Origin of the sequence: Hyphomonas sp. TMED31 (assembly GCF_002172815.1) — a bacterium.
GTDB lineage: Bacteria > Pseudomonadota > Alphaproteobacteria > Caulobacterales > Hyphomonadaceae > Hyphomonas > Hyphomonas atlantica.
Genome location: NZ_NHCK01000002.1, coordinates 57,672 through 106,543, shown reverse-complemented (window position 1 = coordinate 106,543; position 48,872 = coordinate 57,672). Strand labels below are relative to the sequence as shown.

At 55.8% G+C, this 48,872-nt stretch carries 41 protein-coding genes, 1 tRNA gene and 1 pseudogene (1 of these 43 only partly in view); 40 read left to right on the top strand and 3 right to left on the bottom strand.

The window, feature by feature from the left end; translation table 11 throughout:
- Window positions 1-350 precede the first annotated feature (350 nt).
- A complete protein-coding gene (gene tuf, locus CBB91_RS00530; protein WP_272983375.1) occupies window positions 351-1,541 on the top strand; it encodes an elongation factor Tu in 1,191 nt (396 codons plus the stop codon).
- Here tuf and CBB91_RS00525 read toward each other — a convergent pair.
- The gene (locus CBB91_RS00525; RefSeq protein WP_273011042.1) at window positions 1,531-2,154 is read right to left on the bottom strand and encodes a carboxymuconolactone decarboxylase family protein; all 624 of its coding nucleotides are present in this window, start codon (window positions 2,152-2,154) and stop codon (window positions 1,531-1,533) included. The two genes, tuf and CBB91_RS00525, sit on opposite strands and share 11 nt — an antisense overlap.
- 73 nt (window positions 2,155-2,227) lie before the next feature.
- On the opposite strand from CBB91_RS00525, the gene CBB91_RS00520 reads away from it, so the two are divergent.
- Together CBB91_RS00520 and CBB91_RS00515 are read left to right on the top strand one after the other, a co-directional pair.
- Window positions 2,228-2,303, top strand: a tRNA-Trp gene (locus CBB91_RS00520).
- 108 nt (window positions 2,304-2,411) lie between these two features.
- A complete protein-coding gene (locus tag CBB91_RS00515; RefSeq protein ID WP_273011040.1) occupies window positions 2,412-4,028 on the top strand; it encodes an alpha-amylase family glycosyl hydrolase in 1,617 nt (538 codons plus the stop codon).
- Here CBB91_RS00515 and CBB91_RS00510 read toward each other — a convergent pair.
- Window positions 4,025-5,041: a substrate-binding domain-containing protein gene (locus CBB91_RS00510; protein WP_273011038.1), complete on the bottom strand. Its 1,017-nt coding sequence runs from the start codon at window positions 5,039-5,041 to the stop codon at window positions 4,025-4,027. The two genes, CBB91_RS00515 and CBB91_RS00510, sit on opposite strands and share 4 nt — an antisense overlap.
- A gap of 274 nt (window positions 5,042-5,315) precedes the next feature.
- On the opposite strand from CBB91_RS00510, the gene zwf reads away from it, so the two are divergent.
- The 5 genes from zwf to eda all read left to right on the top strand — a co-directional run bounded on the left by zwf (window position 5,316) and on the right by eda (window position 10,928).
- Window positions 5,316-6,785: a glucose-6-phosphate dehydrogenase gene (gene zwf / locus CBB91_RS00505; RefSeq protein WP_273011036.1), complete on the top strand. Its 1,470-nt coding sequence runs from the start codon at window positions 5,316-5,318 to the stop codon at window positions 6,783-6,785.
- The gene (gene pgl, locus CBB91_RS00500; protein ID WP_273011034.1) at window positions 6,785-7,495 is read left to right on the top strand and encodes a 6-phosphogluconolactonase; all 711 of its coding nucleotides are present in this window, start codon (window positions 6,785-6,787) and stop codon (window positions 7,493-7,495) included. Before zwf ends, pgl begins: the two co-directional genes overlap by 1 nt.
- Window positions 7,495-9,327 (top strand): phosphogluconate dehydratase, encoded by a 1,833-nt coding sequence (gene edd / locus CBB91_RS00495; RefSeq protein ID WP_345906681.1) that lies wholly within the window; start codon window positions 7,495-7,497, stop codon window positions 9,325-9,327. Before pgl ends, edd begins: the two co-directional genes overlap by 1 nt.
- Before the next feature lie 3 nt (window positions 9,328-9,330).
- Window positions 9,331-10,296 carry a glucokinase gene (locus tag CBB91_RS00490; protein WP_273011032.1) on the top strand — a complete coding sequence of 322 codons (966 nt, stop codon included), beginning with the start codon at window positions 9,331-9,333 and terminating at the stop codon, window positions 10,294-10,296.
- Window positions 10,293-10,928, top strand: coding sequence for a bifunctional 4-hydroxy-2-oxoglutarate aldolase/2-dehydro-3-deoxy-phosphogluconate aldolase (eda, locus tag CBB91_RS00485; protein ID WP_273011030.1), 636 nt, complete (start codon window positions 10,293-10,295; stop codon window positions 10,926-10,928). The genes CBB91_RS00490 and eda overlap by 4 nt, the downstream gene beginning before the upstream one ends.
- Window positions 10,929-10,961: 33 nt before the next feature.
- Here the strand turns inward: eda and purB are convergent, their stop codons facing one another.
- Complete coding sequence (gene purB, locus CBB91_RS00480) at window positions 10,962-12,260, bottom strand: adenylosuccinate lyase (RefSeq protein WP_273011028.1); 1,299 nt, start codon at window positions 12,258-12,260, stop codon at window positions 10,962-10,964.
- Window positions 12,261-13,626: 1,366 nt separating this feature from the next.
- Between purB and CBB91_RS00475 the strand changes: the two genes are divergently transcribed.
- The 32 genes and pseudogenes from CBB91_RS00475 to bamA all read left to right on the top strand — a co-directional run.
- Complete coding sequence (locus CBB91_RS00475; RefSeq protein WP_273011026.1) at window positions 13,627-14,001, top strand: NADH-quinone oxidoreductase subunit A; 375 nt, start codon at window positions 13,627-13,629, stop codon at window positions 13,999-14,001.
- A complete protein-coding gene (locus tag CBB91_RS00470; protein WP_035554996.1) occupies window positions 14,001-14,570 on the top strand; it encodes an NADH-quinone oxidoreductase subunit B in 570 nt (189 codons plus the stop codon). Before CBB91_RS00475 ends, CBB91_RS00470 begins: the two co-directional genes overlap by 1 nt.
- A gap of 11 nt (window positions 14,571-14,581) precedes the next feature.
- Window positions 14,582-15,205 (top strand): NADH-quinone oxidoreductase subunit C, encoded by a 624-nt coding sequence (locus CBB91_RS00465; RefSeq protein WP_035555341.1) that lies wholly within the window; start codon window positions 14,582-14,584, stop codon window positions 15,203-15,205.
- Window positions 15,205-16,410 carry an NADH-quinone oxidoreductase subunit D gene (locus CBB91_RS00460; RefSeq protein WP_035554998.1) on the top strand — a complete coding sequence of 402 codons (1,206 nt, stop codon included), beginning with the start codon at window positions 15,205-15,207 and terminating at the stop codon, window positions 16,408-16,410. Before CBB91_RS00465 ends, CBB91_RS00460 begins: the two co-directional genes overlap by 1 nt.
- A 76-nt stretch (window positions 16,411-16,486) precedes the next feature.
- The gene (nuoE, locus tag CBB91_RS00455; protein WP_273011021.1) at window positions 16,487-17,593 is read left to right on the top strand and encodes an NADH-quinone oxidoreductase subunit NuoE; all 1,107 of its coding nucleotides are present in this window, start codon (window positions 16,487-16,489) and stop codon (window positions 17,591-17,593) included.
- A gap of 3 nt (window positions 17,594-17,596) precedes the next feature.
- Window positions 17,597-18,901 carry an NADH-quinone oxidoreductase subunit NuoF gene (gene nuoF / locus CBB91_RS00450; protein WP_273011018.1) on the top strand — a complete coding sequence of 435 codons (1,305 nt, stop codon included), beginning with the start codon at window positions 17,597-17,599 and terminating at the stop codon, window positions 18,899-18,901.
- Between the two features lie 5 nt (window positions 18,902-18,906).
- Window positions 18,907-21,009, top strand: coding sequence for an NADH-quinone oxidoreductase subunit NuoG (gene nuoG / locus CBB91_RS00445; RefSeq protein WP_273011016.1), 2,103 nt, complete (start codon window positions 18,907-18,909; stop codon window positions 21,007-21,009).
- A 9-nt stretch (window positions 21,010-21,018) separates the two neighbouring features.
- Window positions 21,019-22,107, top strand: coding sequence for an NADH-quinone oxidoreductase subunit NuoH (nuoH, locus tag CBB91_RS00440; RefSeq protein ID WP_273011014.1), 1,089 nt, complete (start codon window positions 21,019-21,021; stop codon window positions 22,105-22,107).
- Window positions 22,107-22,592 carry an NADH-quinone oxidoreductase subunit NuoI gene (gene nuoI, locus CBB91_RS00435; RefSeq protein WP_273011013.1) on the top strand — a complete coding sequence of 162 codons (486 nt, stop codon included), beginning with the start codon at window positions 22,107-22,109 and terminating at the stop codon, window positions 22,590-22,592. The genes nuoH and nuoI overlap by 1 nt, the downstream gene beginning before the upstream one ends.
- A 60-nt stretch (window positions 22,593-22,652) precedes the next feature.
- Window positions 22,653-23,246 (top strand): NADH-quinone oxidoreductase subunit J, encoded by a 594-nt coding sequence (locus CBB91_RS00430; RefSeq protein WP_273011010.1) that lies wholly within the window; start codon window positions 22,653-22,655, stop codon window positions 23,244-23,246.
- A 4-nt stretch (window positions 23,247-23,250) separates the two neighbouring features.
- Window positions 23,251-23,559: an NADH-quinone oxidoreductase subunit NuoK gene (gene nuoK / locus CBB91_RS00425; RefSeq protein ID WP_273011008.1), complete on the top strand. Its 309-nt coding sequence runs from the start codon at window positions 23,251-23,253 to the stop codon at window positions 23,557-23,559.
- A gap of 4 nt (window positions 23,560-23,563) precedes the next feature.
- On the top strand, window positions 23,564-25,708 hold the full coding sequence (nuoL, locus tag CBB91_RS00420) for an NADH-quinone oxidoreductase subunit L (protein WP_273011007.1): 2,145 nt from the start codon (window positions 23,564-23,566) through the stop codon (window positions 25,706-25,708).
- On the top strand, window positions 25,708-27,207 hold the full coding sequence (locus CBB91_RS00415) for an NADH-quinone oxidoreductase subunit M (protein ID WP_273011006.1): 1,500 nt from the start codon (window positions 25,708-25,710) through the stop codon (window positions 27,205-27,207). Before nuoL ends, CBB91_RS00415 begins: the two co-directional genes overlap by 1 nt.
- A 4-nt stretch (window positions 27,208-27,211) precedes the next feature.
- Window positions 27,212-28,639 carry an NADH-quinone oxidoreductase subunit NuoN gene (gene nuoN, locus CBB91_RS00410; protein ID WP_273011003.1) on the top strand — a complete coding sequence of 476 codons (1,428 nt, stop codon included), beginning with the start codon at window positions 27,212-27,214 and terminating at the stop codon, window positions 28,637-28,639.
- Complete coding sequence (locus CBB91_RS00405) at window positions 28,636-29,373, top strand: biotin--[acetyl-CoA-carboxylase] ligase (protein ID WP_273011001.1); 738 nt, start codon at window positions 28,636-28,638, stop codon at window positions 29,371-29,373. Before nuoN ends, CBB91_RS00405 begins: the two co-directional genes overlap by 4 nt.
- Before the next feature lie 3 nt (window positions 29,374-29,376).
- Window positions 29,377-30,144 (top strand): type III pantothenate kinase, encoded by a 768-nt coding sequence (locus CBB91_RS00400; protein WP_273011000.1) that lies wholly within the window; start codon window positions 29,377-29,379, stop codon window positions 30,142-30,144.
- Between the two features lie 5 nt (window positions 30,145-30,149).
- On the top strand, window positions 30,150-31,835 hold the full coding sequence (locus CBB91_RS00395; RefSeq protein WP_273010997.1) for a ribonuclease J: 1,686 nt from the start codon (window positions 30,150-30,152) through the stop codon (window positions 31,833-31,835).
- Window positions 31,836-31,840: 5 nt separating this feature from the next.
- Complete coding sequence (gene mce, locus CBB91_RS00390) at window positions 31,841-32,269, top strand: methylmalonyl-CoA epimerase (RefSeq protein WP_273010994.1); 429 nt, start codon at window positions 31,841-31,843, stop codon at window positions 32,267-32,269.
- The gene (locus CBB91_RS00385) at window positions 32,269-32,502 is read left to right on the top strand and encodes a DUF1467 family protein (RefSeq protein ID WP_035555032.1); all 234 of its coding nucleotides are present in this window, start codon (window positions 32,269-32,271) and stop codon (window positions 32,500-32,502) included. The genes mce and CBB91_RS00385 overlap by 1 nt, the downstream gene beginning before the upstream one ends.
- A 51-nt stretch (window positions 32,503-32,553) precedes the next feature.
- Window positions 32,554-33,873: a proline--tRNA ligase gene (gene proS / locus CBB91_RS00380; RefSeq protein WP_273010992.1), complete on the top strand. Its 1,320-nt coding sequence runs from the start codon at window positions 32,554-32,556 to the stop codon at window positions 33,871-33,873.
- Window positions 33,870-35,162, top strand: coding sequence for an ABC transporter permease (locus CBB91_RS00375; protein ID WP_273010991.1), 1,293 nt, complete (start codon window positions 33,870-33,872; stop codon window positions 35,160-35,162). The genes proS and CBB91_RS00375 overlap by 4 nt, the downstream gene beginning before the upstream one ends.
- Window positions 35,162-35,851, top strand: a complete 690-nt coding sequence (locus CBB91_RS00370) for an ABC transporter ATP-binding protein (protein ID WP_273010989.1) — start codon at window positions 35,162-35,164, stop codon at window positions 35,849-35,851. The genes CBB91_RS00375 and CBB91_RS00370 overlap by 1 nt, the downstream gene beginning before the upstream one ends.
- A gap of 77 nt (window positions 35,852-35,928) precedes the next feature.
- Window positions 35,929-39,351 (top strand): DNA polymerase III subunit alpha, encoded by a 3,423-nt coding sequence (gene dnaE, locus CBB91_RS00365; protein WP_273010986.1) that lies wholly within the window; start codon window positions 35,929-35,931, stop codon window positions 39,349-39,351.
- A 145-nt stretch (window positions 39,352-39,496) separates the two neighbouring features.
- On the top strand, window positions 39,497-40,300 hold the full coding sequence (rpsB, locus tag CBB91_RS00360; protein ID WP_035555046.1) for a 30S ribosomal protein S2: 804 nt from the start codon (window positions 39,497-39,499) through the stop codon (window positions 40,298-40,300).
- Between the two features lie 43 nt (window positions 40,301-40,343).
- Window positions 40,344-41,249: a translation elongation factor Ts gene (gene tsf / locus CBB91_RS00355; RefSeq protein ID WP_273010984.1), complete on the top strand. Its 906-nt coding sequence runs from the start codon at window positions 40,344-40,346 to the stop codon at window positions 41,247-41,249.
- Between the two features lie 113 nt (window positions 41,250-41,362).
- Window positions 41,363-42,110: pseudogene (pyrH, locus tag CBB91_RS00350) on the top strand (UMP kinase).
- Window positions 42,111-42,115: 5 nt separating this feature from the next.
- Window positions 42,116-42,670 carry a ribosome recycling factor gene (gene frr, locus CBB91_RS00345; RefSeq protein ID WP_035555056.1) on the top strand — a complete coding sequence of 185 codons (555 nt, stop codon included), beginning with the start codon at window positions 42,116-42,118 and terminating at the stop codon, window positions 42,668-42,670.
- The gene (locus tag CBB91_RS00340; protein ID WP_035555060.1) at window positions 42,670-43,431 is read left to right on the top strand and encodes an isoprenyl transferase; all 762 of its coding nucleotides are present in this window, start codon (window positions 42,670-42,672) and stop codon (window positions 43,429-43,431) included. The genes frr and CBB91_RS00340 overlap by 1 nt, the downstream gene beginning before the upstream one ends.
- The gene (locus CBB91_RS00335) at window positions 43,431-44,252 is read left to right on the top strand and encodes a phosphatidate cytidylyltransferase (RefSeq protein ID WP_035555063.1); all 822 of its coding nucleotides are present in this window, start codon (window positions 43,431-43,433) and stop codon (window positions 44,250-44,252) included. Before CBB91_RS00340 ends, CBB91_RS00335 begins: the two co-directional genes overlap by 1 nt.
- Complete coding sequence (gene dxr / locus CBB91_RS00330; protein WP_273010980.1) at window positions 44,249-45,448, top strand: 1-deoxy-D-xylulose-5-phosphate reductoisomerase; 1,200 nt, start codon at window positions 44,249-44,251, stop codon at window positions 45,446-45,448. Before CBB91_RS00335 ends, dxr begins: the two co-directional genes overlap by 4 nt.
- 14 nt (window positions 45,449-45,462) lie before the next feature.
- A complete protein-coding gene (locus CBB91_RS00325) occupies window positions 45,463-46,623 on the top strand; it encodes a M50 family metallopeptidase (RefSeq protein WP_241764256.1) in 1,161 nt (386 codons plus the stop codon).
- A gap of 36 nt (window positions 46,624-46,659) precedes the next feature.
- Window positions 46,660-48,872: the 5' portion of an outer membrane protein assembly factor BamA gene (bamA, locus tag CBB91_RS00320; protein WP_273010979.1), read on the top strand. The gene runs 343 nt beyond the window's last position; only the first 2,213 of its 2,556 coding nucleotides appear in the window; it begins with the start codon at window positions 46,660-46,662; its stop codon lies off the right edge, out of view.

The window sequence follows — 48,872 nt, the reverse complement described above, 5'->3', positions numbered from 1 at the left end:
TCGGCGTCAAGAAACTGGCGAGATAAATCGATAGACCAGCCGCAGGCGTTCAACCTGCTTGAGGTTGCGCGAGCATCGGCGAGTTTCTTCAAAGGTGTCCGAGCAAGACGGTCCGCGTGCAGGGTCAGGTCATCGATCATGTCATTGTCCTTGCGTGAATTTTGTCGATTTCGGCTTATCCGTGCTTTGCAAGCGGGGCAAGACGGGAAACCTGACCGCAGTGAACTGGCAATTGCGAGCTTGAAACCCGCGCCGCAGATGGCTATGAGGCGCGTTTAACGGGCTATCCAGCCTGAACGCGTAACCCGTCCGGCGGGCCGGACACCTAAACAGAATTGAGGAGAGGCCCGATGGCCAAGGCAAAGTTTGAACGCAACAAGCCGCACGTCAACATCGGCACGATTGGCCACGTTGACCACGGCAAGACGACGCTGACAGCAGCGATCACGATGACGCTTGCAGAGCAGGGCGGTGGTGAGAAGCGGTCCTATGAGGACATCGACTCCGCGCCGGAAGAGAAAGCCCGCGGCATCACGATCAACACGGCGCACGTGGAATACGAGACGGAAAACCGTCACTACGCCCACGTGGACTGCCCGGGACACGCTGACTACGTCAAGAACATGATCACGGGTGCTGCCCAGATGGACGGCGCGATCCTGGTTGTGAACGCGGCTGATGGCCCGATGCCACAGACCCGCGAGCACATCCTGCTGGCGCGTCAGGTCGGCGTGCCGGCCCTGGTTGTCTTCCTGAACAAGGTTGACCAGGTTGACGATGAAGAGCTGCTCGAACTGGTCGAGATGGAAGTTCGCGAATTGCTGTCTTCCTACGACTTCCCGGGCGACGACATTCCGATCGTAGCCGGCTCTGCGCTGGCAGCTGTTGAAGGCCGCGACGACAATATCGGCAAAGAGAAAGTTCTCGAGCTGATGGCGGCTGTCGACGACTACATCCCGACGCCAGAGCGTCCGCTGGACAAGCCATTCCTGATGCCGGTCGAGGACGTGTTCTCGATCTCCGGCCGGGGTACGGTTGTGACCGGCCGCGTTGAGCAGGGCGTCATCAAGGTGGGTGAGGAAATCGAGATCGTCGGTATCCGCGACACCGTGAAAACGACCTGTACCGGCGTTGAAATGTTCCGCAAGCTGCTCGACCAGGGCCAGGCTGGCGACAACATTGGTGCGCTGCTGCGCGGTATCGACCGTGAAGGCGTTGAGCGTGGTCAGGTCCTGTGTAAGCCAGGCTCCATCACGCCGCACACCACGTTCGAGGCAGAAGCCTACATCCTGACGAAAGAAGAGGGTGGCCGTCACACGCCGTTCTTCTCCAACTATCGTCCGCAATTCTACTTCCGTACGACGGACGTGACGGGTGTTGTGACCCTGCCGGCCGACAAGGAAATGGTTCTGCCGGGCGACAACGTCAAAATGGACGTCGAGCTGATCCAGCCAATCGCCATGGACCAGGGCCTGCGCTTCGCGATCCGCGAAGGTGGCCGTACCGTCGGCGCCGGCGTGGTCTCCGCGATCAAAAAGTAAGACTTGCCCCCATCAGGCAAGACCGAGACAAGGCCGTCCCATCCGGGGCGGCCTTTTTTCTTGGGGGGCGTNAGTCCAGTTTGATTTCCGTGCCTTTGGGGCCGCCCTCTTCGACTTCGACCCCAAATGTCTCGAGGAAGCGGCAGACCATCATGTAGTATCCGATCAGCAAGACGAGTTCTTCCAGTNGCTCGGCTCCGAAATGTTTGAGGACCGGTTTCAGTGCTCCATCGGAGGGATGTGGATGGGTAACGAGATGGTCAGTGAAGGTCAGGGCGAGCTTCTGTTCGTGGCTGAGGCCCTCGGAGGATGGGCCCGCTTTGACGGCCTCGATCAAATCTGCGTCCATGCCAACGGCAAGCCCGATCGCTTCGTGCTGAGTGGTTTCGTANTTCGCATNNGAGAGATAACCNACNCGAAGAATTACGCATTCGCGCGTCACCGGATCCAGTTTGCCATTCTGAAGAAANGCTGTGCCCATGCCGACGAAGGGCTTCAACAGGTGAGGAGCATGCGACAACATTCGGAAGATATTGAGCGGCGCAAGCTTCTCCAACTGCAATTTTGTGTCTTCCGGGAGCGCTTCGGCTTCGGGATAGGGAATGCGGGTCACAGTTTTTCTCCTGAGGCTGAACCTCTAGTCTTGCGGCATGTCTTCAATTGAGGCAAACCGCTGTTTCGCCTGAAGGGGTATAGCTCAGTTGGTAGAGCATCGGTCTCCAAAACCGAGGGTCGCGGGTTCGAGTCCTGCTGCCCCTGCCAGGCGTCTTCCAGTTCACCGTCATGATTGGTCGTCCACAAGCGGGCGCTGATTGCTTATTTTTGACGCCATGCGATTGTTGATGGGCAATGCATGATTTGGACGGGAACATGACACAGCGATCACCGAGATCTTTCGATCAGCCTTGGTGGAAGGGTGCCGTTATCTATCAGATCTATCCGCGTTCGTATCAGGATACGACCGGAAACGGGGTTGGTGACCTGTCCGGCATTACCAGCCGGTTGGAACATGTTGCGTCCCTAGGCGTGGATGGGATCTGGATATCGCCCTTCTTCACATCGCCGATGAAGGATTTTGGGTACGATGTCGCCGATTATTGCAACATCGATCCTGTCTTCGGCTCCCTTGCTGATTTCGATCGCCTTTTGGACGAGGCGCACCGATTAGGCCTCAAGGTCATCATAGATCAGGTATACGCCCACACGTCGGACGCGCACGCGTGGTTCGCGGAAAGCAGGCAGGACCGATCAAATGACCGATCGGACTGGTATGTGTGGCGAGACCCAAAGCCTGATGGTAGTCCGCCCAACAATTGGCAGGCGGTGTTTGGCGGGCCTTCATGGACCTGGGATGCGCGTCGACAGCAATATTACATGCACAATTTCCTGCCGAGCCAGCCGCAGCTCAATCTGCACAATGCGAGCGTTCAGGGGGCGTTGCTGGACGTGATGCGGTTCTGGCTTGATCGCGGGGTTGATGGATTCAGGCTGGACGCCCTGAATTTCGCGCTGTTTGATCCAGAGTTTCGAGATAATCCACCGAAACAGCGCAGACCCGATGTGATATCGCGTCCCTTCGATCTGCAGGAGCACATATACAACCAATCCCATCCCGACTTGCCCGCATTCCTGCGCCGCTTGCGGTCATTGATGGATGAGTATGGCGACATCTTTTCTGTGGCAGAAGTTCCTGGAACGGATCCGCTGGAAGAGATGCGGGCCTACACGGCTGGAGAGGCGCATTTGCATTCCGCCTACAATTTCGATTTCCTCTACGCTGGAAATCTGACGGCAGAGATATTCGCGCGTTCACAGCGCAATTGGCTGGGCAGTGCGGGGGAAGGCTGGCCGTCCTGGGCTTTCTCAAATCATGACGCACCGCGCTGCATCAGTCGCTGGCTGAGCGAGGCGGATATCAATGTCCGCGCAAAGCTTACCAACGCGCTCCTTTATTGCATGCGGGGCAATCCAATTCTGTACCAGGGAGAAGAGTTGGGGTTGCCGCAGGCTGATATAGCCTTTGAAGATCTGCAAGACCCTGAAGCGATTGCGAACTGGCCTCGAACCCTGGGACGTGATGGCGCGCGTACGCCAATGCCGTGGAGTGGTGATTCCGCGAATTGCGGGTTCAGCAGCTCGAAGCCATGGCTGCCTATCGGGCAAGGGCATGGTGAACGTGCGGTGGCCGNCCAGGAAGCGCAGGCCGATTCTGTGCTCAACTTTACGCGCATGCTGGCAAGGGTTCGTTCAGAGTCGCCAGCGTTGCGCATCGGCGATATTCGAATCGATGTGGCCGAAGGCGATATTCTGGTTTTCCGGCGGAGCATCGAAAGTGAGACCGTAGAATGCGTGTTTAATCTGGGGCCCGCTGAGCAGGACAGTTCTGTCTCACTCGCTGAACCGGAAGACGTTTTGTTCGCTGTCGGAATGCAGGGTTCAAGCCTAGGGGGCTTGCCGCCGTTTTCGTGTCGTGTGTCTCGAATCTAGTTGAGTCCGCAGGATTCCCTCACGATCAGGTCGGTCGGTAGCCGTTCGGACCTCATGGCGCCGTTTTCGCCGGTGGCGATCAGCTTTGCGACCATGACCCGTCCCGCGCGTGTCGGATCCTGTGAAATTGTCGTTAGCGACGGGTGTCCATAGGCTGACAGTTGCAGGTCGTCGTATCCGACAACTGAAACGTCAGACGGAACCTTGAGTCCCTCTCGGGTCAGGCAGCGAATGGCCGCCATCGCAATCAGATCATTACCGGCGACGACCGCGTCGAAGGGAATGCCGCGTTCGAGNAGACTGGTGATCGCGGCCTCTGATGACTCCACGTCAAATCCTGCCTGGAGAGTGAGGTCGGGGTCCACTTCAAGATCGGCACGACGATGCGCGGCAACGTATCCTTCGTAGCGTTGATTGATTTCCGTGTTTGANGTGTCGCCGACAAATGCAAGGCGCCGTCGACCGAGATTNATTAGGTGAGTCGTCGCCTTGTTCCCGCCGCCNATATTGTCTGAACCGATCGAACAGTACTTTTGTCCTGGAATCTCCGCGCCCCAGACGATGAAACGTTTTTCAGTTTCGGCGAGTCGATTGAAGCGCTCATGTAGGAAGCTTTGCCCCAGGAAAATGACTCCCTCAGCGCGATTGGCCGTCATGATTGAAGCAAGATCATCCTGGTTTTTTGGTGTCAGGTAAGAGATCAACACGTCGCAACCTGCCGAGCGGCCCGCCTCGCTCAAGCCACCAATCAGTTCCTGAAAGAACGGATCCGACACTTCGGTCTGGCGACCGGCAAGCGTTGGGACGACAACTGCAATGGTCGCAGCAGCGCCAGACATGAGGGCGGGCATGGATGGCCGGAAATTGTAATTGTGATCGCGAGCAATCTTCCAGACCCGGCGCTTTGTCTCATCATTCACGGCTGGACTGTTGTTCAGTGCGCGCGATACCGTTGCGATTGAGACGCCNGCAATNGCGGCCAAATCTTCCAACCGCGTTCTAGAGCTGGACATCCTATGCTTCCTCCGCTTATGAACCCCGTAAAACAACGTTGTCACAAGTTATGGTGTATCGTCCATACCTGTGGTTGCGAACGCTGCAAATTTTGCAGTGAATGGTATCTGCCGGGGAGGCATGGNCAAATGACTGTCAAANCTGTTCGCCAATTCACGCATATGGCTCGCTGGGNCGTAAAGAAGGCCGGGGATACTGGAAACTTCTCGCGAACTGTACGTAGATGACGCTAGCCCGCCCCGCATTTTTTCCGACTATTGTGGAGACTGCCTGATGGCAAAGTTCATACCCGTCGATCCATTCGACATCGTTATTTTTGGTGGAACAGGAGATTTGTCTCGGCGTAAATTGTTGCCGGCGCTGTTTCATCGCTGGCTTGATGGTCAGATTCCTGAAACCAGCTGTATCGTCGGAACCGCGCGTAGCGAGATGGATACAAAGGCCTATCGCCAGATGGCGAAAGAGGCGTGCGAGGCCGCGTCAGGAGATAATTGGGATTCTAAGGAGTGGGCCAGGTTCGAGAAGCTGATCCACTATGTTTCAATCGATGCGACTCAGGAAGATGCAGACTGGGCGACGCTGAAATCATTCCTCACCCTGGATGACGCCCGTCCGTGTGTTTTCTATCTCGCCACATCGCCCCGCCTGTATGTCCAGATTTGTGAAGCGTTGGGCAAGGCCGGGCTGGCCGAGGAAAACATGCGTGTTGTTCTCGAAAAGCCCATCGGGACAGATCTTGAATCCGCCAAGGCGATCAATGATGGCGTCGCCCAGGTTTACGCAGAACGGCANGTGTTCCGTATCGACCATTATCTTGGCAAGGAGACGGTGCAGANCCTGATGGTTCTCCGATTTGCCAATATGCTGTTCGAGCCGATCTGGTCGCGCAACTATGTTGATCACGTCCAGATCACGGTTGCAGAAGANNTNGGGCTTGANGGGCGCGCGGACTATTATGACAAGTCCGGCGCNCTNCGTGACATGGTGCAAAACCATATGCTNCAGCTGTTATGCCTCACCGCCATGGAGCCGCCCAACAAGCTCGANGATGATGATGTGCGTACCGAGAAGATCAAGGTACTAAGCGCGCTTGTGCCGATCTCCGGAGATTCNGCCAAAAAGCTGACGGTGCGGGGGCAGTACAAGGCTGGTGTAAAAGACGGCAAGCCNGTNAAAGGNTATCTTGATGAACTCAGCTCGGATGAGGATAGCGCGACTGAGACTTTTGTGGCCATCAAGGCAAGTATTGATAATTGGCGCTGGTCTGGTGTGCCGTTTTACCTGCGCACAGGCAAACGCATGTCCCACCGGCATTCGGACATCGTCATCCAGTTCAAGCCGACCCCGCATTCGATCTTTGGGGAGGGCTATGAAAGCGCCAACCGCCTGGTCATTCGTCTTCAGCCTGATGAGGGTGTCAGACTGTTCGTGCAGATCAAGGAGCCGGGCCCAGGTGGCCTGCGGGTAAAGTCTCTTCCCCTCAACTTGTCGTATGCTGAGAGTTTTACCGTCCGGTATCCGGATGCGTATGAGCGGCTTCTGATGGATGTGGTTCGCGGCAACCTGTCTTTGTTCATGCGAAAGGATGAAGTCGAGGCGGCTTGGACCTGGGTCGATGGATTGATCGAAGCCTGGGAGCAATCGGGTGACAGGCCTGAGAACTATTCTGCAGGATCGGACGGTCCACTCGCGGCGGCAATGATGATGGACCGCGATGGGCGGGCTTGGTGGGAGGGATCGTGATGAGTCTCTCGCATGAGTTCCTGTCGTTCAATAGCCGTGAAGAGGCGACGCAATTTGCAACGCGTTTTATTCAGGGTGGGCTTACAAAAGCGCTTGAATCCAAGGCGACTGCTTCTCTCATGGTATCTGGCGGATCGACACCTGGCGGTGTGTTTGATGCGCTGACCGAAACCGGGCTGGATTGGTCGCGCGTGATTGTCGGTCTGGTGGACGAGCGGTGGGTGAACCCGGAGGACGAAGCGTCGAATGAGCGTCTGGTCAGGAATCGGCTGTTAAAGGGTCAGGCAGGCGCGGCCGGCTTCCTTCCGATGAAAACACTGGGTGACGCACCGCAAACTGCCGTGGAGGATAGACATCGCGCATATGGCCCTCATTGTGAGCCTGCGGACGTCGTACTTCTGGGGATGGGAGAGGACGGACACACAGCCAGTTGGTTTCCAAACTCTGGTGGATTGGCAGAAGCACTTGAAAGCAGTGGGGTGATCGCCGCGATCAATGCGGAGGGGTGCCCGGTCGCGGGCAATCATACGCAGCGCATGACCCTCACTGGTCGCGCAGTAACGGAAGCGGCATCCGCTATCCTTCTGATTTTCGGCGCTTCAAAAAAAGATGTGTACGATAAAGCCTTGTCTTCACCGGTAGAGGAAATGCCGGTTCGGCACGCAATCGACAAGCTAGGGCCGCGTCTGACGGTCGTATGGGCAGCATGATGACAAAAATGAATCCACGCATAGTCGAAATAACAGAACGTATCCGGGAGCGGTCTCGGGATACGCGGCAAGCTTACCTGGAAATGATCCGTGGTCGACGACCATCAGATTTTGCCCGTCGCCGTATGTCGGAAAGCAGTCTTGCGCATGCATCTGCTGGGTGCGCTGTCATTGAGAAAACCCAGATACTGGGTGCAGGCTGGCCCAATATCGGCATTATTACTGCGTACAACGACATGTTGTCAGCTCATGCGCCGTATCAGGACTATCCCGAGATCATTCGAAATGCTGCGCGAGAGGTGAACGCCATTGCGCAGGTTGCGGGTGGCGTGCCCGCGATGTGTGACGGGGTTACACAAGGCTTCACGGGTATGGAGCTTTCGTTGTTCTCCCGAGATGTTATCGCGATGGCATCGGCAATCGGGCTTAGCCATGATGTGTTCGATGGCGCGATGCATTTGGGCGTGTGCGACAAGATTGTTCCGGGTCTGGTGATTGCTGCGTTGCGGTTTGGGTGGATTCCTTCCATTTTCGTGCCGGCCGGCCCGATGCCATCCGGTCTTCCCAATCCGGAGAAGCAACGTGTCCGGCAACTCTTTGCGGAAGGCAAGGTCGGTCGTGACGCGCTTTTGAAGGCGGAGTCTGAAAGTTACCACACCCAGGGCACCTGCACGTTCTACGGAACCGCGAACTCAAATCAGATGCTCATGGAAGTGATGGGCTTCCATCTGCCGGGCGCGGCGTTTGCAAATCCAGGTACGCCAGTTCGCGAAGCGCTGACACGCGCAGCAACACAAAGAATTGCTATGCTTCACGCGCAAGGTGACGCGTACCTTCCCGCTGGCGAGATGGTAGACGAGCGCTCGGTTGTGAATGCTGTGGTGGGGCTGATGGCTACGGGTGGATCCACCAATCACGCTCTTCACCTTCCTGCTATGGCAGCGGCGGCGGGCATTATTCTGACGCTTGAGGATTTTGCTGACATCAGCGCGGTGACACCTCTGTTGGCGCGTGTCTACCCGAATGGACCGGCAGACGTGAACCATTTTCACGCTGCAGGCGGCATGGGCTTTCTGGTGCGCGAGTTGCTGGCAGCAGGTCTTATGGACGGCAGTGCAATGGGCGTCGCGGGGCCGATCTCGGAATACGGGGTTGAGCCATACTTGAACGATGGCGTACTTTCCTGGAGGCCGGCACCTGAAGAAAGTGCGAATACCGATATACTTCGTCCGGTATCAGATCCTTTCTCGAAGGATGGCGGGCTGCGCATGATGGACGGGCCGATTGGTCTGGGCGTCAGCAAGGTGTCAGCCGTCAAGCCAGAGCATCGGGTTGTCGAGGCGCCCGCAATCGTCTTTGATTCCCAGGAAGCCTTGAAGGCCGCGTTTGATGCGGGACAGCTTGAGCGGGATTTTATCGCAATCGTTCGCTTTCAGGGGCCCGCGGCAAATGGAATGCCAGAGCTGCACACACTGACACCGCCTCTTGCTGTGCTGCAAGACCGTGGGTTCAAGGTCGCGCTTGTCACCGATGGCCGAATGTCTGGCGCAAGCGGCAAGGTGCCATCTGCAATTCATGTCAGCCCCGAAGGCTCTCGGGGTGGGCCAATCGCGAAAGTGCGCGACGGAGACGTGATCGTCTTCGATGCGGAACGGGGCGTATTGGATATCAAGGTTGATCCGGTTGAATTCGAGGCGCGCTCTGCTGACGAGTATCGCCCGAACGATAGCGGCATGGGCCTGGGGAGAGAGATGTTCACATACTTCCGGGAATTGGCCGGGCCCGCAGCCAATGGCGCGAGTCACTTCAAATTTTCCGGCCGGGGAGACTGACGTATGGGTGACCGGGTATTGGTCGGGGATGTTGGGGGAACCAATGTCAGGTTCGCGCTCGCCAAACGGGCCGACGGAAAGATTGAAATAGAAGAGTTTGCGAAATTGGCCGGCGACAATTTCGATACTTTCGACGCCGCGCTGCAGCAATATTTCGACGATACCGGTCTAANCCCGAAGCAGGCGTGCTTTGCAATGGCGGGGCCAGTGCAGGGCGGAGAAGTGGAGCTTACCAACCGGAACTGGCAGGTGTCCGCAAAACGCCTGTGCGACCGATTTGAATTTGATGATGTTCAGATCATCAATGATTTCACAGCGATGGCACGTTCTGTGCCGGAACACTCCCCTGACTATTTCGAGGAAGTGCTGACCGGCGAAGAGAAGCCCGATCTGCCGGTAATCGTCGCTGGGCCAGGGACTGGGTTTGGCGTGGCCACACTATTTCCGCTTGGTGATGACGCTTGGCGTGTCTTGACGGGCGAGGGTGGTCACATCGCCTACGCTCCCCGAGACACGCTCGAATTCGACGTTGCGAGCGTGCTGATGCGTGATCAGGGCTACGTGTCAAATGAACTGGTCGCTTCAGGCATGGGGCTCGAATACGTCCATAGTGCGTTCTGCGAAGTGTTCGGACGCGACATGGAAGACGTGTCCCCGGAAGACATGCGAAAGCGAGCGGATGCCGGGGATGAAATGTTCGACCAACTCATAGCAATGCGCGCCAAAGCTGTGATGGGTGCAGTAGGAGACTTGGCCCTGGCGAACGGCGCGCTTGGAGGCATTGTGCTTGCTGGCGGCGTGACGGAGAGAATTGTCGATTATCTCCGGCGACCGGAGGCGATAGCGCGATTCAGGGAACGGGGCCCCATGTCTGGTTACCTTGCGAATTGTCCAGTACGCCTTATGCACGATCCCGAAGCGCCACTGATTGGTGCGGCAGCCTATTATGCTCAGGAGATGCAGACATGAATTCTTCGCTCGATGGCCTGAAGGCCGCCGCCAGCAAAGCGCCCATTGTACCGGTTTTGGTTGTTCCTGACGTCGCGGCAGCTGCGCCCTTGGCCAACGCGCTCGTCGAGGGCGGCCTGACGACGGCTGAAGTGACGTTGCGCACACCAAGCGGTCTGAAGGTCATTGAGGAAATGAAAAAGGCGTGTCCTGAACTCATCGTTGGTGCGGGCACAGTTCTGACGGGGGAAGACGTCAGGAACTCGCTGGCTGCTGGGGCAGACTTCCTGGTTTCTCCGGGCATGTCGCCGCGCCTACTGGATGCGCTCGGCGATCACAAGGGTGTCACCATTCCGGGCGTTGCGACGGCGAGTGAGGCGATGACGCGCTACGAGGAAGGCTTCGGCATGCTGAAGCTGTTTCCCGCCGCGATTGCCGGTGGCGTGGCAGCCTTGAAGGCGCTTTCCGGGCCGCTGCCACATTTGCAATTCATGCCAACCGGTGGAGTGAGTGCCGACAATGCTGGAGAGTATCTGGCGTTGCCGAATGTCGTCGCAGTTGGCGGGTCATGGATCGCAACGGAGAAAGACGTCTCATCCGGCGCGTGGGCAGACGTGACGAGCAAAGCAAAAACGGCGCTCAGCAAAATCTGAGCGCCGTCTGCCAATTTTCCTGAGACGGCGCTATCAGGCGCGCCCGAAAACCCGTTCGAAGATCGTATCGACTTGCTTGAAGTGGTAGTCGAGATCGAACAGGTCTTCGAGTTCGGCATCTGACAGGCGAGACGAGACTTCTTCGTCCTGTTTAAGAAGGTCAAGAAGATCACCTTCCTTGTTCCAGGTGCGCATCGCATTGCGTTGCACGAGGCGATAGCTGTCTTCTCGGCTGATGCCCTTTTCTACGAGCGCGAGCAGGATCCGCTGGGAATTGTGCAGCCCTCCCATGCTGTTGATCGTACCGATCATGGCGTCGGGATAAATCACGAGGTTCTCAACAACACCGCCTAGGCGATGAAGCGCGAAATCAAGGTGCACGGTGGCGTCAGGGCCGATGCCGCGTTCAACGGATGAGTGGGAAATGTCACGTTCATGCCAAAGAGCGACATTCTCCATCGCTGGCGTAACTGCCGAGCGAACGAGCCGGGCGAGACCGGTCAGGTTTTCTGTAAGGACCGGGTTTCTCTTGTGAGGCATCGCAGAGGAGCCTTTTTGGCCAGCCGAGAAAAANTCTTCGGCTTCAAGCACTTCTGTGCGCTGCAGGTGGCGAACCTCAGTAGCAAGGCGTTCAATGGAGGATGCGATGACGCCCAACACGGAGAAGAACATTGCGTGGCGATCGCGTGGGATAACCTGCGTGGAAACGGGCTCTACCTGCAGGCCCAGCTTTTCGGCAACGTGCGCTTCAATGGCCGGGTCGATGTTGGCAAACGTTCCGACCGCTCCTGATATGGCGCAGGTCGCGACTTCTTCCCGTGCCAGCTCCAGGCGTTTACGGGCACGTTGGAACTCTGCGTGGAATGTCGCGAGCTTGACGCCAAATGTCGTCGGCTCGGCATGGATGCCGTGGCTGCGGCCGATGGTCGGCGTGAGTTTGTGCTCGAAGGCGCGCTTTTCCAACGCAGCCAGGACGCGATCCACTCCCTTCAGAAGCAGATCAGTTGCGCGGACGAGCTGGACGTTGAAACACGTGTCGAGAACGTCTGAAGATGTCATACCCTTGTGGAGAAAGCGCGCTTCCTCGCCGACATGTTCGGCGACATTGGTGAGGAAGGCGATGACGTCGTGTTTTACTTCACGTTCNATTTCATCAATACGATCCACATCGAAACCGGCGCGCTCTCGTACAGCGGCGGTGACGCCTGCGGGGATAAGGCCTTTCTGCTCCATCGCTTCGGCGGCGAGCGTCTCAATCTCCAGCCAGATGCCGAATTTGGACTCGGGCGACCAAATGGCTGCCATTTCGGGGCGGGTGTATCTGGGGATCATGTTNTACCTCGGCGCTGGGAGTTCGGCCCTCTAATACTGATTGAGCCAGATAAAACCAGTGCCTGTTCCAAGGGATCGCAGGCCTAATTGCTTTGACAATTGCTGCGCAGCGGCGTCGACGACTTGGTTCGTCGCCGAAATAGGTGCATTTCTTGGCGAGTCAGGCGTGGTTTCGCGAGGAGTTCGGCGATGACANTGAGGTCTATGNTGGTGATTNGGGCGATTTCCTTCGTGGCGCTNGAAATGCGNGCCGAAGAANATGCCCGCATATGCAAGGCTCCAGTTGTTGTGCCAGCAACGTTCGANATTGTGACAGAGCAGATACTGGACCAGCCGGAACGCACCGAAATCCAGACCGTGCCCGCTAAATACGAATCTGTGGAAAGGCAATTCCAGGTCCAGGCTCCGACAATTCAGTATAAAATAGTGCCGGCAATCTATGAGACGGTCACTGAACAGGTTCAGATCAAGCCTGAGCGTACTGAAACTGTTGTAATTCCAGCAGAATATGAGTCTTACACCGAGCAGATACTCGTTCAGCCAGCGCATACGGTTTGGCGGTTGANGCCGCAATATCTGGGTGAGGCGTNGGGGCTGGATGAGCGTAGTTCGATAGATTTGAAGGATTACTTCGAGGCTGTGGATGTTCCCGCCGAGTACCAGTCGGTGACGAGAACGCGGATTGTTACGCCGGAGCGATCTGAAACACGCATTATTCCTGCGCAATATCAGACGCTGGTGAAGCGAGTTGTGGTGGAGCCGTCGCGTATTGAGGAAGTGCACAAGCCTGCTGAATACGAAATTGTTCAAGTAGAAGAGTTNGTGGCTCCGGCTCGAGAGGAGTTTGTGTCCGTTCCTGCTACCTATCGCACGATTGAAAAAAAGGTCGCCGCCAGTGAAGCCGTTCTTTCCTGGCGAGATGCGCCATGCGAGGATCAGNTCTCCGTTGGCGANATCCGGCGCATTCAAGNGGCCTTGGCTACGGCCGGATTCCAGCTTGAAATTGACGGNGTTCTGGGACCGACAACCCTGAATTCGNTGAGNGAGTATCAGCGTAAGAACGGGCTGGCCGANGGGCGTGTCACGTTTGAGTCGCTCAACATGCTCGGCGTCCAGTTGACGCAGTAATTATTTTGAGAATGAATCTCAAAAATGCTTGAAAATTCATGGAATTGGCAGGCTAGCTGTTGATCTGGCGGAACTTTTCGGCGTGACGCACCGCCGCAGAAACATGCCCGTGAATTAGGCAATTATTCGAGCTAGACTTAGTCGCTGCGATATATTGCGTCTGTCTGTTGCGCCATAAGCGAAACCGTCCTAATCCGGCGCCAGATCAAGCCACCCTTGGGGCAGGAGAATAGGTGACATGTCAGAAATTGAACGCTTAGCGCTCGATTATTTGCCGGTGATAATTTTCCTGGTCATCGGCGCCGTGATTTCGGGCCTGTTCATTGCAGGTTCTGCGCTACTGGCGCCCAGCGACCCTGATCCGGAGAAGAACTCAGCCTATGAATGTGGATTCCCGGCATTCGATGATGCGCGGATGAAGTTCGACGTGCGATTCTATCTCGTCGCGATCCTTTTCATCATCTTCGACCTCGAAGTGGCTTTCCTGTTTCCATGGGCCGTTAGCCTCGGAACAATCGGCCTCGTTGGTTTCTGGTCGATGGTTGGTTTCCTCGGCGTTCTGACCATTGGGTTTATTTACGAATGGCGCCGCGGCGCGCTGGAGTGGGAATAATGGCAGACGATTTCAAGACCTATGCTCTTGGCGGCGCCCGCACTGGCGTTGAGGGCGGCTTCGCGCCTGGAAATGATGATCCATTTTATACCGGATTGTCCGACCAGTTGGCCGATAAGGGCTATTTTACCGCTGCGGCGGATGATCTGATCACTTGGGCGCGCACGGGGTCACTGATGTGGATGACCTTCGGCTTGGCATGTTGCGCAGTAGAGATGATGCACGCGGGCAACCCACGCTACGACCTTGAACGTTTTGGGATGGCACCGCGTGGCTCACCGCGCCAGTCGGATGTCATGATCGTCGCCGGAACGCTGACCAACAAAATGGCTCCAGCGTTGCGGAAGGTTTACGACCAGATGCCGGAACCGCGCTATGTAATCTCGATGGGCAGCTGCGCGAATGGTGGTGGCTATTACCACTACAGCTACAGTGTTGTGCGGGGATGCGACCGCATCGTGCCGGTAGATATCTATATTCCGGGCTGCCCGCCGACAGCGGAGGCGCTGGTCTATGGTTTCCTCCAGTTGCAAAAGAAAATTCGCCGCGAAGGCTCCCTGGAGCGCTAGAGGCTGACATGATGACGAGTGAAGCAATCGAAGCCCTTACCGAGTTGGGCGCGCATATCGCAGGCCGGCAGCCTGATGCTGTGAAGTCCGCCGATGTTAACGTTGGCGAGCTTACCATTATGGCCGAACGCGATCATGTCTTGGGTCTGCTGCGTTTTCTGCGGGATGACCAACAATGCAACTTCGAGACGTTGATCGATATCTGCGGCGTTGATTATCCGGAGAATGCAGAACGCTTTGAAGTTGTTTATCATCTTCTGTCCATGCGCATGAATCATCGCATCCGCGTGCGCGTGAGCACGGATGAAGATACACCGGTTGCAAGCATTACGAGCCTCTGGCCATGTGCTGACTGGTTCGAGCGTGAAGCCTTCGATATGTACGGCATCCAGTTCGCAGACCATCCGGATTTGCGCCGAATTCTGACTGATTACGGCTTCGAAGGGTTCCCGCTCCGCAAGGACTTCCCGCTGACAGGGCACTACGAGGTGCGNTACGACGATCTTGAAAAGCGCGTCGTGTATGAGCCTGTAGAGCTGCCGCAAGAGTATCGCAATTTCGATTTCCTCTCACCATGGGAAGGTATGACGGGTCATATTCCCGGTGACGAGAAGGCCGAGGAGCCGACCGAATAATGGCTGACACTGCGCACATCTCTGAAATGGAAGACCGTAAGTTCACTTTGAACTTTGGTCCGCAGCATCCTGCTGCGCACGGCGTGCTTCGCATGATCCTTGATCTCGATGGCGAGATCGTTACCCGTGTCGACAGCCACATTGGCTTGCTTCACCGTGGCACTGAAAAGCTGCTGGAGTACAAGACCTACCTGCAAGGTATGCCATACTTCGACCGGCTGGATTACTGCTCACCCATGAACCAGGAGCATGCCTGGTGTTTGGCGATCGAGAAACTTCTTGGCGTTGAGGTTCCGCGCCGTGCGAGCTTGATTCGCGTGCTTTATTCCGAGCTTGGCCGGATCATGTCACACCTGTTGAACGTTGGAACAGGGGTGATGGATGTCGGTGCGCTGACCCCGATTACCTGGTGTTTCGAAGAGCGTGAGAAACTTTGCGTGTTCTACGAGCGAGCGTCAGGCAGCCGGATGCACGCAGCCTATTTCCGTCCAGGGGGCGTCCATCAGGATCTGCCTCAGAACCTGATCGACGATATTGCAGAATGGTGTGAGCACTTTCCTCGTCTGCTCGATCAGATTGAGAGCCTCGTCACCGAAAACCGTATCTTCAAGCAGCGCAATGTCGACATCGGCGTCGTTGATGAGAAAACCATCATGGACTGGGGCTTTTCCGGTGTGATGGTGCGCGGATCCGGGTTTGCCTGGGATCTGCGTCGGTCCCAGCCATATGAGTGCTACTCGGAGCTCGACTTCAAGATTCCGGTTGGCCGCAATGGCGATAACTATGATCGCTATGTCTGTCGCATGGAAGAGATGCGCGAGTCGGTGAAGATCATGCAGCAGTGCATCGATTTGATGTCCAAAGAAGGGCCGGGCCCGGTTCTGCTGGCGGGGTCGAAAATGGCGCCACCGCGCCGCGCCGAGATGAAGAATTCGATGGAAGCGCTAATCCACCACTTCAAGCTGTACACGGAAGGGTTTCACGTTCCCGAAGGCGAGTGCTACGCGGCGGTCGAGGCCCCGAAGGGCGAGTTCGGCGTTTATCTGGTTTCTGACGGAACCAATCGGCCATACCGCGCGAAGATACGTGCGCCGGGCTATCCGCACCTGCAGGCGATGGATCATCTTTGCAAGGGGCATATGCTGGCGGATGTGTCGGCGATCCTGGGTACGCTGGACATCGTGTTCGGGGAGATCGACCGGTGATCACGATCTGGGCAAAATTTTTGCGCGCCTCCGCTAAGCGGAATGTTGGCGCGACTGTTTCGAGAAGGGGCGAGTAGTGGCACTGCGCCGTTTTGATATTGAGGCTGGTGGCGATACATTCGCATTCAAGCCAGAGACCGAGGAAAAGATCTCGTTCTGGCGGAGCAAGTATCCATCCGACAAACAGCGTTCGGCTGTAATTCCCTTGCTGTGGCTGGCGCAGAAGGACAATAATGGCTGGCTGTCCGAACCTGCGATGCGCGAAGTCGCGGATCGTCTGGAAATGCCATACATTCGCGTCTATGAGGTCGCGACCTTCTACACGATGTTCCGTCTGCAGCCGGTCGGAAAATACCATATTCAGCTTTGCGGAACGACGCCTTGTCAGTTGCGTGGTGCCGAAAAACTCAAGGAAGTTTGCCAGACAGAAATTGGCAAGCAAATGTACGTCACGGATGACGGCCGCCTTTCCTGGGAAGAAGTTGAATGTTTGGGTGCGTGCGTGAATGCGCCCATGGTTCAGGTCAATGATGACTACTATGAGGATCTGACGCCAGAGTCGCTCGCCGTCATTCTCAACAAGCTGAAGAATGGCGTGGAGACGCACGCCGGACCGCAAGTAGACCGGATCAACAGTGCGCCTGAAGGCGGCACGGCGATCTTGACCGATCCGGACCTGTTTAACGGTTCGCGCAACGAAGTCACGTTCTTGCCGAACTTGCCGACGGCTGAGCCAGAGCCCGAAGCGACCGCAGCCGGTAAACCCGAGGAAGGCGCGCCGACAAACACGCAGCGCGAAGTTCCGCAAAAGGAGAATGCTGGCAAGACGACGCTGATCTCCAAGACCGAGAAGGCTTCAGAAGGTCAGAATGCTGCAAGTGCTGAAAAGCCTGCTGCGGTCGAAGTGCCGACGGATCAGCGTGACGATCTCAAGCGGATCAGCGGAATCGGCCCGAAGAATGAAGACGCGCTCAACGCGCTTGGTATCTTTAAATTCCAGCAGATCGCTGACTGGACACCGGCAAATGTCGACTGGGTGGAAGACTATATGAGCTTCCCTGGTCGGATCGAGCGCGAAGACTGGATTGGTCAGGCAAAACTGCTGGCCTCCGGAGGCGAGACGGATTTTTCAAAGCGTGTCGACGCTGGCGAAGTTGAATCCAGCAAGGATGACGAGGAATAGGGCATGCTGCAGGACAAGGATCGTATCTTCACGAACCTCTATGGTTTGCACTCGCCTGATCTTGAGTCGGCGAAAAAGCGTGGTGCGTGGCATCTGACCAAGGAGATGCTGGACCAAGGGCCGGATTGGATCTGTGATCAGATCAAGGCATCGGGTTTGCGCGGCCGTGGTGGTGCGGGATTCCCGACAGGTCTGAAGTGGACCTTCATGCCCAAGGAAGTGCGCGACCGTCCGCATTATCTCGTGGTCAATGCGGATGAATCCGAGCCAGGCACGTGCAAGGACCGTGAAATCATGCGTCACGATCCGCACTTGTTGATCGAAGGGTGCATGGTGGCGAGCCGCGCAATGCGTGCACACAAATGCTATGTGTACTTGCGCGGAGAATACATCAATGAACGCCAAGCCTTGGAGAAGGCGGTCAAAGAGGCATACGAAGCCAAGTTGATTGGCAAGGATAACGTGAACGGTTGGGACTTCGATCTCTACGTTCATCACGGTGCAGGCGCGTATATTTGCGGTGAAGAGACGGCATTGTTGGAGAGCCTCGAAGGCAAGAAGGGACAGCCACGCCTGAAGCCACCATTCCCGGCCAATGCTGGACTCTATGGCTGCCCAACGACGGTGAACAATGTCGAGTCGATTGCGGTTGCGCCGACTATTCTGCGCCGCGGCGCTGAATGGTTTGCGGGCTTCGGTCGTCCGAACAATACCGGCACAAAACTCTTTTGCATCTCCGGTCATGTGAACAAGCCATGCAATGTCGAGGAAGAAATGTCGGTCACCTTCCGTGAGCTGATCGACAATCATTGTGGTGGCATCCGGGGTGGATGGGACAATTTGAAGGCCGTCATCCCTGGTGGCTCGTCGGTGCCGATGGTGCCCGCCGAACAGATCATGGATGCCTACATGGATTTCGATACGCTGCGGGACTTGAAATCCGGTCTCGGCACTGCAGCGGTGATCGTGATGGACAAGGATACAGACCTGATCAAGGCGATCGCGCGTCTGGCATACTTCTACAAGCACGAATCATGCGGCCAATGTACGCCGTGCCGGGAAGGCACCGGCTGGATGTGGCGTGTTATGGAGCGCATGGTGAAGGGCGAGGCGGAGCACGATGAGATCGAGACTCTGCTCGACGTAACGAAGCAAGTGGAAGGTCATACGATCTGTGCGCTGGGCGACGCTGCGGCGTGGCCGATTCAGGGGCTGATCCGCCACTTCCGACATGAAATCGAAGATCGCATCAACCAATACAGGCTGCCGCGCGCCATGGTGCAGGGCGCAGTTGTGGCAGCGGAGTAGAGATTATGTCTGACGATCTTTTCAAGCTGAACGTCGATGGCAAGGACATTGAGGTCCCGCGTTCGTATACGNTGATGCAAGCGTGCGAAGAGGCCGGNGCCGAAATTCCGCGCTTCTGCTATCACGAGCGCCTGTCTGTGGCCGGTAACTGTCGTATGTGTCTCGTCGAATGGGAAGGTGCGCCGAAGCCGATTGCATCCTGCGCTCAGACTGTTGGCGATATGCGTCCTAATCGCGATGGGTCTGCGCCGAACATCCGCACCAAGGGTGCGTATGTGGAGAAGGCTCGCAATGGTGTGATGGAATTCCTGCTGATCAATCATCCGCTGGATTGCCCAATCTGCGACCAGGGTGGTGAATGCGACCTTCAGGACCAGGCTATGGCCTATGGGCGCTCCGGTAGCCGCTATGATGAGAATAAGCGCGCGGTTGAAGACAAGAATATGGGGCCTCTGGTCAAGACGATCATGACGCGCTGTATTCAGTGTACGCGCTGTGTTCGGTTTGCGGCTGAGGTAGCGGGCGTTGAAGAACTCGGCATGATTTCGCGTGGCGAGAATGCAGAGATCACAACCTATCTTGANAAAAGCCTNACGTCTGAACTNTCNGGCAATGTGATCGACCTTTGCCCCGTCGGNGCGCTCACCTCCAAGCCATATGCGTTCAATGCGCGTCCGTGGGAATTGCGCAAGACGTCCTCTATCGATGTGATGGACGCTATGGGCGCTGCCATCCGAGTCGATGCGAAGGGCGATGGCGTGATGCGCATCCTGCCTGAGGTGAGCGAAGGCATNAATGAAGAGTGGCTCTCCGACAAGTCGCGCTTTGTCTGGGATGGTCTCGCGCGTCAGCGGCTCGACAGGCCTTACATTCGTGAGAATGGCAAGCTGCGGCCGGCCACTTGGGGCGAAGCGTTTGGGGCCGTCAAAGCGGCTCTTTCAGTCCCGGCCGAGAAGATTGGCGTGGTCGCAGGTGACCTGATCGAAGTNGAACAAGCAAAAGCGGCGCTCGACCTGTTCCGTAGCCTCGGCGTAGCGAGCACAGATTGCCGTCCAGTGGGGGCACAATATGGTGTAGACGGCGTGCGCGAGCGTTACATTCTCAACGGGACGCTCGCGGGCGTGGAAGACGCGGATGCGCTCCTTTTGATTGGGACGAACCCACGTGTTGAAGCCGCAGTCTGGAACGCTCGCATCCGCAAGACCTGGCTGTGGGCTGACTTGAAAATCGGTCGTATCGGCGAAGCTGCAGACCTGACCTATGACCATAGCTGGCTCGGCGACGGTGCTTCGGCGCTTGCAGATATCCGCAACACTGATTTCGGAAAAGTTCTGGCCGGTGCCAAGCGTCCGATGATCGTTGTGGGTGAGGGGGCGCTTTGTGGCGAGGGCGGTCGGGCCGTTCTTGCGGAGGCACTGAAACTCGCAAATGAGATCGGCGCAGTGCAGGACGGATGGGCAGGCTTTGGTGTGCTCCACACTGCTGCGGGCCGAGTGGGTGCGCTGGATGTAGGCTTCGTGCCGGGTGACGGCGGGGCTGCTACCGGTGAGATCCTGTCCGGAAGCAAGGACACGGTCGTGTTGCTCGGCGCGGACGAAGTGAATTTGTCCGGTTTGGACGGCTCGACGGTTATTTATGTTGGCTCGCATGGCGATGCCGGAGCGGCTCGGGCGGACATCATCTTGCCGAGTGCAGCCTACACGGAGATGACCGCGACCTATGTGAACACCGAAGGCCGTGTTCAAATGACTTCCCGGGCCGTGCAGCCAAAGGGCGAGGCTCGCGAAGGATGGGCGATTTTCCGTGCCCTGTCGGATGTGATGGGCAAGACCCTTCCTTACGATACCGCTGAGGCATTGAGAGATGTGCTTCGCGGTCCAGAAGGCGAAAGTACAGTTTTCTCTGGCTTGGGATTTGCGCCCGGGGCGATGGGCGCTGAGGCCCTCAAGGCACCCGTGGAGGGTGTGGAAGGTTCGCTTTCTACCGCGACATTCCGTCCGGTGTTTGACGATTTTTACCTGACGAACCCGATTGCACGGGCGTCCAAGACGATGGCCGAATGTTCAGCGCTGGCCTCAGCGCTAGACACTCCGGTAGCAGCGGAGTAGGGCGGCGCCATGAGTAACTACGTCGAATCTCTNGGGCAACTTTGGGGNCCGCTGATGGTCCTTGGCCAGATCGGCCTGTTTACGCTTGTATTGCTTTTGTCGATCGCCTTCTTGCTACTGCTGGACCGAAAGGTCTGGGCGGGCGTGATGATGCGGAAGGGCCCCAACGTGGTCGGGCCGTTTGGCCTGATGCAGTCTTTCGCCGACTTCGGAAAGTTCCTCCTCAAGGAGATCGTCATACCGGCCGGCGCGAACAAGACGGTATTCCTGATCGCGCCAATTCTTACATGTACTTTGGCGTTTGCCGCATGGGCGGCGATTCCGGTTGCGCCGGGCACAGTCAGCGGTACCAGCTGGGTGATCTCAAACCTCAATGTCGGTGTATTGTATTTGTTTGCGATCAGTTCGTTGGGTGTCTACGGCATCATCATGGGCGGTTGGGCGTCTAACTCGAAGTATCCGTTTCTCGGTGCCCTGCGGTCTGCAGCTCAGATGGTATCCTATGAGGTGTCCATCGGATTTGTAATTGTGACAGTTATCCTGCTTGTCGGTTCCATGAACCTGACGGATATCGTCAACGCTCANGAAGGTGGCATTTGGACATGGCATGCNTTCAGCTTTCAGCATTTCCCGCTGATTGTCGTTATGTTCCCGATGTTCGTGATCTTCTTTGTATCCGCGCTTGCTGAGACAAACCGTCCACCATTCGACCTTCCAGAGGCTGAGTCCGAACTAGTGGCCGGCTATCAGGTTGAGTACGGATCTACCCCGTACCTGCTGTTTATGCTCGGCGAGTATCTGAACATTGTTCTGATGTGCGCGCTGATGACGATCCTGTTCCTTGGCGGCTGGCATGGTCCATTCTCGCTCGGCGAAGAGTTTGTACGCGATCACCCATTCATCAATGCGTTTTCGGGCCTGTTCTGGTTCATGTTCAAGATTCTGATCCTGTTCATCCTCTTCGCATTGGTGAAGGCAATTGTTCCGCGGTACCGCTACGATCAGTTGATGCGCCTTGGTTGGAAGATTTTCTTGCCCACTTCGCTTGTCGCCGTCCTGATCGTGTCGGGTTACGTCGTCTACTTGGGAGTTCAGTGATGAGTCTGGCTCAAACCATTCGCGGCGCGCTTCTCACAGATTTTCTCGGTGCGCTTGTTGTCGCTGTGCGGGAGATGTTCTCTCGCAAAGCAACTGTGAACTATCCTTTTGAAAAGAATCCGCTGTCTCCTCGTTTTCGTGGTGAACATGCGCTTCGTCGCTATCCCAGCGGNGAAGAACGCTGCATTGCATGCAAGCTGTGTGAGGCAATCTGTCCGGCCCAGGCAATTACGATTGAGGCTGAGCCGCGCGCGGATGGCGCTCGCCGCACGACGCGCTACGACATTGACATGGTGAAGTGCATTTATTGTGGCTTCTGNCAGGAAGCGTGTCCGGTCGATGCGATTGTCGAGGGACCGAACTTCGAATTTGCGACCGAGACNCGCGAAGAGCTGTTCTATGACAAGGACCGNCTGCTGGCGAATGGAGATCGCTGGGAACGGCTGATCGCCAAGAATCTGGAACTCGACGCGCCTTACCGTTAGGCGCCGGTATTTTTAACTCGCGGGGCGTAGGCTCCGCCAAGAAAGGGGCCTTGTAGGGCTGTGGCAGTCTTCGCTTTCTATCTGATTGCGGCCGTCGTGCTCGTCTCGGCGCTGTCCGTGATCATGGCACGCAACCCCGTGCATTCGGTGTTGTGGCTCATTCTCGCTTTCTTTTCATCGGCGGGGCTGTTGGTGCTGATTGGCGCCGAGTTCCTCGCGATGCTGCTCGTCGTTGTCTATGTTGGCGCCGTGGCGGTGTTGTTCCTGTTTGTCGTCATGATGCTCGATGTTGATTTTGTTGAGCTAAAACGCGGCACGCTCCGGTATTGGCCATTCGCCGTTCTGGTCGGCATCGTGTTTGCTGCCGAGATTGTTCTCGCCTCTGTCGTCGGTACNTCGGAAATGACCACGAATTTNGANGCGTCGCCCGGTGCAGAGACGAACGCTGAGGCGATCGGCCAGGTGATGTACACCCAGTACCTTCTGCTGTTCCAGATGGCCGGCGTGATCCTGCTGGTGGCAATGGTTGGGGCGATCGTCCTGACGCTGCGCCACCGTCCGGAGACCAAGCGTCAGAACATTGCCAAGCAGACGTCTCGCCGCCGTAGCGATGCCTATGAATTGAAGGACCCCAAACCGGGGCAGGGGATCTAGGATTATGGACCTCGGACTTTCTCATTATCTCGCCGTTTCTGCGGCCCTGTTCACGATTGGTGTCGTAGGCATATTCGTGAACCGCAAGAATATCATCGTCATTCTTATGGCGATCGAANTGATCCTTCTTTCCGTGAATCTCAATCTGATTGCATTTTCCGTGTTCAGCGGAACGATTGCGGGACAGATTTTCGCGATGTTGGTTCTGACCGTTGCCGCTGCTGAGGCTGCGGTCGGGCTCGCTATCCTTGTTGTTTATTTCCGCAACCGCGGCGACATCTCGGTTGAGAATGTCGACATGATGAAGGGGTAGGATGATGCTTCCAGATTTCCTGATCCTCTACATCGTCCTCGCTCCGGGGCTCGTGGCGTTGACCGGACTGGTTCATAAACAGATTGGCGACAAGCTGGTTATGGGTCTGACGACCGCAGTTGTCTTGTCGGCGGGCATCTTGTCCTTGATCCAATTGTTCGCCTATGCGGCCGGCATAGGTGGTCACTCCGGCGGAGAAGAGCATCATGCCAGCNTGGTCGCCGCTGCGACCAGCTATGAATTNAAGCAACACATCATCACNTTGATGCCCTGGATTCATGTGGGTGAGTTTCAGGCAAATTGGGCCATNCGAGTAGACACNCTGTCGATTGTCATGATGGCCGTGATCACCGGTGTCTCCGGTCTCGTTCACCTCTACTCCTGGGGCTACATGAGTGAAGAGCCGCACAAGGCGCGCTTCTTCAGCTACCTCTCGCTTTTTACCTTCATGATGCTCATGCTGGTGACAGCTGATAACTTCATCCAGCTGTTCTTCGGCTGGGAGGGCGTCGGCCTGGCTTCCTATCTTCTGATCGGTTTCTGGTATCAGAACAAGGCGCCGAATGACGCTTCGATCAAAGCGTTCGTGACAAATCGAGTGGGCGATTTCGGGCTCGCGCTTGGTATCATGGCTGTGTTTTTCGTGTTCCGTTCCGTGGAGTTCGGGCCTGTGCTCGAAGCGGTTCGGAACAATATTGAAGTTGTTCCGGTTGGCTTTACAGAGGCCTACCNTGTGCGCGAGCTNGTCATTCCATTCCTGAACTGGAANTTCAGTGCTCTGGAAGTTATCGGCGTNCTGCTCTTCATCGGTGCGATGGGCAAGTCCGCCCANTTCTTCCTGCATGTCTGGCTGCCAGACGCCATGGAAGGCCCGACGCCTGTGTCAGCGCTCATCCACGCGGCGACCATGGTGACCGCAGGTGTCTACCTCGTTTGCCTTTTGTCGCCGATCTACGAGTATACATTCTACGCCGCCGGCATGATTACCATCGTTGGTGCTGTCACCGCGCTATACGCAGCGACAGTCGGCATGGCGCAGAACGATATCAAGCGCGTCATTGCTTACTCAACGTGTTCNCAGCTNGGCTATATGTTCTTTGTGGCCGGTGTGGGCGCTTATGAAGCTGCCATGTTCCACTTGTTCACGCACGCTTTCTTCAAGGCACTTCTGTTCCTTGGCGCTGGCTCTGTCATTCACGGGATGCACCATGAACAGGACATGCGCCGCATGGGCGGCCTCGCCAGATTCATGCCGCTAACCTATGCGGCGATGATGATCGGCACGATTGCAATCATCGGNCTCGGTATACCGCACACGAAGATCGGCTTTGCAGGNTTCTTCTCNAAGGACGCAATTCTTGAAAGTGCGTTCGCNGCGGGACAGGCAGAAGTTGTGTTCGGTCAAATGGCCTTCTGGTTTGGCCTGATCGCGGCNTTCCTCACAAGCTTCTACTCGTGGCGCCTGATTTACATGACATTCCACGGGCCCAAGACTTGGGAATCTCATGGTCATCATGATGATCGTGCTCACGCGGATGCGCATGGGGCAGAGGACGATCACGGGCATGGCCATGATCACACGCCGCATGAAAGCCCGCTCGTGATGCTGGTTCCGTTGGCGCTACTCAGTCTCGGCGCAATTTTTGCGGGCGTATATTTCTATGATGCGTTCGTTGATCACAACAATGAAGCGTTCTGGGCCGGCACGATTTATCGCGCTGCGGAGAACCACGTCCTCCATGATCGCCACAATGTGCCGGAATGGGTTCTGTTTGCGCCGCTCATTGTGACGATTGCAGGCTTCGTCGTGGCCACGCTCACTTACTACTTCAACAGAGGTGTAGGGAAACGCGTGGCTGATAGTGGCGGACCGCTTCACTCACTGTTCTACAACAAATGGTATTTCGATGAGATCTATCAGGCGACCTTCGTCAAAGGATCTGCCTTCTTGGGCAATGTCTTCTGGAAAGCAGACAAGAAGATCATCGACGGGATTGGGCCTGACGGTATTGCAGCGGTGACCAAGTCATCAGCAGGGCGTCTGTCCAAGATGCATACCGGATATCTCTACCACTACGCTTTCGTGATTATCGGCGCTGCACTCGTATTCGGTGCAATACTGTGGCTGCGCGCTGGAGGAGCTAACTGATGGGCGGTTTCCCCATTCTTTCGGCGATGACTTTCCTGCCACTGGCAGGCGCGCTCATCATCATGCTTGTGCGTGCCGCTACAGCTGGCAGCCGTGAAGCGACATCAAGCGACAAGGAAGGGCGTACTGCCCTGATGGCTGGCCTGATCATTTCAGGCGCCACGTTCATTGCGTCGCTTGCCGCGTTTGCAGGGTTTGATGCCAGCCAGTCTGGGTATCAGCTCGTGGAGCAGTATTCCTGGTATCGCAACATCAGCTATAAGATGGGCGTCGATGGACTCTCCATCTCACTGATCCTGCTGACCACTTTCCTCATCCCAATCTGTTTGTTGGCGAGCTGGAATTCGATCCATAATCGCGTGACGGAATATGTTGTCGCGTTCCTGGTGCTAGAAACCTTTATCATCGGGGTTTTCACCGCGATGGACCTGGTGCTGTTTTACATTTTCTTCGAGGCGGGGTTGATCCCCATGTTCCTCGTGATCGGTATCTGGGGTGGCAAGGACAAGATATACGCCGCTTTCAAATTTTTCTTGTACACGCTCATCGGATCCCTCCTGATGCTGGTGGCCGTTGTCTACATGTACCAGGCGGCCGGAAGCACGGACTTTGAGGTCCTAGAAAAGTATGCATTCGATCCGGGCGTTCAAACATGGCTCTGGTTGGCATTTGTAGCTTCCTTTGCGGTCAAGCTTCCGATGTGGCCCGTCCACACTTGGCTGCCAGATGCTCACGTTCAGGCACCTACAGCTGGCTCTGTCGTCCTGGCAGGCGTGCTGCTCAAAATGGGGGGCTATGGGTTCTTGCGGTTCTCGCTTCCAATGTTCCCGGATGCGAGCCAACTCTTCCAGCCTGTCATGTTCGCGCTGGCAGTCATCGCTATCGTATATACATCTCTCGTCGCTTGGCGTCAGACGGATATGAAAAAGCTGATCGCTTATTCTTCGGTCGCACACATGGGCTTTGTCACGCTGGGTGTGTTTGCGTTTAATGAAGCAGGCGTCCAAGGCGCGATCTTCCAGATGCTTAGCCACGGCCTGATTTCTGGCGCACTGTTCCTGATCGTGGGCGTCGTATATGATCGCATGCACACGAGAGAGATTGCTGCCTATGGCGGCCTCGTGCATCGGATGCCGGTCTACGCGACCTTCTTCATGCTGTTCACGATGGCTAATGTTGGCTTGCCTGGCACATCAGGCTTCATTGGTGAAATTCTAACCATGGTTGGTGGTTTCCAGGCTTCCACCTGGGCAGCGGCCGGTGCAGCGCTCGGCGTGATTTTCTCAGCTGTCTATATGCTTACGCTTTATCGCCGCACCGTGTTCGGACAGATGACCAATCCAGATCTCAATTCGATCAAGGATATGAACATGATCGAATGGGTTTGCATTGCGCCATTGGCGTTCCTGACGATCCTGTTCGGTGTCGCGCCTAATTTGATATTCAACATTACAGAGGGTTCTGCCTTGCGCATTCTGAACCTTATGGCGGGAGGCTGATCAGATGATTGATTTCACTGCCATGATCCTGACGATTGGCCCGGAACTTTGGCTCGTCGCAATCGCTCTGGCTGGTGTCCTCATTGGCGCCACGTTCAAGGATCGCTTCAACAGCGTATCTATCAAGTTTGGTGCGATTGCATTGTTTGCGGCCGCAGCCATCTCGCTGATGAATTACGAAGGTGGTGAAGCCTTCGGCGGGCTCGTGCGGACAAACACATTTGTCAATTTCGCCAAGTTTGTCAGNTACGTTCTCGCAGGGTTTGCCCTGATAGCTTCGGAAGGTTTCCTGAAGCGCCACGGCACTATCCGCTATGAGTATTCGCTGCTTATCCTGCTCGCATCCTTCGGGATGGGGATCATCCTGTCGGCGGCCGATTTGATGACACTTTACATGGGGGTAGAAACCCTCAGCCTGTCATCATACGTGCTCGCCGCTTTCCATCGGGACTCCACAAAGGCGGCAGAAGCGGGCCTGAAGTATTTCGTGCTGGGCGCGCTTGCTTCGGGAATGCTGCTCTATGGAGCGTCCCTGGTGTATGGCTTCTCCGGATCAACAGAATATGCGTTGATCGCCGCGGCGGAACCATCCATCGGAATGATGTTCGGTATGGTCCTCATGATTGTGGGGCTNGCCTTCAAAGTGTCTGCTGCGCCAATGCACATCTGGACGCCAGACGTTTATGAGGGGGCGCCCACTCCNGTTGTCGCGTTCTTCGCNTCAGCGCCAAAAATGGCCAGCATGGTCGTTTTNGCAAACGTCATGTTCACAGTGTTCGGAGACGTNATTGACCAATGGCAAATCATCCTGTGCATCATTGCNGGCCTGTCCATGATCATCGGGTCACTGGGNGCTCTGACNCAAACAAATATCAAGCGTCTGCTNGGATATTCTTCGATCGCGAACATGGGNTATGCGCTCGTNGCTGTTGCAGCGGGTAAGGANNTCGGCGCTGGNCCNTTACTCGTCTTCATGACGCTCTATGTNATTGCCTCNCTCGGCCTGTTCATGGGGGTGCTGGCTATGCGCCGGAAGGGCGGAATGGTCGAAGGGATCAACGAACTTGGCGGCCTGATGCGCAAACGTCCGGTTCTCACCATCGCTTTGTCAATCCTGATCTTCTCGATGGCTGGTCTGCCGCCATTTGGCGGGTTCTTTGGGAAATGGGAAGTTCTGACGGCTGGTGTCGACGCTGGATTGATGCCCGTGGTGATCATTCTTGTCCTCGCATCGGTGGTCTCGCTCGGCTATTATCTGCGTCTGATCAAGATCATGTGGTTCGATGAGCCGACCGAAAAGTTCGAGACGATCGATGGTTCTGTCACAATGACCGTTCTGCTCGCTGCTNTTGTGGCCGGTATTCTGTTCCTGTTCTTCATCAACGCGTTGTCGGGATGGGCAGGGTCAGCCGCGCTGGGGCTCGCAGGTTGAGTTTATCCTGGCCGGTCCATCACCTTGGCGTAATCGACAGCACAAACTCTGAAGCCAGACGCCGGGCGAAAGAGGGGCGATTTGAGGATTGCTGGCTGGTCGCAGAAGCGCAGACCGCCGGCCGGGGGCGACTTCAACGTCCCTGGATTTCTCCGACCGGAAATCTGTTTTCGACGGCGCTGTTCAAAGAGCCCGGCGGCATTCAGNTTGCGGCGCGCATTCCGTTTGCATCGGCTCTTGCGGTGTCTGACGTTGCTGCAATTGTAGCACCNNANGCGCCGGTCAGGCTGAAATGGCCGAANGATGCCCGGGTGAATGGCGCGAAAATATCCGGCATNCTTGTCGAGACCGGTGGGCAGGGCGATGATTTCTGGGTCGCGTCTGGCATTGGCATCAATGTCGCAGAGGCACCCGAAGGCGCCGGCCAGTCTGCGACGAGTCTTCATGCCCTTCGAGGTGACACCGCATTGACGCCAGCAGACGTTCTCTCTGCATTGCGCGAGGCTTTTTCGAACAGACTCACGCAGGCGCGCCAAGGATTCGAGGGGTTACGTCAGGACTGGNTGAAAGTGGCTGAGGGCCTCGGTCAGACCGTCTCGGTGTCTCGAAACGGAGATCCACTGGTAGGCATTCTGGANGATATGGCAGAAGATGGGTCGCTTGTACTGCGGCTGCCTGANGGTCGCCGCGAAATCGTACGGGCCGGCGATGTCAGCCTGATAGGGAGCGAATAGGCAATGCTGCTGGCAATTGANGTGGGCAATACAAATACGGTGTTTGGCATTCACGATGGNGAAAGCTGGATCAATCAGTGGCGAAGTGCAACGGACCCGACCAAGACAGCTGATGATCACGCCGCCTGGCTCTGGCGCTTGGCAGANATGTATGGGGTCGATCTGAAGCGTATCAAAGGCTGCGTCATTTCGACGGTGGTACCGCAAGCGCAATTCAATTTCCGGAATTTGGCCCGACGCTACCTTGAAATCGAACCGATGTTCATTGGCGATCCTAATCTGAAAACTGGTGTCGAGGTCCGCATTCATAGGCCAGAGCAGGTTGGCGCCGACCGGATTGTCAGCGCGCTCGGGGCGCACAAGACCTATGAGGGTAATCTGGTCGTAATCGATAGTGGAACGGCCACGACGTTCGACGTNGTCGCCGAGGATGGCGGTTTTGAAGGAGGGATCATTTCCCCCGGCATAAACCTGTCCATGCGGGCGCTGCACGACGCTGCNGCGCAACTNCCGCGCATNGCGATACAAAGGCCTTCTCGCGTTATCGGGCAGGACACTGTCAGCGCCATGCAATCAGGTGTGTTCTGGGGTTATATTGATCTGATCGACGGATTGGTCACACGTATCAANGCGGAATATGGCAAGCCGATGAAGGTGGTGGCCACGGGTGGCGTTGCGTCACTGTTCGAAGGTGCCAGCCAGACTATAGATTATTATGATCAGGATATTACCATACGGGGTCTGCTCGAAATTTACAGACGGAATAGTTGATAAGAATGGCGGACACGATTGGCGTTGAGGATGAGCTGGTATTCCTTCCCCTAGGGGGATGTGATGAAATCGGCATGAATCTGAATGCCTATGGATATGGGCCTGCTCATGACCGCCGCTGGATTATCGCAGATCTGGGGGTGACGTTCGGATCGCTTGAAACGCCTGGTGTTGATCTGATCTGCGCTGATCCGGAATACCTTATTGGCGAGCAGATCGATGCAATATTCCTGACGCATGCGCACGAAGATCATATCGGCGCCGTGGGTCTGCTTTACCCACGTTTGCAAACCAACGCGCCGATCTATGCAACGCCNTTCACGGCTGAGCTTGTGCGGTCGAAAATGGTCGAACGNGGCGTGGATCCGAGCTGGTTNAAACCCGTCGCACTTGGCGGGACCGTGACGGCAGGACCGTTTGAGGTGACNTATGTTACGTTGACCCACTCTATCCCGGAGCCGAACGCGCTTGCNATCAAGACGCCGNTNGGAACCNTACTCCACACCGGAGATTGGAAGATTGATCCCGATCCTCAGATTGGTGAAACCACTGATGTGGAAGGCCTCACAGCCCTAGGCGATGAAGGTGTTCTCGCAATGGTATGCGACTCCACGAACGTGTTCGAGGANGGTGAGTCCGGGTCAGAAGAATCNGTCAAACAGGGACTGATCGACCTTATTTCGGAGCAAAAACAAGCCGTCGCCGTTACGACATTCGCGTCGAACGTCGCGCGTGTGAAGTCCATTGTGGAGGCTGCAGAAGCGGCCGGTCGGGCCGTGTGTTTAGTTGGGCGAAGCATGCATCGCATCACTGACGCGGCCAAATCGGTTGGAATCCTGCCAAACACAATGGAGTTCGTCGACGAGTCGGACGCTAGCCAGATTCCGGCGGAACACATTCTCTACCTTTGCACTGGGAGTCAGGGTGAGGCCCGCGCAGCGCTGACGCGCATTGCGCGCCGCGATCATCGAAACGTTACCTTTCACGAGGGCGACACGGTCATATTCTCGTCCAGGCAGATCCCGGGAAATGAGAAGGGTATTTTCGAGCTGCAGAATGCGCTCGCCGAGCAGGGAGTGCGCGTGATTACACCGCGCATGGTGCCATATCCGATCCACGTGTCCGGACACCCGTGTCGCGATGAGTTGCGCCGAATGTATGGCTGGGTTCGTCCGAAAGTATCGGTTCCGGTTCATGGTGAGCGACGGCATATCATGGAGCATGCGACATTTGCGAAGTCCCTACAGGTGCCGAATGCCGTCACGCCTCGGAATGGCAGCTTGGTGCGATTGGCTCCAGGTAAAGCTGAAATCACTGATTTGGTGCCATCAGGACGATTGTTTCTGGATGGGGACCGTTTGGTTCCGGAGGGAGCTCAGGGCATTGATGAGCGTCGCAAATTGTCTTTTTCGGGCATCCTTTTCGCGACGATGACCCTCGATGATTCCGGCGACGTGCTCGACGGGCCAGTGGTGATCGCAAAAGGTCTTTCAGAAAGCGACGGGCGTATTGCTGACGAAAGTATCGAGCCACTAGAGATCGCGGCGGAAGACGCGATTGGTCGCATGAAGAAACGAGATCGCATGGATGATGATGCGGTGGAGCGCGCTGTTGGCCGCGCACTTCGTAAAGCCTGTTTGAATACGTTTGGTCACCGCCCAATAATAGAAGTGATCGTGCTGAGGAGTTGAAACCCGTGTCAGAGTTTAAAATTGGTCCACTGAATCATGTTGGCGTTGCTGTTCCTGATTTGGCGGCAGCATGTGAAACCTATCGAACGCTGTATGGCGCGACAGATATCACGACGCCATTCGATATGCCTGAGCAGGGCGTGAAGGTCTGTTTTGTGAATCTGCCGAACAGCCAGATCGAATTGATTGAGCCTTTGAATGCCGAGTCACCGATTGCGAATTTCATCGCAAAGAATCCTAAGGGCGGCCAGCACCATGTCTGCTTTGAAGTGGACGACATCAATCAGGCCGTTGATGAGATGGAGAAGCGTGGCGCGACGGTGCTGGGTAAACCGCGCATCGGCGCACACGGCACGCCGATCATTTTCGTTCATCCAAAAAACTCGAACGGCGTACTCATCGAGCTGATGGAAACGCCTAAGGAAGCTCACTGATGACTCTTTTCGGTGCCGGTGTTGTTTTCACCATTGCTTGGTGGTTGTCGTTTTTTGTCGTCTTGCCGATTGGCGTTGCGGGACAATGGGAAGACGATTCAACGACGCCTGGCACCGAAGAGGCCGCTCCGAAGAACCCGATGCTTCGTAAAAAAGCGATATGGGCGACGGGCGGCGCGATTGTCCTGACCACATTAACAGCCATCATCGTGCCACGTTTGCTTGCGCAATAGGGGGCGCTGCGGCTAGTTGGCCTTCGTTTAGTGCGCGATCACGGAGATTCCATGCGTCTGTCGAAGTATTTTCTGCCTGTTTCCAAAGAAGCCCCTTCGGATGCGGCCATTGTTTCGCACCAGCTCATGCTACGCACCGGCATGGTTCGCCAGAATGGCGCGGGCATATACACGTGGTTGCCGCTTGGCCTGCGCGTACTGAAGAAGATCGAACAGATCGTGCGGGAAGAAATGAACCGCGCGGGTGCTGTTGAGATCCTGATGCCAACCCTTCAACAGGCCGATTTGTGGCGCGAATCCGGTCGTTACGAAGCGTATGGCAAGGAAATGCTTCGCATCACAGACCGGCATGATCGCGATATGCTTTTCGGGCCGACGAATGAGGAACTGGTCACAGACGTGTTCCGCTCCTACGTGAAAAGCTACAAACAACTGCCATTGAATCTGTATCACCAGCAATGGAAGTTCCGGGACGAGATCCGTCCGCGGTTTGGTGTGATGCGTGGTCGCGAGTTCATGATGAAGGATGCCTATTCCTTCGATCTAACCGCTGAAGACGCGCGGCATTCTTATAACCGGATGTTCTGCGCCTATCTAAACACGTTTTCCCGTTTGGGACTGACGGCTGTGCCCATGCGTGCGGATACTGGACCGATTGGCGGCGAATTGAGCCATGAGTTCATCATTTTGGCGGACACGGGCGAGAGCGCAGTCTTCTGTGACAAGACGCTTCTGGATATGCCCGCGCCGGGCATTGATCTCGATTTCTCTGCAGATTTGACCGCCGAAGTCGAGAAACGCACGCAATACTATGCTGCGACTGAGGAAATGCACGACGAAGCCGCTTTTGAGGCACTGCCGGAAGACCGGAAGGTCTCTGCACGTGGCATCGAAGTTGGTCACATCTTCTATTTCGGCACAAAGTATTCCGAACCTATGAATGCAGTTGTTCAGGGACCTGATGGTCANATGGTCCCGGTGGAAATGGGAAGTTACGGTATCGGCGTATCGCGTCTGGTCGGCGGAATCATTGANGCCTGCCATGACGAGAACGGTATCGTATGGCCTGATGGCGTTGCGCCGTTCCATGTTGGCATCATCAATATGCGGGCTGGTGACGAAGAGTGCGATGCAGCGTGTGAACAGGCTTATCAGGCATTGGAACTGGCTGGGATNGATGCGCTCTATGACGATACCGAAGACCGTGCCGGCGGCAAATTCGCGCGGATGGATCTGATCGGTCTACCGTGGCAGATCGTTATCGGGCCGCGCGGCCTGAAGAACGGTGTGGTCGAAGTCAAAAATCGCAAGACCGGTGAGAAGGAAGAGCTGCCACTCGCCGATGCATTGGCAAAGGTGCGCCCTGAATGAGTGACTTGCCCGCAGCTGCATCTCCCTTTGGGAAACTCGAGCGGACGCTTGCGTGGCGGTATTTGCGCGCCAAGCGTGAACATGGCGGTGCGAGTTTGATTTCCATCATCTCGTTTGTCGGCATTTTCTTCGCAGTCGCAGCTTTGATCATCACCATGTCAATCATGAGCGGCTTTCGCGCAACATTGCTTGACGCCTTGTTGGGTGGCCAGCCGCACGTCTACGGCGTTGTCGCGTCGTACACTGAGGANGAAGCCGAACAAATTGCCGANACGATCAGTCTGATNGATGGCGTATCAAGTGTTGCGCCTTACATCGAAGAATACGTGCTGGTGACAGCNAATGGNCGCAAAACNGGCGCTGCTGTCCGCGCGATCCGTCAGGAGGATTTGGCGACGATGCCGTTTCTGAAAGATGGTGGAGAGGCAGCCATCGCGTCAGGCTTCGGCGAAGGCAAGAATGGCGGCAATGTCATCATGATGGGGGCGTTCCTGGCTGCAGGCCGCGAAGGTCTTGGGGTCAGGCCCGGCGACAAGGTGGAGATCATCACATCTCAAACGAATTCAGGGCCGTTGGGGTCGACGCCGCGCAGCAAAGCCTACACAGTTGGCGACGTGTTTAAGACGGGAAGTGTGGAGTTGGATCGGCTCTATATGTTCATGCCTATGGAGCAGGCACAGATCCTGTTCCAGTCCAAGGACCGTTATCAAATGCTGGACATCCGGCTGGACGATCCCAACAAGACCACTGAGGCAATGGCAGCCATCGCCGACGCGACAGGCAATGCGCTCTACACGTTCGATTGGAAGAGCCAGCGGGCCGGTTACCTGAATGCACTGCAAGTTGAACGCACCATGGTTCGCTTGCTGGTGATGGTGATTATGGGGATCGCAACTCTGAACATCATTGTTGGTGTTGTCATGCTGGTTAAAAACAAGACCCGCGACATCGCTATCTTGCGGACGATTGGTTTGGGACGAGGTGGGGTGTTGCGCGTATTTCTGCTTGTTGGCACCATTCTTGGAACGTTGGGTGCACTACTCGGTATGGCAGTTGGCATTCTCGTCGTCACAAACATTGATGCGGTCGAGGCGTTCATAAACCTGTTTGTTCCGGGCGAGGTTTTTGATGCCGAAGTCTATGGCCTTGAGGGCCTTCCGGCGATCCTGGACTGGGGAGAAGTGATCCGAACTGGGCTCTATGCGCTAGGCATGTCAATGCTGGTGTCAATCATTCCGGCCTGGTGGGCATCCCGTCAAGATCCGGTCAGTGCGTTGAGGTTCGAGTAATGAGCCAGCCAGTACTCGAGCTTCGCGATATCGACCGTTTCTACAAGACGGCGGCAGGCGAACTGCATGTGTTGAGCGGAACCAATCTCCAGCTGAACGCCGGAGAGTTGGTTGGGCTTGTGGGTCCCTCCGGCTCGGGCAAATCAACTCTATTGCATACAGCCGGCCTGCTCGAGCGCCCGGAGTCCGGCAAGGTGTTGTTGGATGGCATTGATTGCCTCGCTCTTGACGACAAAGGTCGAACTGCAATCCGCCGCGCAAAAATCGGGTTTGTATACCAGTTTCACCACCTTCTTCCGGAGTTCAACGCTGCGGACAATATCGCGATGCCGTTGATGATCGCGGGCGTAAAGCAGAAACTTGCGCGCGATAAAGCGGCGGCGCTTCTCGCCGAAATGGGGTTGAAGGATCGGGGGCACCACCAGCCTGCGCAGATGTCTGGTGGTGAACAACAGCGTGTGGCCATTGCCAGGGCCTTGGCGAATGACCCCCGGTTGGTCATTGCTGACGAGCCAACGGGCAATCTGGACCCGGCCACGACAGAGCGTGTATTTGCGACACTCATCAAAATGGTACGAGACGAAGGCGCAGCCGTGTTGGTGGCGACGCACAATCTCTCCCTGATCAAGCACATGGATCGCGTTTTGACGTTGTCGGACGGAAAACTGGTTGATTATCAGCCGGATTAAGTTGTGAAACGCGGCTGACAGCGTCTGGTCTGGAAGAGGGCTTCACGGCACTGTATCCTGTGAACAGGAGCCGCCCCGTGACTGAGTCGACCTTTATCCACCTTGCCGTCCGTTCGAGTTATTCCTTGCTCGAAAGCATGATCACGCCGAAAGGCCTGAAGGCGTGGTGTGCTGAGCAGGGCATGCCTGCGATTGCGATAACTGACCGCAACAACCTATTTGGCGCGCTGGAGATCTCGCTGACGCTGACGGATGCGGGCATTCAGCCAATCATGGCCTGCTGTTTTGANGTNACGNACGGNCTCCCAAAAAGCGAACCCAGCCGNATTTCGCTCTACGCTCAGAATGATGNGGGTTACAANCGTNTGATGCTTTTGTCTTCGCGAGCGTACCTGGACGCTGCTGATGGCGTGCCCAAATTNCATCGCGATTTGCTACTCGACAACACAGAAGGTCTGATCCTGCTNACCGGAGGGGCTGAGGGGCAGGTGGCCAAACATCTGTTGAAAGGCCGAGTAGCGGACGCACGNACAGAGCTATCTACATTGGCTGCAGCTTATCCCGGTCGCTGCTATGTCGAGATTACCCGGCACGGCACCGAAGATGAGTATGCAACGGAAGAGGGGCTTGTGGATCTGGCATACGAGCTCAGTCTTCCGCTCGTGGCCACGCACGATGCCCGGTTCATGAAGTCAGCGGACGCGAAGGCGCACGACGCCATGATGTGCATCTCCAACGGTCAGTATCTCGGCCAGGATGATCGCAAACGCGTAGACCCTTCGCAGTATCTCAAAACCGCCGNCGAGATGGTCTCCNTGTTTGAGGACCTGCCCGAAGCGATTGCCAACACGTCTGAGATCGCNCGACGTTGCGCGGTAAAGGCCGANACGCATAAGCCCATTCTGCCGAACTTCTCCAAGGAAGGTCGTTCCGAGTCCGAGGAATTACGGAAACAGGCTGTTGAGGGATTGGAATTCAGACTGTCCGCCGCTGACAAACTTTATGCGGACCGTGACACCTATTTCGAACGTCTTGATTACGAGCTTTCGATCATCGAACGCATGGGGTTCCCCGGTTACTTCCTGATCGTTTCCGACTTTATCAAATGGGCCAAGGAAAACGGAATTCCGGTGGGTCCAGGCCGGGGGTCTGGTGCGGGGTCNCTTGTCGCTTGGGTGTTGTTGATCACAGACCTTGATCCGCTCAGGTTTGACCTGCTGTTCGAGCGCTTCCTGAACCCGGAACGTGTGTCGATGCCCGACTTCGACGTCGACTTCTGTCAGGAGCGACGTGGAGAGGTAATTCGCTATGTCCGCGATAAATATGGCGCCGATTCGGTGGCGATGATCATTACCTTCGGTACGNTGCAGGCCAAGGCTGTGGTGCGCGATGTAGGCCGGGTCATGCAGATGCCATATGGTCAGGTTGACCGGCTTGCGAAACTCATTCCGTTCAACCCGGCGAATCCCCCCAAGCTTCAGGACGCAATCGACGACGAACCGAAATTTCAAGACGAAATAGACGCGGACGAGCGTGTCGGGGAGTTGCTAGAGATAGCCTTGTCGCTGGAGGGCAAATACCGAAACGCAGGCACTCACGCCGCTGGCGTGGTGATCGGTGATCGGCCTCTGGTGGAGTTGGTCCCGCTTTACAACGATCCGCGTGCTGATTTGCCTGCGACACAGTTCAATATGAAATATGCCGAAACGGCCGGGCTGGTGAAGTTCGACTTTCTCGGTCTGAAGACGCTGACGGTCATCGACCGCGCGCTCAAGCTTATTCGTCGTGACGGGCGCGATGTCGGGCCGGAATGGCAAAGCCTGGATGATCAGGCCACTTATGATCTTATGGCTAGTGGCGAAACCCTTGGCGTGTTCCAGCTTGAAGGTGCAGGCATGCGGGACACGCTGAAAAAGGTGCGTCCGCACAACCTGGAAGACGTCATCGCCATTATATCCCTTTATCGCCCCGGGCCTATGGAGAATATTCCGGTTTACGTTCAGGGTAAGGAGGACCCGTCGTCGGTTGTCTACCAACATCCAGATTTGAAACCCGTTCTTGAAGCGACCTATGGCGTTCCCGTTTATCAGGAACAGGTCATGCGGATGGCGCAGGAGATTGCCGGATACTCCCTCGGTGAAGCTGACTTGTTGCGTCGTGCCATGGGTAAGAAGAAAGTTGAGGAGATGATTGCCCAGCGGAAGCGCTTTGTCGAAGGCGCGGCCGAATTGAAAGGGATGGAAGAGAAACTGGCGAACGACATCTTTGATACGATGGAGAAGTTCGCTGGCTATGGTTTCAACAAATCACATGCGGCCGCGTATGCTCTGATCGGTTATCATACCGGATACCTTAAACGGCATTTCCCGGTTGAATTCCTGGCCGCATCGATGAGCCTCGATATTGGCAACACGGATAAACTGGCGGCGTTCTTTCAGGAAGCCAAACGTCTCAAAATTCCGGTTCTTGCTCCTGACGTAAACTCATCGACGGCTGATTTCGACGTGAGGGGCGGCGCGGTTGTCTACGCCCTCGGCGCGCTTAAAGGCGTCGGACTTGAAGCCATGAAGCACGTCGTTGAAATTCGCGAGCGCGATGGTCGTTTCGAAGACTTGTACGACTTTGCCGAGCGTGTGGATCCAAAGCATGTGAACAAGAAGGCGTTTGAATCCCTGTCGAAAGCCGGCGCCTTCGATTCGTTTGAGCCGAACCGCGCGAAGATGCTCGAGTCAGCGCCCTTGTTGGCGAATATGGCGGTGAGTGCCGCCCAAGACCGGCAAGGGGGGCAGGGTGGTCTTTTCGGTGAAGCAGAACCAGCTCTTCGCCCCGTCTTGCCGAAGGCGAAAGCATGGAATGGTCAGCAGAAGCTGGATCAGGAATTCAAATCCATCGGATTTTACTTTTCGGGGCACCCGCTCGATGACGTCCTTGAGGGCTTGGACCGCGAGCGGGTCACACTGGCCATGGAAGTTCAGGATCGAGCGGCTGATGGTAAACCGCTCGAAATGATTGGCGTTGTACGCGCGCGCAGCGACAAGCCAGCTCGGAATGGCGGCAAGTTCGCCTTCTTGACGCTGTCTGACCCTTCCGGCGAAGTCGAGATGATGGTGTTTCCGGAAACGCTCTCTCAAAATTACGATCTCTTGCAGGTTGGCAATGCCGTCGCGATTACGGTCGGTGTGAAACGGAATGCGGAGGAGATAAAGCTGAACGCCGAGCGGGTTCTCAAGCTAGAGGCTGCACGCCTGTCTAAGGCAATGGGGGCTTTGAAGATCAGGCTGGCCGTNGGTGCNTTCGTCGGAGATCTTGCGGCTGTTGTCGAGCATCTGACGAAGCTTCAAGACCTTGAAAAAGGAGAGCTTCTNATAGAAATGCCACTTGACGATGGTCGAGTGGTGACCATGAAACTTCCATCTACTTACACGATTGGCCTCAGCGCGCAGCGAGCGCTTAAAGAGGCGCCAGGCGTTGAGCGTGTAGAACCGCTCAAAGCGGCCTGACAAAACCCAAGCTGAAAGCCTTGCAGCCATTGGCAATATCTGTATAAGCCGCCCCATCAGAAACCAGTTCACGGGTGCATCCGGTGCGAAGGGCCATGGTGGTCCAAAGTTCCACCCGTGACGGCCAACCGGATGGAGACAATCTATGGCCCTACCTGACTTCAACATGCGTCAGTTGCTCGAAGCTGGCGTTCACTTCGGTCACCAAACTCACCGCTGGAACCCCCGCATGAAGCCGTACATCTACGGCGAGCGTTCCGGCATCCACATCATGGACCTTTCCCAGACAGTTCCAGCACTGCATCAGGCGCTCGTTTTCGTGCGCGATACAGTCGCAAAAGGCGGTCGTGTCCTGTTTGTTGGTACGAAGCGTCAGGCAGCAGACCCAGTTGCTGAAGCTGCACAGCGCTGTGCCCAGTACTACATGAATCACCGCTGGCTCGGCGGCACGCTGACCAACTGGTCTACTGTATCCAATTCCATCAAACAGCTCAAAGAGCTGAATTCGATGTTTGAAAGCGGCAGCGGCCAAGGCTTGACCAAGAAAGAGCTGCTCGATCTGGAGCGTCGCCGCGACAAGCTGCAGATGTCCCTCGGCGGTATCGCCGACATGGGCGGTCTCCCGGCTGCAATGATCGTGATCGATACCAACAAAGAGGCGATCGCCGTTCAGGAAGCTCGCAAGCTGGGCATCCCGGTTGTGGCTGTACTCGACACGAATTGCGATCCGGCCGATGCGGATTACGGCTTTGCCGGAAACGACGATGCGGCTCGCGCTATTTCTCTCTACTGCAACCTGTTTGCGGACGCTGTGCTGGACGGCCTTGCCGAATCTACTGCAGGCCTTGGCGTAGACCTTGGTGAGCTGGAAGATGTAGACGCCATGGCTGAAGCTGATGCGGCTGTTGCCGCTGAGGGTGAAACCGCTGAAGACGCAACAGGCGCCTAAGACAGGGCGTCTGACCTGAAGACCAAACTGAAGGATTACAGCAATGGCTGAGATTACCGCTGCGCTTGTTAAAGCACTGCGCGAGAAGACTGGCGCAGGCATGATGGATGCCAAAAAGGCGCTCGTTGAAAACAATGGTGACGAAGCTGCAGCCGTGGATTGGTTGCGCGCAAAAGGCCTCTCGAAAGCCGCGAAGAAGTCCGGTCGGACTGCGGCAGACGGTCTTGTGTCTGTTCAAGTCTCTGAAGACGGCAAAACAGGCGCCATTGTTGAGCTGAACGCAGAAACCGACTTTGTGGCGCGGAACGAAAAGTTCCAGACTGCGCTCGCCGGGATCACCAAAGCTGCGCTCGATACCGATGGATCGGTTGAGGCGTTGTCGTCTGCCGGTTCGCCGGATGGCGAAGGCACTGTTGACGATCTGATCAAGCGCCTCATCGCGACAATCGGCGAAAACATGACTCTTCGCCGTAGCGCGAAACTGACTGCTGACGGCAAAGTGGCTTCCTACATCCACAATGCTGAAACTGCGGGCATGGGTAAAGTGGGCGTTCTGGTTGCTCTGGACGGATCTGGTGATCTGGAAGACATCGGTCGCAAGGTTGCGATGCACATTGCTGCCACGTCGCCAGCCGCTGCAACGACCGATGAGCTGGATCCGGCAATCGTTGAAGCCGAGAAGCGTGTTTTGACCGAGCAGGCACGAGAAAGCGGCAAGCCAGACAATGTCATCGAGAAGATGATTGTTGGCCGCATGCAGAAATTCTACAAGGAAGTAGTCCTCGTAGAGCAGCCTTTTGTGATGAATCCAGACCAGACTGTCGGCAAGTTCCTTGAGGAACAAGGCGCCACTCTGAAAGGCTTCGTGCACTTCAAGCTGGGCGAAGGTGTCGANAAAGAAGAAGACAACTTCGCGGATGAAGTTGCCTCAATGACAAAAGGCAGCTGATCTAGCTTGCCTTTCTGCCCGCAAAGGGCTTTGAACATCCCGGTCGCCCATGACAGGCGGCCGGGAATCTTTTAGGAGCCTATACAAGGCCGCCATATCCGGAGAACCCCCTCATGCAAGCTGAAGAGTCCGACTCCAACCCGTTGAAATACAAGAGGGTGTTGCTGAAGCTCTCCGGCGAGGCACTCATGGGGCCTGGGCAATTTGGCATTGATATTCCTACCTGCGAAAAATTTGCTCACGCGATCAAGGCGGCTCAGGATTCTGGCTCTGAAATCTGCCTTGTTATCGGCGGAGGGAATATATTCCGCGGTGTTGCTGGGGCGGCGAAAGGTATGGAGCGAGCACAAGCAGACTCCATGGGTATGCTCGCGACCATCATGAACGCTTTGGCGATGCAAAGCGTCTTGGAGAGCATCGGTGTTCCGACGCGCGTTCAGTCTGCAATTCGGATGGAATCGATTTGCGAGCCATATATCCGGCGGCGTGCTCAACGCCACATGGAGAAAGGGTCGCGTGGTNATATTTGCGGCGGGNATCGGAAATCCGTTCTTTACAACTGATACCGGCGCAGCTCTCCGAGCGATTGAGATGAATTGCGACGCCTTGCTGAAGGGGACGCAGGTAGACGGCGTCTACACGGCCGATCCCAAGATCGACGCTAATGCCACGCGATACGATGAAGTTGGGTATCAGGAGCTCTTGGCCAAGGATCTTCGCGTGATGGACCCGTCAGCGGTAAGTCTCATGCGTGACAACAACATTCCAATCGTGGTCTTTTCTCTGAAAGAGGAAGGTTCGCTGCTTAAAGTTCTGCATGGTAAAGGCACATCCACAACAATCACAAATCATGGAGCGTAAGTGTCATGAGCTACAATAAAAAGGATCTTGAACGGCGCATGGAGGGCGCACTGGCGTCTCTCTCGACCGAATTTAGCGGACTCCGGACAGGACGTGCATCGGTGAACTTGCTGGATTCTGTCATGGTGCCAGCTTACGGATCTACCGTGCCGCTCAACCAGGTGGCTTCCGTGACGGTGTCTGATAACCGCATGTTGTCTGTAAATGTGTGGGATAAATCAGTTGTCGGCGCCACCGACCGCGCTATCCGGGATTCGGGCTTGGGGCTTAACCCCGTAACAGATGGACAGAATCTCCGCATTCCGATTCCACCGCTGAATGAAGAGCGTCGTATCGAGTTGCAAAAAGTCGCCGGCAAGTATGCGGAAGCTACGCGTGTTGCCATTCGTAACATTCGCCGCGACGGAATGGATGCTCTGAAGAAGATGGAAAAGGATGGAGAAATCAGTGAAGATCGTCTTCATTCTTTGTCTGACGAGGTTCAAAAACTGACTGATCAATATGTCGCCAAAGTTGACGAAGCACTCAAAGGCAAAGAAGCGGAGATCATGCAGGTCTGATGTCGAATGAAGATGCCTCTGTGACATCTGCGATTGACACGGTCCGTTCTGACGTTCCGAAACATATTGCTATTATCATGGATGGTAATGGCCGCTGGGCGAAGGCTCGCGGATTACCTCGAGCCTCCGGCCATGAGCGCGGGGTTGAGGCCCTCAGGCGCACGGTAGAGGGCGCCGCGGATATTGGTATCCGATATTTGACGGTTTACTCGTTCTCGACGGAGAACTGGCGTAGGCCTGCTTCTGAAGTGAATGCCCTTTTCGGGCTGCTCAAGCTTTTCATTCAGAAAGACTTGAGCCGTTTGAAGCGAGAGGGCGTCAAAATTCGGGTTATTGGGCGCCGGGAAGGCCTTCCCAAAGATATTTCCGAGCTGGTTGACAAGGCAGAGTTCGAAACTGCCGAGAACGACACTTTCTTTCTAAACATAGCCTTCAATTATGGTGGCAGGGAAGAGATTGCCCGAGCTGTAAAGCGGTTGGCAGCAGACGTTGGGAGCGGCGTTCACGCTTCATCTGATGTTACTGAAGACTTGGTTGCGAGCTACCTTGATACTGCGGGTATGCCAGATCCGGACCTGCTCATCCGAACAAGTGGAGAGTATCGCCTCAGCAATTTTTTACTGTGGCAGGCAGCGTATAGCGAACTCGTCTTCTTCGATGTTCTGTGGCCTGACTTCGACCAGGTCTGGCTTATGAAAGCTGTAGAAATGTTTCGCGAGAGGGAGCGTCGCTTCGGCGGCGTGACGCCGGAGGATAACTAATGGGCGACTGGACATCGCCCGAACGGCGTTTTTCTCAACTTGGCCAAAGGCTACTGACAGCCGCAGTTCTCATACCCACGGGCCTATTCGTCGTGTGGAATGGTGGTTGGTGGTTAGCCGCCGCATGCGCTTTTTTTGGGGCGATCATGGCTTGGGAATGGGCAGGGATGAGCGGTCATCCACGTGGGGGACTGATAGGGCTGGCCACCAGTCTGTTTTGCTTGGCCCTGCCACTCAAGATGCCAGCCGTCCTGATTTCAATTGCTGTGTTTGGCCTGGCACTCACGTTCGCTTCGCGAGCGGGCAACGTGCGGATACGTTCCGTCTCAGTGTTGGGCTGGGTATATGTTACTGGCATGGCTGCCGGGCTCTGGGTGCTTCGGGAAGGTCCGTGGGATGGACGTGCTGTCGCGCTATACTTCATGTCCTTCGTGTGGGCCTCGGATGCTGCGGCGTATTTCGTGGGGCGTGGCCTTGGTGGGCCCCGTTTGTTGCCTCAAGAGAGCCCGAACAAAACTTGGAGCGGCGCAATTGGCGCTCTGCTGTTCACGGCTGTTTGCGGTTTTGCTGCTGCGGACATACTCGAAGTGAATTCAGTATGGTGGATCGCGACTGGATTTGCGCTCTCGGCGACAGCGCAATTCGGCGATTTGTTTGAAAGTGGTTTGAAGCGGCGGTTCAAGGTAAAAGATTCAAGTAATCTGCTGCCCGGTCATGGAGGCGTACTGGATCGGGTGGATGGCTTGGGAGCTGTGGGAATCTTGGGTTCCATTGCACTTCTTCTTGTGCCCGATCTGCCGGGCGCGCTGGGGCTTTCATGACGCGGCCGCATCACATCAGCATAATGGGGTCGACGGGGTCGATCGGAAAATCAGCATTGGATGTGGTCCGACATGCCAATGCGTGTGGCGATCAGAAGTTCAAGATTGTGGCCTTGGCTGCCGGGAGTGACGCTGAAGGGTTGGCGGCGCAGGCTCGCGAATTTGATGCGGATGTCGCCGTCATTGCGGATGAAACCAAGATTGATGAGCTTCGAAGTCGACTGGCCGGAACAAACGTCACCGTCGATGCGGGATTCAGCGCTGTTGTTGAAGCCGCCAGCCGGCCCGTGGACCGTTTGCTTGCAGCGATTGTCGGGTCCGCCGGCCTTGAATCCACCATAGCCGCTGTGCGCGCGGGCAATGATGTTGCGATTGCCAATAAAGAGAGCGTCGTATGCGGGGGCAAATTGATCCTGAGGGAGGCCGCTCGACGGGGCGTGAAGGTCTTGCCTGTGGATTCCGAACATTCCGCCATTTTTCAATGCATTGGTGACGGTCGTTCGCTAGAGAAAATGACCATTACAGCTTCAGGGGGGCCGTTTAGAAAGGCTAGCCTCGAAGAGATGCGCAGCGCGTCACCTCAACAAGCCGCGGCTCACCCGAACTGGAGTATGGGCGTCAAGAACTCGATTGATAGCGCCACACTCATGAACAAAGCGCTGGAGTTTATCGAGGCAGGTTTCCTGTTCGACGTGGGAGAAGATCAATTGGACGTGTTGGTTCACCCTCAGTCCATTATTCATGGAATGGCCCATTTTTCTGACGGTTCCGTGATCGCGCAATTGGGCGCACCGGATATGAAAACGCCGATATCATACGCGCTTGCTTGGCCGGACAGGACTGCCACAAACGTCGACAGGCTCGATTTGGCCAAGTTGGGTTCTCTTGATTTTGAGTCGGTAGATGAAGACCGATTCCCGGCAATCAGGTTGGCTCGGTGCGCCTATCAGCACGGCGCAGCGGCTACCACGGTATTAAATTGTGCTAATGAAGTCGCCGTTTCTGCTTTTATCGCGGGTCAATGCGGGTTTCTGGACATAAGTTGGCTCGTGGAACAGGCGCTAAGCCGGTATTTGGAAGGAAGCATGCAAGGGATTGCGTGCGAGACGCTTGAAGAGATAGCGTTTCTTGATCGCATGACGCGTGAAATGACGCGGGACATTCTGGGGAGTGACCTGCGTCGCATGGGAGGATGAACGCTTTGGGTGATGTGATCAGCCAGGGACCACTGTTTCTTGTGTGCCTCATCTTCATGATGGGCATCGTGGTAATCGTGCACGAACTCGGCCACTATCTTGTTGGCCGTTGGTTTGGTGCGGCGGTGGAATCGTTCTCCGTTGGCTTCGGTAAGCCCATGTTTGAACGGAAGGACAAATATGGCACGCGTTGGCGCGTGAATTGGATTCCGCTCGGGGGCTTTGTGAAATTTGTCGGTGAAAGCCAATTGGCCGGAGACGTTGGCAAGTTAGAGACAGGGCCCGTGGGCAAAGCGTACCCGGAATTGGGGGTAGGGCAGCGGTCGCTTGTCAGCCTTGCTGGGCCATTCGCCAATTTTGTGCTGTCGACGCTGATATTTGCATTGATTTTGGGCGCGCATGGCCGGCCAAACATGAAAGTAGGCGTGGCAGATGTAAGCCCAACAGGTGCGGCCGCTGCGGGCGGTATGCAGGCTGGGGACGTGATTCTCGCGGTAAACGGTAAGGAAATCAGCAATTCATCAGACGTTCTGATTCAGATTGTTCTCAATCCAAATGAGGCGATGAACTTTCGGGTGCAGCGCGATGATTCGGAAGAGTTGCTGACTATCACCCCCGAAGAAGTCATTCGAGAGAATGATTTTGGCCAGAAAGTGCCGCAGGCGACGATCGGAGTGGCTATTGCGCCTGTGTCCTATGGAGAACACATCACCTACAATCCCGTACAGGCGCTGGGTCAGGGAGTGATCGAAACGGGTGCCACAATAGATAGAACCATTACGATGTTGACTCGTATCGTGACGGGTAAGATGTCCATGCACGCCATGACAGGTCCAGTTGGCATTGGCGACATATCGCGACGCGCTGTTAACCGTGTTTGGGAACAGGAGCAGGTTTCAACCGGTCAGAAGATAGAGCAGCTATTTTGGATGTTAGCCAGTATCTGCGCCGCAATTTCAGTCGGAGTTGGCTTTTTCAACCTGCTTCCACTGCCAGTTCTCGATGGTGGACATCTTGTTTTTAACGCCTATGAAGCGATTGCAGGCAAGGAAATGCCGCAGAAAGTGCAGGAAATGGCCCTGACATTCGGATTGATCCTGTTATTGGGGATGGTCGTTGTGATCACTTGGGGTGACCTCATCGAAGCCGGCTTGTTCGGAACAAGAGGCGGCTGACCCGCCCGCCGAAATTAACCAGAGAGTATATCGACGATGCGTAAGTTCCTTGCAGCAACCATGATGGCGAGCAGTGTTCTGGCTGTGAACACGGCTCTGGTTCCCATGGGAACTGCTGATGCTCAGGAAGATAGTCGATATGGCGGCACGATCCGATCGATCATCGTTGAGGGCAATCAGCGAATCGAAGCGAGAACGGTACAGTCTTATCTGCTGGTGGAACCGGGCGACGCATTTGACCCTGACCGTATCGATCTTTCCCTTAAGACGCTGTTTGCAACAAACCTGTTCGCGGACGTTTCAATTGACCGGGTAGATGACAATCTCGTCGTGCGCGTAGTGGAAAACCCGATCATCAACCGTGTGGTGTTTGAGGGCAACAGCGCGCTTGACGACGATAAACTTCGAGAAGATATCCAAGCTGCGCCTCGCGGTATTTTTACCGCGGCTCGTGTCCAATCAGATGTTCAGCGCATTTTGGAGCTTTATCGCCAATCAGGTCGTTTTGCTGCCAAGGTCGAGCCGCAGTACAAGCCGCTTGAGCAGAACCGGGTTGATCTGATATTCGAGATTACAGAAGGCCCGGTCACCGGCGTTCGAGCGATCAACTTCATCGGGAACGAAGCATATTCGGACTCGCGCCTGCGCAGCGAGATCGTCACACGTCAGTCGCGCCTGTGGCGTTTCTTCAGCTCGAACGACAATTACGATCCAGGGCGCCTTGAATACGACCGGGATCTTCTTCGCCAATTCTACCAGAACAATGGCTATTACGATTTCCGCGTAACGTCTGCTGTCGCGGAGCTGACGCCCGACCAGAAAGACTTCTACATCACCATGACGGTGGACGAGGGGCGTCAGTATTACTTCGGCGAAGTGAAGGTCGAAACGGCGCTTGAAAAGCTTGACGCCAATGCGTTGCGCCGCGCTGTTCCGATCCAGACTGACTCTCTATTCCGGGGAGATTCAATTGAAGATACGATCGATGCGCTGACTTATGCGGCGGGTATTGCGGGATACGCTTTCGTTGACATCCGTCCTCAGATTGATGTGAACCCGGAAACCGGCCTGATTGACGTGACCTTTGCTGTCGACGAGGGGCCTCGCGTCTATATTGATCGCATCAATATTGTCGGAAATACGCAAACTCTGGACCGGGTCATTCGGCGGGAACTTCGAATCGCAGAAGGTGACGCGTTCAACCGTATTTTGCTCGACCGTTCAAAGAACCGCGTGCGGGCGCTTGGTTACTTCAAGGAAGTCGAGGTCATTGAGACGCCTTCCGATCAGCCAGATAGAACCATTGTTGATATCAAGGTTGAAGAACAGCCGACTGGCGAATTGTCCTTCGCGGCCGGGTTTTCATCCGTTGATGCGTACCTGCTGGATGTCAGCGCGTCCCAACGAAATTTGCGTGGTCGCGGGCAGTCTGTGGTCGCACGTGTTTCTGCTTCAAGTCGGCAACAGATCCTGGATTTCCGGTTTACAGAGCCGCGATTGTTCGATCGAAACCTTTCAGGTGGTATTGATGCATTTGCGACGCGCCAGGATTATGAAGACTATTCTGGCTTCAGCAGCGAAACGATTGGCGCGGGCGTGCGTTTGGGCTTCCCTCTGACGGAGCGAATGCAGCTTGGCTTGAGCTACCGTCTGCAGGCGGATGAAGTGAATGTGCTCGACCGCAATTACATTATCGATGAGAACGGCTTCTTCATCACAGATCGAATTCAGACCGCCGGGCAGGGTACGCCGGACGATATTTCTGATGACCGGTACCGCTTGGTCGAAGAAGGCGATGCTGGTGCGGGACAACGCGTCGTGGACCAGTGCTCTCGCGACTATGTTCTGAGAGATCCGATTTGTCGTGCAGAGCGAAGCGATATCTCTAGTATCATCGGGTACAACTTCTTCTGGGATCGAACGAATGATCCTATCCGCCCATCTCGTGGTTTTGACTTCCGCTTCAGTCAGGATTTGGCCGGTCTAGGCGGCGATGTTAAATATTTGCGAACGGAATCAAGCGCCACGGCATATCGGGGTATTTGGCGCGATATGATCGCGAGTGTTCGCCTCTCAGGCGGATACGTTTTCCCATTGGAAGACAATCAAGGCGTTCGGATCAACAATCGCTTCTTCCGGGGTGGCAGCACGTTCCGTGGATTCGATGTTGCTGGTATTGGACCTCGCGAGATTGTCAGGGTTGTGGATCCTGAGACGGGCGAAGTTGTTCAAACGCGGCGCCTGAATTC

What these genes read in the sequence shown, in the direction of transcription:
- tuf (WP_272983375.1), top strand. Translation starts at nt 351, where the DNA reads ATGGCCAAGGCAAAGTTTGAACGCAACAAGCCGCACGTCAACATCGGC.
- pgl (WP_273011034.1), top strand. Translation starts at nt 6,785, where the DNA reads ATGAGTCTCTCGCATGAGTTCCTGTCGTTCAATAGCCGTGAAGAGGCG.
- edd (WP_345906681.1), top strand. Translation starts at nt 7,495, where the DNA reads ATGACAAAAATGAATCCACGCATAGTCGAAATAACAGAACGTATCCGG.
- eda (WP_273011030.1), top strand. Translation starts at nt 10,293, where the DNA reads ATGAATTCTTCGCTCGATGGCCTGAAGGCCGCCGCCAGCAAAGCGCCC.
- CBB91_RS00475 (WP_273011026.1), top strand. Translation starts at nt 13,627, where the DNA reads ATGTCAGAAATTGAACGCTTAGCGCTCGATTATTTGCCGGTGATAATT.
- CBB91_RS00470 (WP_035554996.1), top strand. Translation starts at nt 14,001, where the DNA reads ATGGCAGACGATTTCAAGACCTATGCTCTTGGCGGCGCCCGCACTGGC.
- CBB91_RS00460 (WP_035554998.1), top strand. Translation starts at nt 15,205, where the DNA reads ATGGCTGACACTGCGCACATCTCTGAAATGGAAGACCGTAAGTTCACT.
- nuoF (WP_273011018.1), top strand. Translation starts at nt 17,597, where the DNA reads ATGCTGCAGGACAAGGATCGTATCTTCACGAACCTCTATGGTTTGCAC.
- CBB91_RS00415 (WP_273011006.1), top strand. Translation starts at nt 25,708, where the DNA reads ATGGGCGGTTTCCCCATTCTTTCGGCGATGACTTTCCTGCCACTGGCA.
- CBB91_RS00385 (WP_035555032.1), top strand. Translation starts at nt 32,269, where the DNA reads ATGACTCTTTTCGGTGCCGGTGTTGTTTTCACCATTGCTTGGTGGTTG.
- CBB91_RS00370 (WP_273010989.1), top strand. Translation starts at nt 35,162, where the DNA reads ATGAGCCAGCCAGTACTCGAGCTTCGCGATATCGACCGTTTCTACAAG.
- rpsB (WP_035555046.1), top strand. Translation starts at nt 39,497, where the DNA reads ATGGCCCTACCTGACTTCAACATGCGTCAGTTGCTCGAAGCTGGCGTT.
- frr (WP_035555056.1), top strand. Translation starts at nt 42,116, where the DNA reads ATGAGCTACAATAAAAAGGATCTTGAACGGCGCATGGAGGGCGCACTG.
- CBB91_RS00340 (WP_035555060.1), top strand. Translation starts at nt 42,670, where the DNA reads ATGTCGAATGAAGATGCCTCTGTGACATCTGCGATTGACACGGTCCGT.
- CBB91_RS00335 (WP_035555063.1), top strand. Translation starts at nt 43,431, where the DNA reads ATGGGCGACTGGACATCGCCCGAACGGCGTTTTTCTCAACTTGGCCAA.
- dxr (WP_273010980.1), top strand. Translation starts at nt 44,249, where the DNA reads ATGACGCGGCCGCATCACATCAGCATAATGGGGTCGACGGGGTCGATC.